Annotated in this window: 55 protein-coding genes (1 of these 55 cut by a window edge); 33 read left to right on the top strand and 22 right to left on the bottom strand. The window is 67.2% G+C overall.

Annotated elements, in window-relative coordinates; all coding sequences use genetic code 11:
* Positions 1-890, bottom strand: the 5' portion of a protein-coding gene (locus NA11_RS34005) for a helix-turn-helix transcriptional regulator (protein ID WP_069166158.1). Its footprint begins 79 nt before the window's first position; only the first 890 of its 969 coding nucleotides appear in the window; its start codon is at positions 888-890; its stop codon lies off the left edge, out of view.
* 62 nt (positions 891-952) lie between these two features.
* Here NA11_RS34005 and NA11_RS34000 point away from each other — a divergent pair, with 62 nt between their 5' ends.
* Positions 953-1441, top strand: coding sequence for a pyridoxamine 5'-phosphate oxidase family protein (locus NA11_RS34000; RefSeq protein WP_069166157.1), 489 nt, complete (start codon positions 953-955; stop codon positions 1439-1441).
* A gap of 66 nt (positions 1442-1507) precedes the next feature.
* On the opposite strand, the gene NA11_RS33995 is transcribed toward NA11_RS34000, so the two are convergent.
* From NA11_RS33995 to NA11_RS33985, 3 genes are all read right to left on the bottom strand, one after another.
* A complete protein-coding gene (locus NA11_RS33995; RefSeq protein ID WP_069166156.1) occupies positions 1508-2191 on the bottom strand; it encodes a Clp protease N-terminal domain-containing protein in 684 nt (227 codons plus the stop codon).
* 118 nt (positions 2192-2309) lie between these two features.
* Entirely contained in the window at positions 2310-3083 is a 774-nt protein-coding gene (locus NA11_RS33990) for an isocitrate lyase/PEP mutase family protein (RefSeq protein WP_069166155.1), read from the bottom strand.
* Positions 3080-3769: a hypothetical protein gene (locus NA11_RS33985; RefSeq protein ID WP_069166154.1), complete on the bottom strand. Its 690-nt coding sequence runs from the start codon at positions 3767-3769 to the stop codon at positions 3080-3082. Before NA11_RS33985 ends, NA11_RS33990 begins: the two co-directional genes overlap by 4 nt.
* Before the next feature lie 65 nt (positions 3770-3834).
* Between NA11_RS33985 and NA11_RS33980 the strand changes: the two genes are divergently transcribed.
* The gene (locus tag NA11_RS33980; protein WP_069166169.1) at positions 3835-4551 is read left to right on the top strand and encodes an ArsR/SmtB family transcription factor; all 717 of its coding nucleotides are present in this window, start codon (positions 3835-3837) and stop codon (positions 4549-4551) included.
* A 6-nt stretch (positions 4552-4557) separates the two neighbouring features.
* Here NA11_RS33980 and NA11_RS33975 read toward each other — a convergent pair whose 3' ends face one another.
* The gene (locus NA11_RS33975; RefSeq protein WP_069166153.1) at positions 4558-4758 is read right to left on the bottom strand and encodes a hypothetical protein; all 201 of its coding nucleotides are present in this window, start codon (positions 4756-4758) and stop codon (positions 4558-4560) included.
* A 146-nt stretch (positions 4759-4904) separates the two neighbouring features.
* On the opposite strand from NA11_RS33975, the gene NA11_RS33970 reads away from it, so the two are divergent.
* Positions 4905-5885 (top strand): redoxin family protein, encoded by a 981-nt coding sequence (locus NA11_RS33970; RefSeq protein ID WP_069166152.1) that lies wholly within the window; start codon positions 4905-4907, stop codon positions 5883-5885.
* Positions 5882-6442: a hypothetical protein gene (locus NA11_RS33965; protein WP_141717998.1), complete on the top strand. Its 561-nt coding sequence runs from the start codon at positions 5882-5884 to the stop codon at positions 6440-6442. The genes NA11_RS33970 and NA11_RS33965 overlap by 4 nt, the downstream gene beginning before the upstream one ends.
* Before the next feature lie 156 nt (positions 6443-6598).
* Here the strand turns inward: NA11_RS33965 and NA11_RS33960 are convergent, their stop codons facing one another.
* On the bottom strand, positions 6599-7831 hold the full coding sequence (locus NA11_RS33960; RefSeq protein WP_069166150.1) for an FAD-dependent monooxygenase: 1233 nt from the start codon (positions 7829-7831) through the stop codon (positions 6599-6601).
* A 112-nt stretch (positions 7832-7943) separates the two neighbouring features.
* Between NA11_RS33960 and NA11_RS33955 the strand changes: the two genes are divergently transcribed.
* The 7 genes from NA11_RS33955 (at position 7944) to NA11_RS33925 (ending at position 14696) form a co-directional block, all read left to right on the top strand.
* The gene (locus tag NA11_RS33955; protein ID WP_141717997.1) at positions 7944-8528 is read left to right on the top strand and encodes a TetR/AcrR family transcriptional regulator; all 585 of its coding nucleotides are present in this window, start codon (positions 7944-7946) and stop codon (positions 8526-8528) included.
* 156 nt (positions 8529-8684) lie between these two features.
* Positions 8685-9758, top strand: a complete 1074-nt coding sequence (gene argC / locus NA11_RS33950; RefSeq protein ID WP_069166148.1) for an N-acetyl-gamma-glutamyl-phosphate reductase — start codon at positions 8685-8687, stop codon at positions 9756-9758.
* A 14-nt stretch (positions 9759-9772) separates the two neighbouring features.
* The gene (gene argJ / locus NA11_RS33945) at positions 9773-10981 is read left to right on the top strand and encodes a bifunctional glutamate N-acetyltransferase/amino-acid acetyltransferase ArgJ (protein ID WP_141718000.1); all 1209 of its coding nucleotides are present in this window, start codon (positions 9773-9775) and stop codon (positions 10979-10981) included.
* Positions 10978-11910 carry an acetylglutamate kinase gene (gene argB, locus NA11_RS33940; protein WP_069166146.1) on the top strand — a complete coding sequence of 311 codons (933 nt, stop codon included), beginning with the start codon at positions 10978-10980 and terminating at the stop codon, positions 11908-11910. Before argJ ends, argB begins: the two co-directional genes overlap by 4 nt.
* Positions 11907-13130, top strand: a complete 1224-nt coding sequence (locus NA11_RS33935) for an acetylornithine transaminase (RefSeq protein WP_069166145.1) — start codon at positions 11907-11909, stop codon at positions 13128-13130. The genes argB and NA11_RS33935 overlap by 4 nt, the downstream gene beginning before the upstream one ends.
* Complete coding sequence (argF, locus tag NA11_RS33930; protein ID WP_069166144.1) at positions 13127-14104, top strand: ornithine carbamoyltransferase; 978 nt, start codon at positions 13127-13129, stop codon at positions 14102-14104. The genes NA11_RS33935 and argF overlap by 4 nt, the downstream gene beginning before the upstream one ends.
* Positions 14105-14180: 76 nt before the next feature.
* The gene (locus NA11_RS33925; protein ID WP_069166168.1) at positions 14181-14696 is read left to right on the top strand and encodes an arginine repressor; all 516 of its coding nucleotides are present in this window, start codon (positions 14181-14183) and stop codon (positions 14694-14696) included.
* Positions 14697-14699: 3 nt separating this feature from the next.
* On the opposite strand, the gene NA11_RS45940 is transcribed toward NA11_RS33925, so the two are convergent.
* The gene (locus NA11_RS45940) at positions 14700-14858 is read right to left on the bottom strand and encodes a hypothetical protein (RefSeq protein WP_167837790.1); all 159 of its coding nucleotides are present in this window, start codon (positions 14856-14858) and stop codon (positions 14700-14702) included.
* A gap of 249 nt (positions 14859-15107) precedes the next feature.
* Here NA11_RS45940 and NA11_RS33920 point away from each other — a divergent pair, with 249 nt between their 5' ends.
* From NA11_RS33920 to argH, 3 genes are all read left to right on the top strand, one after another.
* Positions 15108-16310 carry an argininosuccinate synthase gene (locus NA11_RS33920; protein ID WP_069166143.1) on the top strand — a complete coding sequence of 401 codons (1203 nt, stop codon included), beginning with the start codon at positions 15108-15110 and terminating at the stop codon, positions 16308-16310.
* A 135-nt stretch (positions 16311-16445) separates the two neighbouring features.
* On the top strand, positions 16446-16688 hold the full coding sequence (locus NA11_RS47100) for a class I SAM-dependent methyltransferase (protein WP_069166142.1): 243 nt from the start codon (positions 16446-16448) through the stop codon (positions 16686-16688).
* On the top strand, positions 16685-18106 hold the full coding sequence (gene argH / locus NA11_RS33910) for an argininosuccinate lyase (RefSeq protein WP_069166141.1): 1422 nt from the start codon (positions 16685-16687) through the stop codon (positions 18104-18106). The genes NA11_RS47100 and argH overlap by 4 nt, the downstream gene beginning before the upstream one ends.
* A 140-nt stretch (positions 18107-18246) precedes the next feature.
* On the opposite strand, the gene NA11_RS33905 is transcribed toward argH, so the two are convergent.
* Positions 18247-18927 carry a hypothetical protein gene (locus NA11_RS33905; protein ID WP_141717996.1) on the bottom strand — a complete coding sequence of 227 codons (681 nt, stop codon included), beginning with the start codon at positions 18925-18927 and terminating at the stop codon, positions 18247-18249.
* A 111-nt stretch (positions 18928-19038) separates the two neighbouring features.
* Between NA11_RS33905 and NA11_RS33900 the strand changes: the two genes are divergently transcribed.
* A complete protein-coding gene (locus tag NA11_RS33900; RefSeq protein ID WP_069166139.1) occupies positions 19039-19362 on the top strand; it encodes a DMT family transporter in 324 nt (107 codons plus the stop codon).
* Positions 19363-19421: 59 nt separating this feature from the next.
* Here the strand turns inward: NA11_RS33900 and NA11_RS33895 are convergent, their stop codons facing one another.
* Positions 19422-19979: a Uma2 family endonuclease gene (locus tag NA11_RS33895; RefSeq protein ID WP_069166167.1), complete on the bottom strand. Its 558-nt coding sequence runs from the start codon at positions 19977-19979 to the stop codon at positions 19422-19424.
* A 415-nt stretch (positions 19980-20394) separates the two neighbouring features.
* Here NA11_RS33895 and NA11_RS33890 point away from each other — a divergent pair, with 415 nt between their 5' ends.
* The 3 genes from NA11_RS33890 to NA11_RS33880 are packed head-to-tail and all read left to right on the top strand — an operon-like array spanning position 20395 to position 23286.
* Entirely contained in the window at positions 20395-21201 is an 807-nt protein-coding gene (locus NA11_RS33890; protein ID WP_069166166.1) for an ATP-binding cassette domain-containing protein, read from the top strand.
* Entirely contained in the window at positions 21198-22271 is a 1074-nt protein-coding gene (locus NA11_RS33885; RefSeq protein ID WP_141717995.1) for an ABC transporter permease, read from the top strand. The genes NA11_RS33890 and NA11_RS33885 overlap by 4 nt, the downstream gene beginning before the upstream one ends.
* Positions 22272-22311: 40 nt before the next feature.
* Entirely contained in the window at positions 22312-23286 is a 975-nt protein-coding gene (locus tag NA11_RS33880; RefSeq protein ID WP_069166138.1) for an ABC transporter substrate-binding protein, read from the top strand.
* A gap of 115 nt (positions 23287-23401) precedes the next feature.
* Here NA11_RS33880 and ilvA read toward each other — a convergent pair whose 3' ends face one another.
* Together ilvA and NA11_RS33870 are read right to left on the bottom strand one after the other, a co-directional pair.
* Complete coding sequence (ilvA, locus tag NA11_RS33875) at positions 23402-24631, bottom strand: threonine ammonia-lyase (RefSeq protein ID WP_084655289.1); 1230 nt, start codon at positions 24629-24631, stop codon at positions 23402-23404.
* 97 nt (positions 24632-24728) lie between these two features.
* The gene (locus NA11_RS33870; protein WP_069166136.1) at positions 24729-25898 is read right to left on the bottom strand and encodes a serine hydrolase domain-containing protein; all 1170 of its coding nucleotides are present in this window, start codon (positions 25896-25898) and stop codon (positions 24729-24731) included.
* Between the two features lie 154 nt (positions 25899-26052).
* Here NA11_RS33870 and NA11_RS33865 point away from each other — a divergent pair, with 154 nt between their 5' ends.
* From NA11_RS33865 to NA11_RS33855, 3 genes are all read left to right on the top strand, one after another.
* Positions 26053-26775, top strand: a complete 723-nt coding sequence (locus NA11_RS33865; RefSeq protein WP_069166135.1) for a GntR family transcriptional regulator — start codon at positions 26053-26055, stop codon at positions 26773-26775.
* Positions 26776-26860: 85 nt separating this feature from the next.
* Positions 26861-28360: an NCS1 family nucleobase:cation symporter-1 gene (locus tag NA11_RS33860; protein WP_069166164.1), complete on the top strand. Its 1500-nt coding sequence runs from the start codon at positions 26861-26863 to the stop codon at positions 28358-28360.
* The gene (locus NA11_RS33855) at positions 28360-29088 is read left to right on the top strand and encodes an aspartate/glutamate racemase family protein (protein WP_069166134.1); all 729 of its coding nucleotides are present in this window, start codon (positions 28360-28362) and stop codon (positions 29086-29088) included. Before NA11_RS33860 ends, NA11_RS33855 begins: the two co-directional genes overlap by 1 nt.
* Positions 29089-29158: 70 nt before the next feature.
* On the opposite strand, the gene NA11_RS33850 is transcribed toward NA11_RS33855, so the two are convergent.
* Positions 29159-29509, bottom strand: coding sequence for a hypothetical protein (locus tag NA11_RS33850; protein ID WP_069166133.1), 351 nt, complete (start codon positions 29507-29509; stop codon positions 29159-29161).
* A gap of 291 nt (positions 29510-29800) precedes the next feature.
* Here NA11_RS33850 and NA11_RS33845 point away from each other — a divergent pair, with 291 nt between their 5' ends.
* Positions 29801-30319: a hypothetical protein gene (locus NA11_RS33845; protein ID WP_069166132.1), complete on the top strand. Its 519-nt coding sequence runs from the start codon at positions 29801-29803 to the stop codon at positions 30317-30319.
* A gap of 6 nt (positions 30320-30325) precedes the next feature.
* Here the strand turns inward: NA11_RS33845 and idi are convergent, their stop codons facing one another.
* From idi to NA11_RS33825, 4 genes are read right to left on the bottom strand one after another with little or no spacing between them, the layout of a single operon-like run.
* Positions 30326-30904 carry an isopentenyl-diphosphate Delta-isomerase gene (idi, locus tag NA11_RS33840; RefSeq protein WP_069166131.1) on the bottom strand — a complete coding sequence of 193 codons (579 nt, stop codon included), beginning with the start codon at positions 30902-30904 and terminating at the stop codon, positions 30326-30328.
* Positions 30901-31773, bottom strand: coding sequence for a geranyl diphosphate 2-C-methyltransferase (locus NA11_RS33835; RefSeq protein ID WP_069166130.1), 873 nt, complete (start codon positions 31771-31773; stop codon positions 30901-30903). The genes idi and NA11_RS33835 overlap by 4 nt, the downstream gene beginning before the upstream one ends.
* A 46-nt stretch (positions 31774-31819) precedes the next feature.
* Positions 31820-32365 (bottom strand): hypothetical protein, encoded by a 546-nt coding sequence (locus NA11_RS45155; protein ID WP_141717994.1) that lies wholly within the window; start codon positions 32363-32365, stop codon positions 31820-31822.
* A 14-nt stretch (positions 32366-32379) separates the two neighbouring features.
* Positions 32380-33786, bottom strand: coding sequence for a family 2B encapsulin nanocompartment shell protein (locus tag NA11_RS33825; protein ID WP_069166128.1), 1407 nt, complete (start codon positions 33784-33786; stop codon positions 32380-32382).
* A 506-nt stretch (positions 33787-34292) separates the two neighbouring features.
* Here NA11_RS33825 and NA11_RS33820 point away from each other — a divergent pair.
* Both NA11_RS33820 and NA11_RS33815 read left to right on the top strand, forming a co-directional pair.
* Complete coding sequence (locus tag NA11_RS33820) at positions 34293-37244, top strand: acyl-CoA synthetase (protein ID WP_174567770.1); 2952 nt, start codon at positions 34293-34295, stop codon at positions 37242-37244.
* A gap of 208 nt (positions 37245-37452) precedes the next feature.
* Entirely contained in the window at positions 37453-38052 is a 600-nt protein-coding gene (locus NA11_RS33815; RefSeq protein ID WP_069166127.1) for a class I SAM-dependent methyltransferase, read from the top strand.
* Positions 38053-38162: 110 nt separating this feature from the next.
* On the opposite strand, the gene rffA is transcribed toward NA11_RS33815, so the two are convergent.
* On the bottom strand, positions 38163-39302 hold the full coding sequence (gene rffA / locus NA11_RS33810) for a dTDP-4-amino-4,6-dideoxygalactose transaminase (protein ID WP_069166126.1): 1140 nt from the start codon (positions 39300-39302) through the stop codon (positions 38163-38165).
* Positions 39292-40434: a glycosyltransferase gene (locus NA11_RS33805; protein ID WP_069166125.1), complete on the bottom strand. Its 1143-nt coding sequence runs from the start codon at positions 40432-40434 to the stop codon at positions 39292-39294. Before NA11_RS33805 ends, rffA begins: the two co-directional genes overlap by 11 nt.
* 444 nt (positions 40435-40878) lie before the next feature.
* On the opposite strand from NA11_RS33805, the gene NA11_RS33800 reads away from it, so the two are divergent.
* From NA11_RS33800 to NA11_RS33785, 4 genes are all read left to right on the top strand, one after another.
* A complete protein-coding gene (locus tag NA11_RS33800; protein WP_069166162.1) occupies positions 40879-43038 on the top strand; it encodes a hypothetical protein in 2160 nt (719 codons plus the stop codon).
* 15 nt (positions 43039-43053) lie between these two features.
* Complete coding sequence (locus tag NA11_RS33795) at positions 43054-45294, top strand: hypothetical protein (protein WP_069166161.1); 2241 nt, start codon at positions 43054-43056, stop codon at positions 45292-45294.
* Between the two features lie 141 nt (positions 45295-45435).
* Positions 45436-46080 (top strand): GtrA family protein, encoded by a 645-nt coding sequence (locus NA11_RS33790; protein WP_245746383.1) that lies wholly within the window; start codon positions 45436-45438, stop codon positions 46078-46080.
* A 10-nt stretch (positions 46081-46090) separates the two neighbouring features.
* Entirely contained in the window at positions 46091-46321 is a 231-nt protein-coding gene (locus NA11_RS33785) for a Trm112 family protein (RefSeq protein WP_069166124.1), read from the top strand.
* 45 nt (positions 46322-46366) lie between these two features.
* Here the strand turns inward: NA11_RS33785 and NA11_RS33780 are convergent, their stop codons facing one another.
* From NA11_RS33780 to NA11_RS33765, 4 genes are all read right to left on the bottom strand, one after another.
* Positions 46367-47029 (bottom strand): TetR/AcrR family transcriptional regulator, encoded by a 663-nt coding sequence (locus tag NA11_RS33780; RefSeq protein WP_069166123.1) that lies wholly within the window; start codon positions 47027-47029, stop codon positions 46367-46369.
* A complete protein-coding gene (locus tag NA11_RS33775; protein WP_069166122.1) occupies positions 47026-47820 on the bottom strand; it encodes an ABC transporter permease in 795 nt (264 codons plus the stop codon). The genes NA11_RS33780 and NA11_RS33775 overlap by 4 nt, the downstream gene beginning before the upstream one ends.
* A gap of 52 nt (positions 47821-47872) precedes the next feature.
* Complete coding sequence (locus tag NA11_RS33770) at positions 47873-48604, bottom strand: ABC transporter ATP-binding protein (RefSeq protein WP_069166121.1); 732 nt, start codon at positions 48602-48604, stop codon at positions 47873-47875.
* A 123-nt stretch (positions 48605-48727) separates the two neighbouring features.
* On the bottom strand, positions 48728-50248 hold the full coding sequence (locus tag NA11_RS33765; RefSeq protein WP_069166120.1) for a multicopper oxidase family protein: 1521 nt from the start codon (positions 50246-50248) through the stop codon (positions 48728-48730).
* 233 nt (positions 50249-50481) lie between these two features.
* On the opposite strand from NA11_RS33765, the gene NA11_RS33760 reads away from it, so the two are divergent.
* The 5 genes from NA11_RS33760 to tyrS all read left to right on the top strand — a co-directional run bounded on the left by NA11_RS33760 (position 50482) and on the right by tyrS (position 56088).
* Positions 50482-51651 (top strand): NAD(P)/FAD-dependent oxidoreductase, encoded by a 1170-nt coding sequence (locus NA11_RS33760; protein WP_069166159.1) that lies wholly within the window; start codon positions 50482-50484, stop codon positions 51649-51651.
* Positions 51652-51742: 91 nt separating this feature from the next.
* A complete protein-coding gene (locus NA11_RS33755) occupies positions 51743-52633 on the top strand; it encodes an RNA polymerase sigma-70 factor (protein ID WP_069166119.1) in 891 nt (296 codons plus the stop codon).
* Positions 52634-52668: 35 nt separating this feature from the next.
* On the top strand, positions 52669-53817 hold the full coding sequence (locus NA11_RS33750) for a low temperature requirement protein A (RefSeq protein ID WP_069166118.1): 1149 nt from the start codon (positions 52669-52671) through the stop codon (positions 53815-53817).
* 51 nt (positions 53818-53868) lie between these two features.
* Entirely contained in the window at positions 53869-54495 is a 627-nt protein-coding gene (locus NA11_RS33745; RefSeq protein WP_069166117.1) for a DNA-3-methyladenine glycosylase, read from the top strand.
* A 315-nt stretch (positions 54496-54810) separates the two neighbouring features.
* A complete protein-coding gene (gene tyrS, locus NA11_RS33740; RefSeq protein ID WP_069166116.1) occupies positions 54811-56088 on the top strand; it encodes a tyrosine--tRNA ligase in 1278 nt (425 codons plus the stop codon).
* Positions 56089-56380 lie beyond the last annotated feature (292 nt).

Here is a 56380-nt window from a genome sequence, read left to right as displayed (position 1 = left end):
GCGTATTCGCCGAGCGGCAGTAGCCCGTGCGCGAGTACGTCGTAGGACTCCGAGGAGAGGGTGAGCTCGACCCATCCGTCGGCGTCCGGCTCGCTCGCCGAGGCGAGTGCGGCGGTGACGGCGGCGGGCTCGTTCATCAGCCGGAGCATGCGGAGATGGGTGGCGGCGATGCGGCAGCGGGCGTGTACGCGCAGCATGGATTGCGCGAAGTCGTCGGCAGCCGAGGACCAATGCGTGGCCAGGTCGAAATCTGCTGGGCGGTGGAAGGATTCGCCGGTCGGTTCGGCGGCGAGGATGCGGCTGACCCGGTAGGAGCGGATCGCGTCGCCGCCCATCGCCACCAAATACCAGGTGCCCGCCTTCATGACCAGGCCGAGCGGGTCGAGGTGGCGCTCGACGACCTTGTCCTTGCGGCCGTAGCGCACGGCGAGTCTGCGGTCGTGCCAGAGCGCGTCGGCGACGGTGTTCAGCGTGGGGGTTTCGTCGGGACGGTGGAACCAACCGGGTGCATCGATGTGTACCCGCTCGGCGATTCGGGTTGCGCGGCCACGTAATTCGGGCGGCAGTGCGGCGAGCACCTTGAGCTGCGCCGTCGCCAGCACCGTGCCGAGGCCGAGATCGGCTGCCGCGCCGGGTAATCCGGCCAGCAGCACGGCGTCGGCTTCGTCGGGGTTCAAGCCGGTCAGCCGAGTTCGATACCCGGCGACCAACTGCACGCCGCCTGCTCGGCCCGGCTCGCTGTACACCGGCACCCCCGCCGCGGACAGCGCCTCGATATCGCGGTAGACGGTGCGCACCGACACCTCGAGCTCCTTGGCGAGCTCGCCAGCGGTGGCACGCCCGCGCGTTTGCAGCATCAGGAGCAGCTGCACCAGTCGACTCGCGCGCATACGCCAACATTAGCCAGAAACCTTGACAGAAGGTGTCAGCAATAGACCGTACCGTCGACGACATGACCACTTGGAGCACATTCGCCGACGAGGCGCCGCACATCGCCACCCTGTTCACCAAGCGGCACCAGGCCACCGGAAACCTCTGCATGCTCGGCACGCTTCGCTCGGACGGATTCCCGCGAATCAGTCCGGTGGAACCACGGTTCTTCGAGAAGCATCTGGTGATCTCGGGCATGCCGGGCACCACCAAATTCCGGGATCTGGCCCGCGACCCTCGCTTCTGCCTGCACACCGCGACCGTCGATACGCACGTCAGCGAGGGCGACGCCAAGCTGTTCGGCACCGTCGTCGACCTCCCGGACAAGGACCTGCACGTCCGCTTCGCCCAGGCGCTGTTCGATGACACCGGCTTCGACATCCGCGGCCAGGACTTCGACCATTTCTACGTCGCCGACCTGACCAGTGCCTCCACCGTCGAGCTCATCGACAACAAGCTCGGCATCACCATCTGGAAGCCGGGCGAAGGTGAGCGCGTGGTCTACAAGTGACCACTGCGGGTCGGTCCTGTGGCGTGATCGCTGCGGTGGCAGGCTCGCCTGATCCGGCGGCGCCGATCAGTCCTGGCGCGGCAAGTGGTTGCGTACCTCGATGGCAAGCTGCTCCGGATCGATGCCGAGCGCGTCGAGCGCGGGACGCACCGACGCGTCGTCCATGGCCAGAACTCCGAGCAGGACATGGCCGATATCGACTGTGGCACTGTCGGTTTCGTGCGCCTCACGGTGCGCTTGGGTCAGCGCCCTTCTGGCCTGCTTGGAATAGAACAGTTGCGGCTGGCTGACCCAGGACTCGGCGGCGGAGCGGAATGCCTTGCGCAGGTCCTCGTAGGTGAAGCCGAGCGTCCGGATCGCGGTACCTGCCGCGGTTTCGGGTTCGTCGGTGGCGACCTTCGTCAAGGCGAGGAGCAGGTGACTCGGCTCGATGTGCTCGTGATTGAGCGCCTGCGCCTCCCGCAGGCTGTTCTCGAGCACGGTCTTGGCCTGCTTGGTGAACGGAATATGCGTGGTAGTAACAAGTTCCGCGGTGCCGAGCGCCTCATCGAGCCTGGCCCGCGCCTCGGGCGGATCGATACCGAGATGCGCGAGCGCGCGTGTGGTGGTTGCCGCAGAACCTGTTTCGCACGCGACCAGGATGGCGAGCAGGATGTGTTCCGCGCCAATGTAGTTGTGGCCGTGCAAACGCGCCTCTTCCTGCGTCAGCACGATCACTCGCCGGGCCTGGTCGGAGAACCTCTGGAACATGGCGACCCCCTTTTCGGCCGTCCGCCGCTGTCTTTCGATGGTAGTCGGCCGCCGGGGTGATATGTCGGGGTTGGCCTGCGGCGGGAGAAGACGGGGCATCGTCATCTCCCGCCGCGTACTACTCGGTGAGCGCCTGGATTTGACGGTAGCCGGGGGCGTCGATCGGCTGGGGTGTGTTGTCGCGGACCGCGCGGGCCGTGTCGACCGCCGCCGCGAGTGCCGTGCGGTAGAGGAGCGAACCCATGCTGACCCGGCGGACGCCGAGGTCGGCGAGCGCGGCGACCGACGGACCGGTCGGCGAGTGCAGGATGTTGACGGGCAGCGGTGTCGCCGCGACGAGGCGCGCGATCACGTCGGGGATGGCGAGGCCCGGCACGTAGATGCCGTCGGCTCCGGCGTCGGTGTATCGCGCGGCGCGGTCAACGGTGGCGTCGGTGTCGAGGACGGACCAGAAGGTGTCCACCCGCGCGTTGACGAAGAGCTCGGGTGCGTTGGCCTTGACCGCGGCGATCAGCTCGGCTTGGTGATCCGGTGCGGCCAGCGTCGATTCCGGGCGCCCGTCCTCCAGATTGATTCCCGCGATGCCCAATTCAGCCAACTCGGCCGCGAATTCGCCTACCTCGGTGGGGTTTTCACTGAAGCCGTGCTCGATGTCGACGGTCACCGGGATTGGTAGTCGCGCCAACAGCCTGGCCAGCGCCATCGTCGCGTCGGCGGTAGCGCCTGTGGCATCCGGGAGTCCTGCCGCGACGGCAACGCCGAGGCTGGTGGTGCCGATCGCCGGGAATCCTGCCTCGGCGAGGAGCGCGGCGGAACCGTAATCCCACGCGCACGGCAGCACGAGTGGTTGCGGGCCATCGTGCAGTTCGCGGAAGGTCTTCGTCTTGTTCATGCTGTTCCTTCGATGATTCCGGCGGCGAGGGCAAGGGCGTGTGTGCGTCCGGGGCAAGCGTGTGGTCCTGCGCCGAAACCCAGTCCGGGATGGCGCATGTCGAGTTCGATCACCGCGCCGTCGACGACTCGTCTGGTCGAGCGAAGTGGCGGGTTCTCGTCCATTGTGCGCAGCAGGATCTCGTCGGCGGTGCCGTCCGAGTCCGCCTGTTCGGCGTTGGTCACCAGGGCTCCGGTCGCCGCACATGCCTGTACCAGCACACAGATTCGTGCCGCGGTGCGATCGTCGGCGACGCCGCCGCAGGCCGCGACCAAGTCCGCGACCGCGGCATCGGCTGCCGGATTATCTGGTTCATGCGGTTGATAGTGGGCGGCGACCAGCGCCACGGTCTCGACCGAAACATCCGACAGGCCAAGAACGTCCAGCAGCACCCGGACGTGGGGGAGTGGACCGGTCGTTGTCCGTGCTCGCAGGCGCAACTCATCAGGAGCGAGCTGGTCGAGTTCCGTGACGACCAACGCACGTAGGCGCTGATGCGTTGGCCCGTCACAAAAGCGCGGCACATGCGCACGCAGCCAGTCGATGCCGATCGGCGAATCCACCGACGGCACCGCGGGTACTGGCGCGCTGACCAGCGTGGCACGCACCTGCTCGGGGTCGGTGAGCTCAGGAACTGTCCGATTCATGGGGGTGACCGTATCCCCGTGATATTTCGGTGGCCGCCGAAACGTTGGCGGACCATCATGGGGTTGTGTCATCCCGAGGAGCCGAACTCGCAGGCCTGGCGGCCTTGCTCGCCGACAAGACCCGCGCCGACATGTGTCTGGCGCTGGTCGACGGCCGGGCCTGGACCGCGGGCGAGCTCGCCCGGCACGCCGGCGTCGCCGCCTCCACCGCCACCGAACACCTGAATCGACTCCTCGACGGTGGCCTGCTCGTCGAACGCCGTCAAGGCCGCCATCGCTACGTCCAGCTTGCCGGTCCACACGTCGCCGAACTCCTCGAGTCCATGGCGACCCACCTCGACCCACCGCGCCCAGTCGTCACCAATCTCCGAACCGCCACCGCCGCAGCGGCTTTAGCGCGCGGTCGCACCTGCTATGACCATTTGGCGGGCCGTCTCGGCGTGGCGATCACCGACGCGATGACCACACGCGCGCTGCTCGACCAGGGCACCGGCTTCGCTCTCACCGAGGCAGGCCTCGCCTGGCTCACCGGCCCCCTCGGCGTACCACCCGCAGCTTTGCACGTCACCCGCCGCCCCGTCGTCCGCCCCTGTCTCGACTGGACCGAACGCCGCACTCACCTCGGCGGCACGGCGGGCGCCCAACTCTGCCGCCGCCTCCTCGACCTCGACTGGATCTCCCGCATCGGCACCGGCCGCGCCATCCGCGTCACGCGCACCGGCGAATCCGGCCTGCACGACCTACTCGGCATCGAACCGTCCGCACTCCAACTGGATTCTTGAACCCCGCTACGAGTAGTCCCGCAGCTGACGAATCTGGTGCGCGATACGTGCGATCATCCCCGCGAGCATGCGCGCCGCCGCCTCGAGCCGATCAAGCAGGTCACTGAGGTCGTCCTCGGAGGCCCGCCCGACATCGAGCCCACGCAAGCCAGCGAGCGCTCGCTCCAGCGCTGTGAGCTGGTCTTCGAAAGCTCCGTTCGAACGCATGTTCTAATGATAGCGCATCCAGCCGCCCGCGGTCCCACAGTCCAACTGCGTCATCGAGCGGCGTTCACGCGCTTGCGCTGAATCTGGCTTGACTCGGCCCTTTGGGGACGGCTTTACCGTTGCAGGCGAGGAAGGGAGTTGGGTGGATGCGGGCGAAGCAGGTTGCCGATGCGGCGGGGGTGACGGTGAAAGCGTTGCGGCATTACGAAGCGCTGGGGTTGATCCAACCGGTGCGGCGGCCGAACGGTTATCGGGAGTACAGCGACATCGATGCGCGTTGTGTGGCCGAGATCCGCTTGCTCGCCTCGCTGGGGCTGCACCTCGGCGAGATCGGTCCGTTCCTCGACTGTCTGCGGCAGGGGTACGAACCCGCAGATCACTGTCCAGAGTCGTTGGCGGCCTACCAATCGAAGATCGATCAAATCGACCTGCTGATCACTCGCCTCACGCGCAATCGCCACGAGCTCACCCGGCGTATGCATGTGGCCGCTCGTCGCGGCTTCGGACTCGACCACGACAAGTACGACGAGACAGGAATTTCCTTGCTGCCACAAGCCGATCCACTTCCCGAGAATCTGCCGATCCCCCAGGATGACGGTGCCGCCGATCATCTACCGGGTATGACGATCCCCGCGCTGACCTTCACCACGAGTGACGGCGTCGAGATTCGATTGGACGCAGTCTGCGATGGCCGGTGGGTGCTGTTCATCTACCCGCTGACCGGCGAGCCCGGCACCGATATCCCCAAGGGCTGGAACGAGATTCCAGGTGCTCGCGGCTGTAGTCAGGAAGCATGCGGTTTCCGCGACAACTTCGCGGATCTGCATGCCAACGGAGTGCAGCATGTCGTCGCCTTGTCCAGCGACGACGCCGAATATCAACGGGCGCTGGCCGATCGGCTGCATCTGCCCTATCCGATGGTCTCGGACATCGAATTGGCGCTGGCACAGGCACTGAAGCTGCCGACCTTCGAAGCCGGCAACGCGACGCTGTATAAACGCGTGACAATGGTCCTGCGGGGCAACACAATTGAGCACGTCTTCTATCCGATCTTTCCGCCGGACACCCACGCTGCCGAAGTCGTGCGGTGGCTCACGGCCAACCCTGACAGAGGAACGACATCATGACTCGAACCCTCCGCTCCGCTGCGCTTGTCGCTCTGGCAATGATCGTGACCACAGCTGTCTCGCCCGTCGCCGGGGCAGACCACGACCAGCGGGTCACCTTCAGCGGAAAGACGCTGTGCGATCTGGGCGTCAATCCGAAACAAGAAGTCGAGATGACCGTCGAGGGCGCGGTCAACGATGCGGGACAAACGATTTCGCTCACCGGTGCGGCAGGAACGGTGCGGCTCAACTCGGCCGTCAAGTCCTTGTTCCTGCTGTGGGGAGCCGATTCGGTTGGCGGTGCCGTCGGCAAGCTGCCCGTCGCCGCGTCGAACGCCACGTCGGCGACCATTGATGCGGCCGCAGGCCAGGCGTTGCCGTTCGCGAAGACCAAACTCGATCGCGATACCCCGGAAATCCTGCTGAACTTCCCCGACCAGTCGACCTTCGGTGCCGGGCCGTTTATCCGAAATGGCAGCGGCAGTGTTGATTTCACGCTCGGCGCGGGTTGGGATTTCTCCGTACGGCTGTTCAATTCCGCCGGACAGCCCATCCGCGACGTCCCTTGTCGCAAGTAGGGACGCTGAGCCCGCACCCGGCGCAAGGTCGAATCAAGTGACAGGGTGACTTGTTCGACATGCCCGGTGCGGTCCCGGCATTGGCGGCCGCGAGAGCGTGGTGGGCGGGCAGCTCTCGCGGCTGATCGCGCTGAAAGACGCTGTCCTGCTGTTGGATCACGCAGAGTGCACGCGGCTTGGAGCGTCTGCGGTCTGTGACCCGCGGCCGTGCTCGCTGTTGGCCATCGCCCTGGCGATCAACGGGCGCACCAGCTTCGACTGGACCGCGCGCATCACCCAGGCGTTGATCCGGATGCCAAGGGCCGAGTTGGGGGCCACCATCGCGACCCGACCCGGCGGGAGTTCTTGCGCCGAGGCGACCCGCGGCCGCATCGCCGCCTCGAAGGCCGCCAGCGCGGCGGGCAGCCGGTCCAGATCGTCGAGCACCTCGGCCGACCGGAGCGCCGCCGTCAACTCGGCCGCGCCACGCAGAGCCATTGCGGTGCCGAGGCCGCTGAGCGGGCTTGCGCACCAAGCGCTGTCGCCGACCAGCACCACCCGGCCGTCGCGCCAGCAGGGCATGTCGACCTGGTCGAAGGTGTCCAGCGCGAAGTCCGGTGCCTGCTTTGCCGCGGCAAGGAATTCCTGCGTGCGCCAGCCGACTCCGGCGAAAGTGCGCTCCAGCAGGGCGAATTGGGCCTCGCGGTCGCGCCGCGGCGGCAGGGTGTCGGCGGCGAAGGTGAAGCCGATCTCTTGCTGCCCCGGGTGACCGGGCCTGGCCTCCACGCTCCGGCGGCCTGGCGCGTTGTGCATCAGGAACCAGCCGTCCAACGCCGGTGTGTCCGGCGTTTCGGTGAGGGTGAACCAGGCGTGTGCCAGGCCGAGTGGCTTGCGGTAGTTCTCCTCGGGGCCGAAGCGCAGCGCGCGCACCCGCGAGTGCGCGCCGTCTGCGCCGACCACCAGGTCGAATTCCTCGGCCCCGCCGCTACGGAACCGGGCGAGCACTCGGTTTCCCTTGTCCTCCAGCGCTTCCACGGTTTCGCCGAAACGATGCGTCACGCCAGGCCCTGCGGCCTCGTGGATGATCCGCGCGAGGTCGGTGCGCAGCAGTTCCTCCTTCGACACCAAACCCTGCCCGTCGAACGCCTCCACCGGCATCGCGGCGAGCCGACGTTCGTCGGCGGCGATCCATGCGGCTCCGCTTTGCGGGACCAGACAGCCGAGCGCCTGCTCGAGCAGGCCTGCTTGCTGCAGTACTTCGCGGGAGTCGCCGCGCAGGTCGACGGTCTGACCGCCGGTGCGCAGTGCGGGCGCGATCTCGGCGACGGTCACCTCCCAGTCGTCCCGTTCCAGGAGCAGCGCGAGCGTGTCCCCTGCGATTCCGCCACCGACGATGAGTGCGCGTGCCATGACGTGTTCTCCCTGCGTTGTGCGCCCTTCCGGGCCATTGATGCGAACGATTCGCCTTAACGATAAACATGAGATCCGTGCAAACGCAAGTGCTTCGCGTTAATATGGAGACGTGACTCAAGCGACAGGAGTAACCCGCCCCGGCGGACGTACCGCCCGCACCCGGGAGGCCGTGCACGCGGCCACCCGTGAACTGCTGGCCGAATCCGAGGACGGCACTGTCGAGATCGCCGCGGTGGCCGCTCGTTCCGGCGTGCACATCGCCACGATCTACCGACGGTGGCGCACCGCAGAGGGTCTGGTCATCGACACGGTCGTGCAGGATCTCGGCACTCGCTCACCGCTACCCGCGACTGGCGATCTGCACTCTGACATGCTCACATACGCGACGAATCTGCTCACCGATCTCCGGCAGCCCGACCATCTGACCTTCTTCCGGGCGATGGCACGGGCCGCGGGCGGCGAGACCGGGCTGATTGATGTCGCGCAGTTCGCCGAACCTCGCATGCGGGAGATTCAGGCCACCCTCGACGCCAGCAACACCACCGTGCTGAACAGCAGGGACGTCTTCGAGATCATCTTGTCTCCGGCCTACATTCGCGCATTGCTTTCCAATTCCTTGGACCCGGAATCCGACGCCCCGCGCCTGGTCGACAACCTCATTGCGGTGCGAGACCACCGCCTCGGTCGCACCTAGCCTGGGCCCGGCTAGGTGTGACCCCGCCCTCATGGCCGCCGATCATCGGGTGTTTCTCGCGCGGGAGTGGGTAAGAATGGCCTGACGATCGATGCCATCGGCGACGAGCTAGGGGCAGCGTGTGAATGAGCTTGCATAGTCGTGCATAATCATCACATGGTTGATTCGGTGCACGCGCCGGAGCCGACCGGGCCTGTGTTACGGGTCGCGGTGGCCGGGGCGAGTGGGTACGCGGGTGGGGAAGTGTTGCGTCTGCTGCTCGGTCATCCGGCATACCGCGAGGGGCGCCTGGTGATCGGCGCGCTGACCGCGGGCGCGAATGCCGGGACGGTGCTCGGCGAACTGCAGCCCCACCTGCTGCCGCTGGCGGATCGCGTGCTCGCGCCGACCGATGCCGAGGTGCTGGCCGGCCACGACGTGGTGTTCCTCGGCCTGCCGCACGGGCAGTCCGCCGCGCTCGCCACACAGCTGCCCGCCGACACGGTGATCATCGACTGCGGCGCCGACTTCCGGCTGACCGATGCGCAGGCGTGGGAGAAGTATTACGGCAGCGCGCACGCGGGCAGTTGGCCGTACGGGCTGCCCGAACTGCCCGACGGACGCGAACGCCTGCGTGGCGCACGCCGGATCGCCGTGCCCGGCTGCTATCCGACCGTCGCCAGCCTCGCGCTTGCGCCCGCGATCGCGGCTGGAATCATTGCGCCGCAGGTGAATGTCGTCGCGGTGAGCGGCACCTCCGGCGCGGGCCGCAAGCTCGATGTCGGACTGCTTGCCTCCGAGGTGATGGGTTCGGCACGCGCCTACGGCATCGCGGGCGCACACCGGCACACGCCGGAGATCGCGCAGAACCTGAAGGCGGCGGGCGGGATCGACGTCGCCGTGTCGTTCACGCCGGTGCTCGCGCCGATGCCGCGCGGCATCCTCGCGACCTGCACGGCGCCGACAACGGTCGATGCCGAGCAAGCCCGCGCCGTCTATGAAAAGGCTTACGCCGACGAACCTTTCGTGCACCTGCTGCCGGAAGGTGTCCTGCCGCAGACCGGTGCGGTACTCGGCTCCAACGCCGTCACCCTGCAGGTGGCGGTGGACGCCGACGCAGGCCAGCTGGTGGTGATCGGCGCGATCGACAATTTGACCAAGGGCACCGCGGGCGCCGCGGTGCAATCCATGAACCTGGCCGTCGGATACGACGAGACCGCAGGACTTTCCACCGTAGGAGTGGCACCGTGACAACATCCGCAGCGATTTCGACCGAGGCAGGCAAGCTGGTGCGCAACCAGGGCGTGACCGGACCGCTCGGGTTCCGTGCGGCCGGTATCGCGGCGGGCATCAAGGCCAGCGGAAAGCCGGACCTGGCACTGGTTTTCAACGAGGGCCCCGAGTACGCGGCGGCAGGCGTCTTCACCCGCAACAAGGTGAAAGCCGCACCGGTGCTGTGGTCGCAGCAGGTGCTGTCCGGCGGTCGGCTGCGCGCGGTGATCCTCAATTCCGGTGGCGCCAACGCCTGTACCGGCCCCGGTGGCTTCCAGGACACCCACAAGACCGCCGAAGAACTCGCCGCCGCATTGAGCAACTGGGGTTCCGAGACCGGCGCCGGCGAGATCGCGGTCTGCTCAACGGGTTTGATCGGCGACCGGCTGCCGATGGACAAGGTGGTGCCCGCGATCACCGAGATCGTGCACGAGATGGGCGGCGGCCTCTCCGGCGGCCTCGACGCCGCGCACGCCATCATGACCACCGACACGGTGCCCAAGGAAGCGGCGTTCCACCACCGCGACAAGTGGAACGTCGGCGGCATGGCCAAGGGTGCAGGCATGCTCGCCCCGTCGCTGGCCACGATGCTGGTGGTGCTCACCACCGACGCCGCCGTCACCGCCGACCAACTCGATCAGGCGCTGCGCAACGCGACGGCACGCACCTTCGACCGCCTCGACGTCGACGGTTCCTGCTCGACCAACGACACTGTGCTGCTGCTGGCCAACGGCGCCAGCGAGGTCACCCCGAGCCAGGCCGACCTCGACGCCGCGGTACTCGCGGTCTGCGACGATCTGGCCGCCCAGCTGATGGCCGACGCCGAGGGCGTCACCAAGCGGGTGCTGATCACCGTCACCGGCGCGGTCAGCGAGGACGAGGCGGTCACCGCCGCCCGCACCGTCGCGCGCGACAGCCTGGTCAAGACCGCGCTTTTCGGCTCGGACCCGAACTGGGGCCGGGTGCTCGCCGCGGTCGGCATGGCGCCGGTGACCCTCGACCCGGACCGGATCTCGGTGTCGTTCAACGGAAGTCCGGTCTGCATCGACGGCGTCGGCGCGCCGGGCGCCCGCGACGTCGACCTGTCCGGTGGCGATATCGAGGTGCGGATCGACCTGAACGTCGGTGACGCCGCCGCCACCATCCGCACCACCGACCTCTCGCACGGATATGTCGAGGAGAATTCGGCGTACAGCTCATGACGAGCCAACTCCGTCACGAACTTTCGGCGCTCGACAAGGCACACGTCCTCGCCGACGCGCTGCCGTGGCTGCAGAAGTTCCGCGACAAGATCGTCGTGGTGAAGTTCGGCGGCAACGCCATGGTCGACGGAGAACTCGAGCGCGCGTTCGCCGCCGATATGGCGTTCCTGCGGACCGTCGGCGTGCACCCGGTGGTGGTGCACGGCGGCGGACCGCAGATCAGCGCGATGCTGAAAAAGCTTGGCCTGGAGGGGGAATTCCGCGGCGGCTTCCGGGTGACCACCCCCGAGGTGATGGATGTCGTGCGGATGGTGCTGTTCGGGCAGGTCGGCCGCGAGCTGGTCGGCTTGATCAACGCGCACGGCCCGTACGCCGTCGGCATCTCCGGTGAGGACGCGCGCCTGTTCACCGCGACCCGCCGCACCGTCGAGGTCGACGGCGAGCCGACCGATATCGGACTGGTCGGCGATGTCACCGAGGTGAATCCGGACGCGGTGCTCGACCTGATCGACGCGGGCCGCATCCCGGTGGTGTCCACCATCGCGCCGGACGTCGACGGCGTGGTGCACAACATCAACGCCGACACCGCCGCCGCCGCGCTCGCCGAGGGTATCGGCGCCGAGAAACTGGTGGTGTTGACCGACGTCGAAGGGCTGTACACGGACTGGCCCGACCGGTCCTCGCTGATCAGCCGCATCGACGCGGCGGCGCTCGCCGAGTTGCTGCCTCGACTGGACGCGGGCATGGTGCCGAAGATGGAGGCATGTCTGCGCGCCGTGCTCGGCGGCGTGCCGACCGCGCACGTCATCGATGGCCGCGTCCCGCACGCGGTACTGCTGGAACTGTTCACCGGAGAAGGAATCGGAACGATGGTGACGCCTGCCCTGTCTTCGAACGGGATCGGCTCGCTGGACGGAACGAAACAATGAGTACTGACCAAGATCTGCAGTCGCGGTGGTCCGCCGCCATGATGAACAACTACGGCACGCCGAAGATCGCGCTGGTGCGTGGCGCGGGCGCGGTGGTCTACGACGCCGAGGGCAACCGCTATCTGGATTTCCTCGGCGGCATCGCGGTCAACAGCCTCGGCCATGCGCATCCGGCGATTCTGGAAGCGGTCACCCAGCAGCTCGGCACGCTCGGGCACACCTCGAATCTCTATGCCAACGAACGGGTGATCGAGCTGGCCGAGCGGCTGCTCGCGCATTTCGGCGACGGTTCCTCCGCCGACGGGCACAGCGGAAGGGCGTTCTTCTGCAACTCGGGGACCGAGGCGAACGAGGCCGCGTTCAAGATCGCGCGGCTCACCGGGCGGCGCAAGATTATCGCGTGCGAGGAGGCGTTCCACGGGCGGACCATGGGCGCGCTCGCCCTCACCGGGCAGGCGGCCAAGCGGACGCCGTTCGAGCCGATGCCCGCGGGCGTCGTGCACGTGCCCTACGGTGACGCTGCCGCGCTGGAAGCTGTTGTCGACGAAGACACTGCTGCGGTGTTCCTCGAGCCGATGATGGGCGAGAGCGGCGTCGTCGTGCCGCCGGTCGACTATCTGGTCAAGGCGCGCGAGATCACCGCGCGGCATGGTGCGCTGCTGATCCTCGACGAGGTGCAGACCGGCATCGGCCGGACCGGAAAGTTCTACGCGCACCAGGCCGTTGGCATCGTGCCCGACGTCATCACGCTGGCCAAGGGGCTCGGCGGCGGGCTGCCGATCGGCGCGGTGCTTGCCACCGGCCCGGCCGCCGACCTGCTGACGCCCGGCCTGCACGGCACCACGTTCGGCGGCAATCCGGTCTGCGCGGCGGCCGCGCTCGCCGTGCTGCGGACCATCGACGAACTCGACCTGCTCGCGCACGTCGAGTCGGTCGGCAAGCGGCTCACCGACGGCATCGAACTGCTGGAGCATCCGTTGATCGACCACGTGCGCGGTGCGGGGCTGCTGCTCGGCATCGTGCTCACCGACGACGTGTCGGCGCATGTCGAAGCCCAGGCGCGCGCGGCGGGATATCTGGTGAATCCAGCCAAGCCCAACGTCATTCGGCTCGCGCCGCCGCTGATTCTCACCGAGACCCAGGCCGATAACTTCGTCGCCGATCTGCCAACGATTCTGGATGCGGCGACCCAAGATGCGAAGGAGGCTGCGGCACAATGACTTCGGCACAGCACGCGGTGACCTCAGCACAACCCGGTATTCGGCACTTTCTCCGTGACGACGACGTGAGCCCGGCCGAGCAGGCCGAAATCCTCACGCTCGCCGCCGAGCTCAAGCAGGCGCCGTTCTCGCAGCGGCCGCTGGAGGGGCCGCGCGGCGTCGGGGTGATCTTCGAGAAGAACTCCACCCGCACCCGCTTCTCCTTCGAGCTCGGTATCGCCCAGCTCGGCGGGCACGCGGTGGTGGTGGACGGCCGCGACACCCAGCTCGGCCGTGAGGAGACGCTCGGCGACACCGGCCGGGTGCTCTCCCGGTATGTCGACGCGATCGTGTGGCGGACCTTCGAGCAGTACCGGCTCGACGAAATGGCCGTGACCGCAACGGTTCCGGTGGTCAACGCGCTGTCCAACGAGTTCCATCCGTGCCAGGTGCTCGCCGATCTGCAGACCCTGGTCGAACGCAAGGGCAACTTGACCGGACGCAAGCTCACCTATTTCGGTGACGGCGCCAACAATATGGCGCACTCGCTGCTGCTCGGCGGTGCGACCGCCGGGCTGAACGTCACCATCGCAGCGCCACCCGGTTTCGAGCCGCTGCCGTGGATCCTGGAGGCCGCGCGTAAGCGGGCCGCGGACACCGGCGCCACCATCACGTTGACCGAAGACCCGGTTGCCGCCGCCGACGGCGCGGACGCGCTGGTGACCGATGGCTGGACCTCGATGGGTCAGGAGAACGATGGGCTCGATCGCGTCGGTCCGTTCCGCCCGTTCCAGCTGAACACCGAGCTGCTCGCCTACGCGCAGTCCGATGCCGTTGTGCTGCACTGCCTGCCCGCACATCGCGGCGAGGAGGTCACCGACGAAGTGCTCGACGGACCGCACAGCGTGGTCTGGGACGAGGCGGAGAATCGGCTGCACGCGCAGAAGGCGCTGCTGGTGTGGTTGCTGGCCAAGCGAAACAACGGCTCGGCATGAGCGAGCGTCAGCGAGTGAACCGAGGATGCAGCGCGCGGACGCGCACGACGGAGCCGAGCGTCAGCGAGGCGCAGTCGTGAGCGTCACCCATCCCGAATCAGGCAAAGCAGGCCCCGAAATCGCGCGCACCCGCGCCGGCCGGCAGTCGCGCATCGTCGAACTGCTGACCGCGCATGCGGTGCGCAGCCAGACCGAGTTGGCCGCGCTGCTTTCGGCCGAGGGCATCGAAACCACCCAGGCCACGCTCTCGCGTGATCTCGATGAGCTCGGCGCGGTGAAGTTGCGCGCGGCCGACGGCGGCGCCGGCGTCTATGTCGTCCCAGAGGACGGCAATCCGATCCGCGGCGTCATCGGCGGCACCGATCGTCTGGGTAAGCTGCTCGGCGATCTGCTGGTCTCCACCGATGCCAGCGGCAACATCGCCGTGCTGCGCACTCCGCCCGGCGCCGCGCACTTCCTGGCCAGCGCGTTGGACCGCGCCGCGTTGCCGTACATCGTCGGCACCATCGCAGGCGACGACACCATCGCCGTCATCGCCCGCGAGCCGCTGACCGGGGCCGAACTGGCGGCGAAGATCGAAGAGATCGCCTGACGATCAGGAGAACGGGAACTGTCCGCCGCCACCGCGCGGCGACGTGCCGTTACCTGGGGTGCCGACGTCGATGATGTCCTGGATGAGGTTGACGATGGCGCGACCGACGTCGAGGACGCCGTTGCCGAGGGTGCTGAATTCTCCCGCGATGTAGTGCAGCATTGCGTCCGTCCTTCTGCCTGCCCGAAGGTTGCCGTTTTCAGGGTCGCACATGGGCGTGGCCGCGCCAAGGGGTCTTATTCGCTTGATGGGCACTGACTTTCGCGAACGAGCCGGGCGGCCGGTGCCCTCTTCCCACCCCCGGGGGTGAATGGGCTTGCATCATCGTGCATAATCATTTGTAGGACGGAACGGCGGGAGGCCGGTCCGCGCCGTCGTAACCGAGCATCGAAACCGAGGAGCACACAGACCATGTCGGAACGCGTCGTACTCGCCTACTCAGGTGGGCTGGACACCTCCGTGGCGATCAGCTGGATCGCCAAGGAGACCGGTGCCGAGGTGGTGGCCGTGGCCATCGACCTTGGCCAGGGCGGCGAGGACATGAACGTGGTGCGCCAGCGAGCACTGGACTGCGGCGCCGTCGAGGCGATCGTGGTCGACGCGCGCGACGAGTTCGCCAACGACTACTGCCTGCCGACCATCCAGGCGAACGCGCTCTACATGGGCCGCTACCCGCTGGTGTCGGCGATCAGCCGCCCGCTCATCGTCAAGCACCTCGTCGAGGCCGCCAAGTTCCACGGCGCGACCACCGTCGCGCACGGCTGCACCGGCAAAGGCAACGATCAGGTGCGCTTCGAGGTCGGCATCGGCGCGCTCGCGCCCGACCTGAACGTGATCGCGCCCGTGCGTGATTATGCGTGGACCCGGGAGAAGGCCATCGCCTTCGCCGAGGAGAACGAGCTGCCGATCAACGTCACCAAGAAGTCGCCGTTCTCGATCGACCAGAACGTGTGGGGCCGCGCGGTGGAAACCGGCTTCCTCGAGGACCTCTGGAACGCGCCGACCAAGGACGTCTACGACTACACCGCCGACGCGACCGTCAACTTCGAGGCGCCCGACGAGCTCATCGTCACCTTCGAACGCGGCGTTCCCGTCGCGATCGACGGCCGCCAGGTGAGCGTGCTCGAAGCGATCGTCGAGCTGAACAACCGCGCAGGACGGCAGGGCGTCGGCCGCCTCGACATGGTCGAGGACCGGCTCGTCGGCATCAAGAGCCGCGAGATCTACGAGGCGCCCGGCGCCATCGCGCTCATCACCGCACATCAGGAGCTGGAAGCCGTCACCGTCGAGCGCGAGCTCGGCCGGTACAAGCGGCAGGTCGAGCAGCGCTGGGGCGAGCTGGTGTACGACGGCCTGTGGTTCTCGCCGCTGAAGCGCGCGCTGGACGCGTTCGTCGGGGAAACCCAGGAGCACGTCTCCGGCGAGATCCGAATGGTGCTGCACGGCGGCAGCGCGGTCGTCAACGGACGTCGCTCGGAGCAGTCGCTCTACGACTTCAACCTGGCGACCTACGACGAGGGCGACACCTTCGACCAGTCGCTGGCCAAGGGTTTCGTGCAGATCCACGGGCTGTCGTCGAAGGTCGCGGCCCGTCGGGACTTGAACCAGAAGTAGGACGCCTCGGGCTCTCGCCGAGGCCCGGCTTGGATCGGGCTCGGCGGGAGTGTCGCGTCGACACCGGGCGCAGGGAGCGGTCGTAGTCTCGAAGGCGGCCGGTGAGGGTCGTCGGCGGGAAGGGTGTGCGGTTTTATGCGGACCGAAGACGCCGGCTGGGACATCGTGACGAGCGTCGGCGTCACCGCCATGCGGGCCGCGGAGAACCGGCGGCCGGATGCCCTCTTCCACGACCCGTTCGCCGAGCAGCTGGTGACAGCCGTCGGGCGACCGGAGTGGGTGAAGTTCGGCACCGGCGATGTCGAGGGCCGATCTGCCGCCGAGGAATTGACCAACCACACACTGATGACCGCGATCCGAGGAGACAGCACACCATGACGCACAGCGGCAGCACGAACACCGGTGCGCTCTGGGGCGGACGGTTCGCTTCCGGTCCCGCCGAAGCGATGGCCGCACTGAGCAAGTCGACGCATTTCGATTGGGTCCTTGCGCGCTACGACATTCGCGCATCCAAGGCGCATGCGCGTGTGCTGCACAAGGCGGGCCTGCTCTCGGAGAGCGACCTCGCAGGGATGCTCGCCGGCCTGGATCAGCTTGCCGCGGACGTGGATTCGGGTGCGTTCGGCCCTGCCGACTCCGACGAGGACGTGCACGGCGCGCTGGAACGTGGGCTGATCGACCGGGTCGGCGCCGAGCTCGGCGGGCGGCTGCGCGCGGGGCGTTCGCGAAACGACCAGGTGGCCACCCTGTTCCGGATGTGGTTGCGTGACGGCGTCCGCCGGGTCGCCGTCGGCGTGCTCGACGTCGTCGACGCATTGGTCGCGCAGGCGGCCGCGCATCCCGACGCGGTGATGCCGGGCAAGACGCACCTGCAGGCTGCACAGCCGGTGCTGCTCGCCCACCATCTGCTCGCGCACGCCCACCCGCTGCTGCGTGACATCGATCGGCTGCGTGACTTCGACAAGCGAGCGGCCGTGTCGCCCTACGGTTCCGGCGCGCTGGCCGGTTCCTCACTCGGCCTCGATCCCGAAGCCATCGCCGCCGAACTCGATTTCGACGCCGCGGCCGCCAACTCGATCGACGCCACCTCCTCGCGCGATTTCGCCGCCGAAGCCGCGTTCGTTCTCGCCATGATCGGCGTCGACCTGAGCCGGATGGCCGAAGAGGTGATCCTCTGGAGCACACCGGAATTCGGCTACATCACTCTCGCGGATGCCTGGTCGACCGGCTCGTCGATCATGCCGCAGAAGAAGAACCCCGACGTCTCCGAGCTCACCCGCGGCAAGGCGGGCAGGCTCATCGGTAACCTCACCGGCCTGCTTGCCACGCTGAAAGCGCAGCCGCTGGCCTACAACCGCGACCTCCAAGAAGACAAGGAACCACTGTTCGACTCGGTCGCCCAGCTGGAACTCCTGCTCCCCGCGATCGCGGGCCTCGTCTCCACCCTCACCTTCCACACCGACCGCATGGCCGAACTCGCGCCCGCAGGCTTCACTCTCGCCACCGACATCGCCGAATGGCTGGTTCGCCAAGGCGTTCCGTTCCGTGTCGCCCACGAAGCCGCAGGTGCGTGCGTCCGTGCCGCCGAATCCCGCGGCGTCGGCCTCGCCGACCTCACCGACGAAGAATTCGCCGCCATCGACCCCGCCCTCACCCCCCAAGTCCGCGAAGTCCTCACCGTCGCAGGCTCTATCGCCTCCCGCAACGCCCGAGGCGGCACCGCAGCCACCCAAGTAACCGTCCAACTCACCGAAATCCACACCACCACAACCAACCTCCGCACCTGGCTGACCTAGCCCCGAGCACGACTCGCACAACCCCGATAGGCGGCACAACCCACGCCCACGCCGCCGCTCGGCCCCTCCTGTCCGACGAGTGGCACATGGCTGCGGCAAAGTGCGAGTAGTCCACTCCGTGGTGTGCCACTCGTGCGGATTCAGCGGGGGAGGAGGTTGGCTACCTGGAGGAGTGGGGTGGCCAGGGCGGGGATGGATTTGGGGTCGGGGAGGCGGCCGGTGCGGAAGGTGAGGAGGTCGTGGCCTGCGAGGTTCCAGTGGGGGAGGGCGCAGGCCAGGTGGGCGGCGATCAGCGGGGGGCCGACGAGCCAGCGGGCGTAAGCGGGGTCGGGGCTGGCGATGCGGAAGCGGGAGTCGAAGTCCGGGTTGCCGGTTGCGGTGGGTTTGTCGCCGAAGAGGGAGCGACCGAGCTGCGAGAAGACGCCGCGAGGTACGACCGCGACCGGCGGGTGTGCGCGGTCCAGGTGTACGACGATCGCGATGTAGTAGTGGGTGGTGGTCGACGAGCTGGAGCTGCTGGTCGACATGCGGCTGGTGGACCTTGTCGTGTAGTGGTAGTCCGCCACGGTCACCCGTCGGCCGTCGAGTTGACCGGTCAGGTTCACCGTCAGGCCGCGTTTGTTGCGGCCGGGCATGCGGCCGGTCCAGTCCGCGCGCCCGTTCTTCGTCATGGTCCACCCGTTGGCAGCTGCCCACTGCGCCAGACCGGCCACGCGACGGCGCTCGGCGCGGATCGACAGCGGGATCAGAATCGCCATCAGCACGACGACGAACACCACGAACGCGCCGAAAATCAGCACCGCCGTATCCATGCCGATCACCACGTCCTCATCGGAGATGCCGGACTGGCACTTGGATCACGAGTTCCACCCGGCCGCTGCACATCTGAAGGTGCCGCCCGGTTAGTATCCAGCACTCGCTACGCTGCCGCCATGACCTTGCTGCTGCTGGCCCTGGCCATCGCGTCCGAGGTGACCGCGACCGTTTCGCTGAAGATCTCCGAGGGCTTTTCCAAACTGGTCCCCTCGATCATCGTGGTCATCGGATACATCGCCGCCTTCTACTTCCTCTCCCAAGCCCTCAAGCGCGGCATGCAGATCGGCGTTGCCTACGGCATCTGGTCCGCGGTCGGCGTAGCCGCCATCGCCGTCATCGGCGTTCTCTTCCTGGACGAGAAGCTGACCCTGATCCAGGTCGGCGGCATCGGCCTGGTGATCCTCGGCGTCCTCGCATTGGAACTCGGCGGCGAGCACTGACCGATCGCGCGTGCCGATGGCCTGCGAGACCATCGGCACGCCCGGGACGCCAATGTCGATCAGAGGAACTCGCTGGTATCCAGGTCGAAATCAAGCGGCTTCGGTATCCGAAGCGGGGCACCGAACTTGGCGGTCTCGTGGTGCCGGTATTCGCCGTCGGCAGGTTCCCAGAAGACGGTCGCCTCCGCGCGGTGACGGTCGAGGAGCAGATACACCGGGATCGATCCCTGTGCGTAGGCCTCGCGCTTCTCGGTCCGATCGACATCCGCGTCGCGCTCACGGCCTGAGGTGATCTCCACGAGCATCAGTACTCCGGCGGAGTCGGACCACGGCGGTTGGTTCCGGAAGTAGTCGCGTGGAGCGACTACCCCGTCCGGGCGGGCGCGCCCAGAGCGATACGCCGGGATCGCCAACCCACGTTCCTGGAACAGACGTAGATCGGATCGGTGGTCCCTAATCTGGTCGCCGACGTACACAGCGAACACATCATGGTCACCATCGGGTGCCGGAACCACGTAGATCCTCCCATTGATCAGCTCGACACTGACTTCCTCGGACGATGCGCGCTCCAGCACCTCGAACTCCGCGAGGGTTACATCGGCGTCCATGCTGTTCATATCCCCAGGGTAACGGGGTGGCGCGGGTTCGGTCTGCTGGTCGTCCGCCGGCAGCCGCCGCGCCGCGGCGTGCAGGCTCATCCGGTGCCTCGATCCGGGGTCGGGCAGGTACGGTCCATGCGCGTGCTCCTTCTACTCGGCCGACAGAATGATGTGCATTTGCTTTGACGCGAGATCGGGGCTGATGGTTCCCGTGAAAGTCGACGAGTTTTCGGAGTGTCGGTTTGCGGCAATGGGATCCACTACCCGATGAACCGTCCATGCGGAAGTTGAGTGCATTGTTTTCTGATGTCGAAAACGGGATTCTGTTGCGCTGTCCGCATTTTGCCGAATACGTCCCCTCGGATGTGACCCGAACGTACCATCGGGCGATGGACTGGACGTTTGCTCAGCTGTGCGCGCACGGATGTGGCCGATGACCTCGGACGATGCCGCAAAAGAGGCAGGTGCGACGGGCGACTCGACCGTCGCGTTGGCCGCCGAGGGACTGGTGAAGCGCTACGGCGGCGTCGAGGCGTTACGTGGCGCGAACTTTCAGGTCAGCGCCGGGGAAGTCGTCGCCTTGATCGGCGACAACGGCGCGGGTAAATCGACGCTCGTGAAATGTCTTTCCGGCGCCGAGCAGCCCGATTCCGGACGGATTTTGCTGGACGGCAAGCAGGTGGTGCTGAATAACCCGACGGCCGCGCGGAAACTCGGCGTGGAAACCGTGTATCAGGATCTTGCGGTGGCACCTGACCTCGATCCGGCCGCGAACCTCTTCCTCGGCCGCGAACTGGTGCGCAAGGGTTTGCCCGGCAAACTCGGCATGCTGGATCGGACCGCCATGCGCGCCCAGGCGGTCGAACATTTCCGCCGCCTCGGGGTCACCCTGCAGAGCGCGGATGTGCCGATCGGCTCGCTGTCCGGCGGGCAGCGCCAGAGTGTCGCGGTGGCGCGCGCCGTGATGTGGGCGAGCAAGGTCGTCTTCATGGACGAGCCGACCGCCGCGCTCGGCGTTGTCCAGCGCGAGCGGGTGCTCGACGTGATCCGAAAGGTCCGCGATCAGGGCATCGCGGTGGTGCTGATCAGTCACAACATGCCGGAGGTGTTGGCGGTGGCCGACCGCATCGAGGTGCTTCGGCTCGGCAGGCGGGTCGCGCGTTTCGACGCGGCCGACGCCACGCTCGAGCAATTGGTCGGTGCGATGACCGGCGCACTGTCGCAAGAGGATGTCGCATGAGTGAGCGTAGCGAGCCAACAAAAGGCGCAGCCGGTATCAGTAAGGCGGACAACGGAAACGGTGTCGAGATAGCGGAACGCACTGCACTGCAACGACTCCTCGGCGCGAGCACGGTGTGGATCGGCGTCGTGCTCGTCGCGTTGTGCATCGTGTTCAGCGTGCTGCGACCCGATGCCTTCCCGACCCGCTTCACCTTTCAGACGCTGCTGATCGAAACTTCGGTGCTGCTTGTCCTTTCGGTGGGGATGACGTTCGTGATCATCACCTCGGGCATCGACCTCTCGGTCGGCATGGTGCTGATCTTCTCCGGCGTGATCGGCGCCAAATCCATGGAGGCGCTGAGCCCGGACCAGGACGCCACCGGCGCAGGCTGGGGCATCATCGGCATCGGGTTCCTGCTTTCGGTGGTTGGCGGCGGTCTGTGGGGCCTGCTCAACGGCGTGCTGGTGGCAAAGGCCAAGATCCCGCCGCTGATCGTCACGCTCGGCTCGTTCGGCGCCGCACTCGGCGCGGCCCAGCTGATCACCGGCGGCGTCGACACCAGGACGGTGCCCGAAAAGCTGCGCGACACCCTCGGTTTCGGCACCACGCTTGGCGGCGTGCCGAACCTGGTGCTGGTCGCCACGGTGGTGACCGTGCTCGCCGCGTGGGTGCTGCACACCACTCGGTTCGGCCGCTACACCTACGCCATCGGCTCGAACGAGGAGGCGGCGCGGCGCTCGGGCATCGCGGTCACCAGGCACTTGATCTCGGTGTATCTGCTCACCGGTCTGCTCGCCGGTCTCGCGGGCTTCATGAATCTCGCCTACTTCGGCACCACCACCATCGGCGGGCACACCACCGACAATCTGGACGCCATCGCGGGCGTAGTGATCGGTGGCACCAGTCTTTTCGGCGGTGTCGGAACGATTGTCGGCACCGTGATCGGCGTGTTCATCCCTTCGGTGCTGAAGAAGGGTTTCGTCATCGCACAGGTGCCGGTGTTCTGGCAGCCGATCGCGGTGAGCGTGGTCTTGGTCGCTGCGGTCTGGTTCGACCAGGTGCGCCGCCGGGCCCGCGATCGAAAGTAGGAATTCGGTAGTGACAACACAATTCGGCGGAGGTAGCCAAATGAGGGTGGCGAAGCGGACCGCGGTGGTGATCGGCACGATGGTGGCGGTCGGCGCGATGCTGGCGGGATGTAGTGGGAAGGTGGGTGATTCGGGTGGTACGGACAGCAAGAAGCTGGTGCTGATCCCCGGTGTCGCCGACGAGCCGTTCTACATCTCCATGCAATGTGGCGCGCAGGACGAGGCGGCGAAGCTCGGCTACAAGCTGGACACGCAGGCCCCGACCAAGTTCGACGCGGGATCGCAGACGCCGGTGTTGACCGGTGTGGTGGCGAACAAGCCCGGCGGCATTCTGATCGCGCCGACGCACGCCACCGCGATGGCGAATCCGATCAAGCAGGCCAAGGACGCGGGCATCAAGATCGTCGAGGTCGATACCGCGCTCGACGACACTTCCGTTGCGGCGTCGTCGATTTCGTCGGACAACAAGAAGGGCGGCGAGCTCGCGGCACAGACCCTGGCGAAGCTGGTGGGGGAGAAGGGCCCGGTGCTGGTGATCAACACCAAGGCGGGCACGTCCACCACCGACGCGCGGGCGCAGGGCTTCGAGGACGCGGTGAAGAGCTACCCGGGCATCACCTCGCTCGGCGTGCAGTACAACAACAACGAAGCGGCCCAGGCGGCGTCGATCGTCACCGCCACGCTGGCGGCGCACCCCGATCTCGCAGGCATCTTCGCCACCAACCTGAGTTCGGCCGAGGGCGCGGCCACCGGCCTGCGCAACGCGAACAAGCTCGGCCAGGTCAAACTGGTCGGCTTCGACGCGAGCCCGAAGCAGGTCGAGGATCTGAAAGCCGGTACCGTGCAAGCACTTATCGCCCAGGATCCCGCTGGCATCGGCGCCAAGGGCGTCGACCAAGTGGCCGCGGCGATCGAGGGCAAGCCGGTCACGAGGAAGATCCAGACCGACATGATCGCGATCACCCAGGCCGACATGGACGCCAACTCGAAGTACTTCTACAAGCGCAAGTGCTGACCGGGTGATCTACCTGCCACGCACGCGGATGCCGTGCGCGGCAGGATGATCGCGACAAATGTCAACGCCGCACAGCTGCTCGCAGCTGTGCGGCGTTGTCGTTGTCCGACGGACGTCAGTCCTCTACGCGCACCGCGTATCCCGCGGTGGTGAGGGCGCCGAGGACGTCGTCGCGGTGGTTCGGGCCACGCGTCTCCAGGGTGAGCCACACCTCGACCTCGTCCAGCGCCAGGAAGGTGCCGGTGCGGGCGTGGGCGACGTCGACAACGCTGGCGCCGGTCTTGCCGACCACCGCGAGCAGCGCGCTCAGCCCGCCGGGCCGGTCCGAGATCGTCACGCGCAGTGCGAGATAACGTCCTGCCGCACTCAACCCGTGGCCGATCAACCTGGTCAGCAGCAGCGGGTCGATATTGCCGCCGGACAGCACCGCGCAGACCGGGCCCTTCAAGTCGAGATCCGCTGTGGCACAGCTCATCAACGCCGCGACCGCCGCGGCCCCCGCAGGCTCGACGATCAACTTCGCCCGCTCCAGACACAGCAGCAGCGCCTTGGACAGCGAGTCCTCGTTGACGGTCAACATCGTCGGAACATGCTCGGCGACATAACCGAACGGCACCTTGCCCGGCAGCCCGACGGCGATACCGTCGGCCATGGTGGCCATCCGCTCGACCCGCAACGGCTTGCCCGCCGCCAACGAACCTGGCCAGGCCGCCGCCTCCGCGGCCTGCACGCCGATCACCCGCACCTGCGGCGCCAGCTGGTGCAGCGCCACCGCGATGCCCGCGAGCAGCCCGCCGCCGCCGGTCGGCACGAGCACCGTGCCGACGTCGGGGATCTGTTCGAGGATCTCCAGCGCAACGGTGGCTTGCCCGGCGACGATGTCCGGGTGGTCGAACGGGTGGATCAGCGTCGCGCCGGTGCGCTCGGCGAAGTCCATCGCGGCGTCCAGCGAATCGTCGATCGTCTCCCCGACCTGCCGCACCTCGGCGCCGTACGCCTTGGTCGCCGCCAGCTTCGGCAGCGAGGCGCCCACCGGCATGAACACGGTCGAGGCGATGCCGAGCGAGGTGGCCGCCCAGGCCACCCCCTGGGCGTGGTTGCCTGCGCTCGCCGCAACCACTCCGTTAGCGCGATCGTCCGACGGAAGGTTCGCAATCCGGTTATAGGCACCGCGCGGTTTGAACGACCCGGTTCGCTGTAAGTTCTCGCACTTCAGCCACACCTCGGATCCGGCACGCTCCGACAGGACCCGCGACGCCACGATGGGCGTCTTCCGGATCACCGGCGCGAGCAACTTCGCGGCAGCCTCGATCTGCTCCATACCGACCAACTCCATGGCGCCCATGCTGCCATCCCGTCCCGGAAACGTCCCACCATTGCCGCGCACCTTGTCTGGTCCACGGGACATCCGGCTGCTCGGTGTGTCTCCCGGTGCTGCTCGGTCAGGCGGTTTTGGCGAGGTGGTGGGCGAGGGCGCCGAGCCGGGCCAGCCTGGCGTCGCCGAGCGGGGTGAGTCGACCGCCGAGGCGGTTGGTGACGAAGCCGAGGGACATGCCGGTCGCGGGGTCGGCGAAGGCGCCGGAACCGCCGAGACCGAAGTGACCGAAGGCGGACACCGGATCGGCCTTGGAGGGCTTCATGGGGACCCCGTGGAAGCCGAGCGCCCACGGGATACGCAGGGCCAGAACGTAATCGGGGGTGAACACCTGCCTGCGGGTCAGCTGCTCGATGGTTTCGGGACGAAGCAGCTGATATCCGTCGAGTGATCCGCCGTTGGCGAGCGCGCCGTACATCCGCGCGATGGCCCGCGCCGAGAAGACGCCATTGAGGCCCGGCATCACCGAATCGTGCAGGCGCGGATCGGAAACCAGATCGGCGAAGCCTTTCGGTGTGGTGTCCATGGCGGCCGCGAACCTGGTGCGCCCGAGCAGACGTGAGCTGTTCTCCCAGCTCATCCCGGCGACCGTGAGCCGGGGAAAGTTGGTGGCGATGCGACCGCGGTGCTCCTGCGGCACCCGGAACCAGAGTTCTTCGGCGGCAAGCGGTTCCGCGATCTCGGTGCGCAATACCTCGCTGAACGCAGTGCCGGTGACCCGGCGCACCAGCTCGGCGGCCAAGTGCCCGTAGGTGATTCCGTGGTAGCCGCTGGTGACCAGCCGCCGTGGATCCGGCTCGGCCGCGGCAAGCGCCGCCGTCACCGCCGCATCGTCGAAGAACCGATCGAACGAGCCGGGCAGCAGCCCGCGCAGCCGATGCAATCCCGCACGGTGGGTGAGCAATTCGCGGACGGTGATGCGCTCCTTGCCCGCGGCGCCGAACTCGGGCCAGTAGGTGGCGATCGGCTCGTCGCACTCGAGCTTGCCGCGCTCGGCGAGCCGGTGCAGCAGCGTGCTCGCCACCCCTTTGCTTGTCGAATACGCCATCGCCACGGTGTCGTGCGCCCACGGCACCTCGGGCCGGGCGAACCCGGCCCAGACGTCCACCACCGGCGTGCCGTGCAGGTAGACCGCGAGCGCCCCGCCGCCGTCGGTCGGACGCCGGAACAACCGGTCGAACTCGGCGACCAGGGCGGCGAACCGGCGATCGACGAACTGTGTTGCCGAAGCCGTCATCGAAATCTCTCTGTAGTACGTGTCGGATCCAGGATTACATGTCCATGCAGGGCCGAATCCGCGTGCACCCACGCGACCGGTCGGTTCGGTGAGACGTTTCCTGAGCGTCACACAGCGGACGGAGATCGCAACACGCCGCGCATAGCGTGTTCGCATGCCCTCGAGACGACGTTCGGCGCTGCTCGCGAGGTTGGTTGTCGACACACCCGGCCGCCCGCAAATCATCCTCGGCGAACTGCGCCGGGTGATCCTCGACGGCGCGGTGCCGCCGTGCACCCGCATCCCACTGCGCGAGGTGGCCGAGCTGTTCGGCGTCAGCCACATCCCGGTGCGTGAGGCGCTCAAGACACTGATCGGTGAGGGCTTGGTCACCCACGAACCGCACGGTGGCTACGCGGTGGCTCAGCTGACCGTCGCGGAACTGCGCGAGATGTACATCGTGCGGGAGACCCTGGAGAACGCCTCGCTGGCCGCCGCCGCGTTGCGCGCGACCGAGGCGGACCGCGCGGAGTTGCTTGCGATCAACGCGCTGCTCGAGCAGGCGATCCGCGACGACGATCCGGTTGCCTATCAGCGCCAGTCCCGCAATTTCCACATCGCGCTCACCAAGCCGTCGCGGATGTTCCGGCTGCTGCACATGCTGGAATCGGCGTGGAACATCACCGAGCCGGTGCAGTCCATGGTGCATATCGGCCGCGCCGACCGGGTCCGCCTGCACACCGACCACGCGCTGCTGCTCGATGCCTTCCTCGCCCGCGACGTCGACCGCTTGCTGATGCTCGCCGGACGCCATCACCGCAGGTTGGCGGGCGTTATCGCGACCCTGCCCACCGATACCGGCTTGCTCGCGCCGGAAGATATATCTGCCGCGCAATAGCCGGGCAATACTCGCGCAACGGGCGGGCAATAGCGGATACCTACCGTCGGTTCGATCACAGTTTCACCCTCGGATGGGAAACACCATGACCGATACCATCGCCCGGCCTGCCGCCGGCTCCGCGCCGCAGGCCGGCACCGCAGCGGCCGCATACGACCCTCGGCTCACCAACGCGGACCTGGCGCCGTTACGCGACCAGACCTGGGGCTCGTACAACATCTTCGCGTTCTGGATGTCGGACGTGCACAGCGTCGGCGGCTACGTCACCGCGGGCAGTCTGTTCGCGCTCGGCCTGGCCAGCTGGCAGGTGTTGGCCGCGCTGCTGATCGGCATCGGCATCGTCTACCTCTTCTGCAATCTGGTCGCGAAGCCGAGTCAGGTGACCGGCGTGCCCTATCCGGTGATGTGCCGCAGCGCGTTCGGCGTACTCGGCGCGAACATCCCGGCCATCATCCGCGGCCTGATCGCGGTGGCCTGGTACGGCATTCAGACCTTCCTCGCGTCGGCGGCGCTGGATGTGGTGCTGGTGAAGCTGTTTCCTGGCCTGGCGCCGTATGCGGTGGTCGATGACTATGGCTTCCTGGGTCTTTCGCTGCTCGGCTGGGGCAGCTATCTGGCGTTGTGGGTCGTGCAGGCCTGCGTGTTCTGGCGTGGCATGGAGTCGATCCGGAAGTTCATCGATTTCTGCGGGCCCGCCGTGTACGTGGTGATGTTCCTGCTCTGCGGCTACCTGATCGCGAAAGCCGGTTGGGGCGCCATCGATCTGAACCTCGGCGCGGTGCAGTACACCGGCTGGGATTCGCTGCCCGTGATGCTCGGCGCCATCGCCCTGGTGGTGTCGTACTTCTCCGGCCCGATGCTCAACTTCGGTGACTTCTCCCGGTACGGAAAGACTTTCGCCGCCGTCCGGCGCGGCAACCTGCTCGGGCTTCCGGTCAACTTCCTGGTGTTCTCGCTGTTGGTGGTCGTCACCGCGTCGCTGACGGTCCCGGTGTACGGCGAGTTGATCACCGACCCGGTGGCGACGGTCGCCCGCATCGACAGCACCTTCGCGATCGTGTTGGGCGCGTTGACGTTCACGGTCGCCACGGTCGGCATCAATATCGTCGCGAACTTCATCTCGCCCGCCTTCGACTTCTCGAACGTGAGCCCGCAACGGATCAGCTGGCGGGCGGGCGGCATGATCGCCGCGGTCGGTTCGGTGTTGATCACGCCGTGGAATCTGTACAACAACCCCGAGGTCATCCACTACACCCTCGAGGTGCTCGGCGCCTTCATCGGCCCGCTGTTCGGCGTGCTCATCGCCGACTACTACCTGGTGCGCAAGCAGCGGGTCGTCGTTGCCGACTTGTTCACCATGTCGAAATCCGGAAGTTATTGGTACCGCAAGGGATACAACCCGGCCGCCGTCGTCGCGACCGTGCTCGGCGCGGTGGTCGCGGTGCTCCCGGTGCTGGCCAAGGACGTCACCGGCATGTACACGATGGCGCAGTACAGCTGGTTCGTCGGCTGCGGTGTCGGCTTCGTGTCCTATTACCTGCTTGCCACCCGAACGACATTGATGGCGCGGGAGGTGCCTGCCTGATGCGTATCCGGGTGGTCAACCCGAACACGACGCGGGCGATGACCGACACGATCGAGCAGTGTGCCAGGGCCGTCGCAGGCCCCGGCACCCTGCTCGACGCGGTGACCGCCGAGATGGGACCCGCGTCGATCGAGAGTCACTACGACGAAGCACTCAGCGTCCCAGGGATTCTCGCCGCGATTCAGCGCGGCGAACAGGACGGTGTCGACGGCTATGTGATCGCCTGCTTCGGTGATCCTGGCCTGGATGCGGCGCGGGAGGTGGCGGCGGGGCCGGTGCTCGGCATCGCCGAGGCGGCAATGGCAACGGCGTGCCATCTCGGTCGGGGGTTCAGTGTCGTCACCACGTTGAGCCGAACCATCGGGCGCGCCCATGATCTGGTGGAACGCTATGGGCGGCAACGATTCTGCCGCGGTATTCACGCGTGTGAGCTGCCGGTGCTCGCGGTGGACGCCGACCCGGACGCCCGCAAGATCATCACTGAGGCCTGTCGAGACGCGGTGGAAGCCGACGGTTCCGACGCGATCGTGCTCGGCTGCGCGGGCATGGCGGATCTGTGCACGCATATCCGCGACGAGGTCGGGGTGCCCGTGATCGACGGAGTGGCGGCCGCGACGGTGACCGTGCAGTCCCTGATCACGCTCGGGCTGCGCAAGTCCGGTAGGGGCGAGTTCGCCGCGCCGCCACCGAAACCGTACTCCGGCCTGCTTCGCGACTACGGTAGGTAGCTCGGCGAAAGATCGAAAGCGCCGTTGCTCGTGGACATCCCACGAGCAACGGCGCAAGCCGGGGGAGGGATCAGGCCGCGACGGCGGTCCGCAACAGGTGCAGCGCGGTGTCCGGATCATCGACATCGACGACGATCCTGGTGAAATCGGCGCCCGCCAGCTCGATCCGGATGGCGCGGCCGTCGAAGCGGGTGTCCCAGAACTCTTTTCGGCCCTTGCCGCGGAACGTGCCCGCCGCGATGACGCCGGGGAAGAAGGTGCCCGGCGTCCGCAGCCACGGTGGCCTGCGGTCGACCTCGGCCCGCGCGACCGCGGTGATATCGGCCAGATCGAAGGTGATGTGCTCACGTAAAGCCAGCACCTGGTGCCCACCGAGCACCTGGATAGTCACGGTTGTCCCGGTGACCTCGACTTCGACCATCGCGCACCTCGCTTCGTAGAGAATTTGTCTCTTTCACAATGCCGGGCGGACCTGGTCATTTCCTGTGGCGTTGCTATGAGTTCTCTCAGGCTTCACCCATGCCCCTACGTAGATATGCGCATCTATGGAGGTAGTCGCTTCTTGATCAAGGCTCGGCCTCCGCGTGTGTCGATCCAAAAAACCGCATGGACGGTATGGGATTCTCGCGGTACTCGTGCACCACCCGTTCCTGCAGGTCCACCGCGTGCAGTCGCTCGTAAGAACCAGCCAGCGAGAAGAGGTGCCGGAGTCGTGAAGCTCGGGAAGGCCGCCACGGCGGCGGCCGTCACTGCCGCAGTCCTCGTCCCTTTCGATATCGGTGCGGCGAGTGCGCTGCCGCCCTCGGGTAGCTGCGCACACGGTGAGTTCCGGTGGACCGCGGCGGACGGCGCGATCGGCATGACGCCGAACACGCTCACCTTCACGTCCGTCGGTGTGCTGCGCGACTGCACCGGCGGACCCGAAAGCATCACCGGCGGCACGTTCACCGGCACCCACATCGCGACCTCGGACTGCATGCATCCGGCCGACGGCCCGATCACCGTCGACGTGCTCTGGTCGAACGGCGAGACGAGCAGGCTGTGGGGTCCATGGCCGGTCACCATGCAACAGCCGACGGTCGGGCCGCTGGAGGTGGTGGCCGGCCTCGGCGAGGGGAGGCGAGTCCGGATCACCGCCGACTACGAGATGACGCCGGACATGGTCGGCGGCTGCCTCGGCTCGGGAGTGCGCACCGGCACCGGCCGCCTGAGCGCGACCTCCTTCCCGTGACGCGCGTTACCGCTGTGCGTCTGCGGTGAACTGCCCTGCGCGCTCAGCGAGGTCGAGCACGCCTGCCAGCCACGGTGTGTAGACGTCTGGGTCACTGGCCAACGCGGCCCGGAGTTCGTCCGGCTGGATCCACACGTAGTCGGCGACCTCGGCCGGATCCGGCCGAGGCGAACCCGTGGTGAGCAGGCCGACCAGCACGTGGTCCCATTCGAATTCGACGCGGCCGGTGGACGAATCCTCGGCGTGATAGCGATAGACCCCGACCTCGGTGAGCTCGGTGGCCAAGCCCATCTCCTCGGCGAGGCGGACCGCAGCGGCGGCCGCGACCGGTTCGCCGGGCGCGGGATGGCCGCAGCAGGTGTTGGCCCACTGCGACGGGAACCGGGTCTTGACCGCGGCCCGCTGCTGCAGCAGCACCCGCCCCTCGCCGTCGAACAGCAGCACCGAGAACGCACGGTGCAGCTGTCCGGGCGCTTGATGCGCCTGCGACACCGGGCACGTGCCGATCGCGCGCCCTGCGTCGTCCACGAGCTCGACGGGCAGGGCCTCGCGGTCGGTGCCCGGCTGGGCGATGGTCTCGGTCACCTGCCCACCTTATCGGCGGCGATCAGGAGGTATTGGAAGCTCCCCTCCTTGTATGCGGTCAGGAACGGCTGCTCGACACCGGTCGCGAGCTCGGACTTCGTGCGCAGCTCCCAGTACGGGATGGTGGCTGCGGTGAGATCGACCACGTTGATCGGCACCAGGTTGTTCTCGGCCAGCGCACGGAAGTACTCGCTGCGCGGATGGATCATGCAGCCGTAGTGCGCGTCGATCCAGCTGACCGACGAGGAGCGGCCGCCGGTGACATCGTTGGAGCAGCCGGTGATGCACACGTAGCGTCCGCCAGGCTCGAGCAGCCGGGAGAACTCGTGGAACAGGTCGAAAAGGTCGACGTACATGGTGGTTTCGTTGGTCCAGATGCCGCGCATGGACCACGGCTCGAAGCCGGTCTCCAGCATGTTGCGGAAATGGAACTGCACCTTGTCGGTCACGCCGCGCTGTTCGGCCTGTTCGTTGGCGAACCGAACCTGGTACTCGGAGATGGTGACGCCGTCGACTCGGCAGCCGAACCGCTGGTTGGCCATGAAACTCGTACCGCCACGGCCGGATCCGCCGTCCATCAGCCCGCGGTCCGGCCTGACGTCGCCGAGGTGATCCAGCAGCAGCTGGGCCTGCGCGGTCTCCAGACGGTGCAGTTCTTTGACGATGCGCTCCTGTCTGGTCTCCTCCGGCCCGCCGAGCACCGAGAGGTCGGGGGCGCCGATGCCGTAGTGATGGTGGTAAAGCCCGTCCACCTCACCGAGTTTCGTGTTCACCCGGTCGTCGTTGGGGTTGTTGTTCCAGTACGCGGCGACGGACTCCTGGTAACTGGTTTGCAGTACGGCCCCGGTATCGGGATTGAGAATGGTCATGCCGGTTCACCCTCTCTCGTTGCAACACTCGTCAATTCGCGTCGGATTAACGTTCGGTTCCCGATTCGGTTGTGCCCGTGGGAGGTTGCGCCTCGGTACCGGCGAACGACGCGCGGAGCCATGGCGGCGCGGAAAGCCCGGATGCCACGGAATCCAGCAGGGCCGACAATGCTGCCCTGGTATCGGGATGGATCGGCTGGAACGGCACGCCGACGAGGTTCGGCACGCTGGTGATGCCCGGTGGTTCCGATCCGGTGGACGAGACGATCGTGCTCGGCGCGGGCACCTGCGGCGGCTCCGTCACGCCCGGCGGTTGGAGTAGCGCACCGGTACCGAGCCCTACGGGCCCGAAGGCCCGTGCGACGGTCTGTGGATCCGGCAGTGCCGGGGTCGGTGAATTCGCTTGTGGCTGTGTTGATTCTGCGTTGAGAGGTGAGGGGGACATGACGTTCGGCGCCGGTACCGGTGCGGTGTTGCGCGGAGTACGCGACGGACCACGCCGCAACGCGGTGGTACCGAGTCCGGTGGCGCCGGAGAGCGCGGCTATTTCATGCGTGGCCGGACGCGCGGAGGCACGGGAGAGCGCTGACATTGCTCATCCTCCGGTCAGACCGCTTGCCGAGCGACCAGGACGTTGTCGAGCACGCCGAGTGCGTCCGGCACGAGCACTGCGGCCGAGTAGTAGCAACTCACGAGGTAGGAGATGATCGATTGGTCGTCGATGCCTTTGAATCGGACGTTGAGGCTGGGTTCGTATTCGTCGGGGAGCCCGACTTGATGCAATCCGATGACGCCCTGGTCCTTTTCGCCGGTGCGCATCGCGAGAATCGAGGTGGTCTGGGTGTCGCTGACGGGGATCTTGCCGCAGGGGAAGATCGGTACGCCGCGCCATGCGGGTACGCGGTGGCCGTCGACGTCGACCGGGTCGGGGTAGAGGCCGCGTTTGCTGCACTCGCGTCCGAATGCGGCAATTGCCTTCGGGTGTGCGAGAAAGAGTTTCGTGCTGCGCCGCATGCTGAGCAGCTCGTCCATATCGTCCGGGGTCGGCGGACCGGTTTCGGTCGAAATGCGTTGTTTCAGGTCGCAGTTGTGCAGCAGGCCGAAGTCGGTGTTGTTGACGAGGTCGTGTTCGCGGCGTTCGTAGAGTGCTTCGATGGTGAGTCGCAACTGCTGTTCGGTCTGATTCATCGGGTCGTTGAAGAGATCAGCGACGCGGGTGTGCACTCGAAGCACGCTCTGCGCGAGGCTGAGTTCGTATTCCCGCGGTGATGCGTCGTAGTCGACGAACGTGCCGATGAGTTCCGGCTCGCCGGCATGGCCGGAGGCGATCTCGATATTCGCCTCGCCCTTGGTGTTCTGTGGTTTGTCCGGTGCAGCGGCCACGCGCGAGAGTTGCTCACGCAGCGCGGGCGTGTATTCGAGCATTTCGTCCAGCGCCTGCCGTGGCAGCACCAGCAGTGTGGTTCTGGTGACGGTCTTGACGGTGACCGGCCAGATCGCCGCACCGTCGGTGAGCGCTTCTTCGCCGAAGTAGTCGCCGCCCATGAGGATCCCGAGCATGGTCTGTTCGCCGTATTCGCCGGTGCCGATTTTGCTCAGCTTTCCGTGCACGACCAAAAGCACCTGATTCAGCGGGTTGCCGAATTCGGCGACCACGGTGCCGGGGTCGAGGTCGCGCTGTTCGAAGCGCTGCGCGAGGGCGCGCAGTATTTCCTCGTCGTCGAAGTCGCGTAAAGGCGGAAGTTCCTGCAATTCCAGGGGAATGACGCGGGCCTGCGCGCCGTCGACGACGAACTCGACCTCGCCGTTGCCGACGGTATGGGTGAGTCGGCGGTTGACGCGGTAGACGCCGCCGCTGACCTGTGTCCATGGCAGCATGCGGGTGAGCCAGCGCGAGCTGATGCCCTGCATCTGCGGTTCGGATTTGGTGGTGTGCGTCAGCTGATGGGCGGCCGACGTGCTCAGACTTTTACGACCGTTGGTTTCCGTGTGGACCGGCATATCGATGGTCATGCGTTGTCCTCACCTCGAGGAAGAGTTTCCGGCACAGCTATTTCATGCACAACAAATAAACGGGCGGTTGTGACCCGTGAAACCAGTCATTCGAGCGAATTGGCTTACGCGACAGTGCGTTCCAGACGGCTTCGATAGTAGGCCCGGCGTCGGCTCGCACGCAGCGAAATGGCCGATGCCGACGCGGATGGTTACGACACGCTGCCGATCGAATAGCGCCTGCGTAACAGCTTTGCGACGGGAGGTGGCCGGGCTGTGACGGTCCGGCGGCGCGTCGGCGTTATACCGCCGAGAGGGTGAGAGACAATGGGTTTCCGCGTATGTAATAGGCCACTGACCGGCCGCTGAGTGGCATGGAACTGCTCACAGCAGACACATAATGGATACGCGGTGTGGGAAGCTCGTCTGAGCACATCGCGGCACGGTTGTCGGGGCCTGCGGCGAGTGGCCTCCGACAACGGCGCGGAGGATGCGAGTCACGTTCTAGGGTAGGGCCAGGAGCGATCTTGAAGTTCAGCACGAAGGAATTGGTCGGGTCGGTGCAGCGGTTGGTGGCAACCGCGCAGAACGGCCTGGAGGTCATCCGCTTCGGCGGGTTGACCCATGACGTGGAGTCGTCGCCGTTCGAGGTCGTCGAGAGGAGGCGGATGTACCGCTTGCGGCACTACTTCCCCGACGACACGACCAAGGACCGTCCCGTCGTGCTGCTCGTGCCGCCGCTGATGGTGAACGCCGACATCTGGGACGTGAACGCCGACGACGGCGCCGTCGGCATCCTGCATCAGGGCGGAATCGATTGCTGGGTAGTCGATTTCGGCTCACCCGCCAGCGAGGAGGGCGGCTGGGAACGCGACCTCGCCGACCACGTGCTCGCGGTCAGCAGCGCGATCGACGCGGTGACCGAGGCGACCGGAAGCAGCGTGCACCTGATGGGGTACTCCCAGGGCGGCATGTTCGCCTACCAGGTCGCGGCGTACCGGTACGGCAAGGGTGTGCAGAGCATCGTGACCTTCGGCAGCCCGGTCGACGTCGTCGCTGGCATGCCGTTCGGCCTGCCCTACGGCATGGTCTCCGATGTCGCCGATTTCCTGGCCGATCACGTCGTGACCCGGCTGCCGATCACCGATTCGATGGTGCGCATCGGCTTCCAGATGCTCGATCCGATGAAGACCGCCAAGGCACGGATCGACTTCCTGCGTCAGCTGCACGACCGCGAGGCCTTGCTGCCGAAGGAACGGCAGCGCCGATTCCTCAACAGTGACGGCTGGGTCGGCTACGCCGGTCCCGCCGCCGCGGATCTGCTCAAGCAGTTCGTCGCGCACAACCGGTTGATGTTGGGCGGCTTCGTGATTCGCGACCATCCGGTGTCGCTGGCCGAGCTGAAGTGCCCCATCCTCGCGTTCGTCGGCGAGGTCGACGACATCGGCCAGCCCGCCGCGGTGCGCGGCATCGTGCGGGCCGCGCCGAACGCGGAGGTGTACGAGGCCAGCCTGATCGCCGGGCATTTCGGACTGGTGGCAGGCAGCATGGCGACCAACCACACCTGGCCGCTGGTGCGGCAGTGGGTCGATTGGCTGGAGCGCGACAAGCCGCTGCCCGAGGAAATCGTCCCGATGGCCGAGCATGTCGAGTCCAACCGGCCGCGTTCGGCGGCCACGCGGGTGGTGCACACCGCCGCGACCCTGGCCGAGGCGGGCGTCGGCGTCAGCAAGGCGCTGGAAGGCATCGCGAACAACACCGTGCGCGGCTCGGTCGAGCTGGCGGGCGAGGCCGCGCGGGCGCTGCCCCGGCTGACCAGGCTCGGCATGATTCAGCCGCACACCCGCATCTCGCTCGGCAGGCTGATCGCCGAGCAGGGCAGGCGCGCGCCGCTGAAGGATCTGTTCCTGTTCGACGATCGGGTGCACACCAACGCCGCGGTCAACGTGCGCATCGACAATGTGGTGCGCGGGCTCGTCTCGGTCGGTATTCGTCCGGCGATGCGGGTCGGCGTGATCATGGAGACCAGGCCGAGCGCGCTCGCGACGGTGGCCGCGCTGTCCAGGCTCGGCGCCGTTGCCGTGCTGCTCGCGCCGGGCAGCGAACTGTCGCGCGCGCTCGAATTGACCGGCGTCGACACGGTTGTCGCGGATCCGGAGAACCTGCGCCACGCCGCAGGCACCGGCGCGCGGGTGCTCGTGCTCGGTGGCGGCGATGCCCGTCAGCTCGATATTCCGTTGAGCGACAAGGTGATCGATCTCGAGCAGGTCGATCCGGCGCACGTGAAGTTGCCCGCGTGGTACCGCCCGGATCCCGGGCTGGCGCGCGAGCTGGCGTTCGTGCTCGTCACCGGCACGGGTGATCGGCTGGAGACCAAGTACATCACCAACCACCGCTGGGCGCTTTCGGCGTTCGGCACCGCGACCTCCGCCGATCTGAACCGCAGGGATACGGTGTATTGCCTTGCCCCGCTGCACCATTCGTCCGGGCTGTTGGTGAGCCTCGGTGGTGCGATCGCGGGCGGCAGCCGGATCGCGCTGACCCGCTCGCTGGACCCGGCGCAGTTCGCCGAGGAAGTGCACCGCTACGGCGTCACCGTGGTCACCTACACCTGGACCATGCTGCGCGACATCCTCGACGCCGATGTGTTCCCGGCCGGGCATCGTCATCCGATTCGGCTGTTCATCGGTTCCGGCATGCCAGCGGGCCTGTGGCGGCGCACCACCGAGCAATTCGAGCCTGCCAGGGTGCTGGAGTTCTACGCGTCCATCGAGGGCGACGTGGTGCTGGCCAACGTGAAGGGCGTCAAGCGCGGCTGCAAGGGCAGGCCGGTGCCGGGCACCGCCAAGGTGGAGCTGGTCGCCTACGACCCGATCACCGAGGAAATCCAGCTCGACAGCGCGGGTTTCGCCCGGCGTTGCGCGGACAACGAGGTCGGCCTGCTGATCGGGAAAGCCTCCGAGGGCGTTGATATCTCGGCAGGCGGGCTGCGCGGTGTCTTCGCACCCGGCGATTCGTGGATGCCGACGGAGAACCTCTTCCGCCGCGACAGCGACGGCGACTACTGGTTGGTCGACCGCAAGGACACCGTGATCCACACTCCGCGCGGTCCGGTGTACGGGCAGCCGATCGTCGACGTGCTCAACGACATCACCGCGGTCGACATGGAGGTCGCGTACGGGCTCGAAGTCGGTGATCACTGCATCGCCGTTGCGGCGGTCAGCGTGCGCAAGAACTTGCGGCTCGAGCCCAAGGACGTCACCGAGGCGTTGCGCGCCCTCGATCCCGACAAGCGGCCCGACCTGGTGTACGTGGTGGACGATATCCCACGCAGCTCCTCCTACCGGCCGTCCACCCGCGCGGTGCAGGCGGCAGGACGACCCGAGCCCGACCCCGACACCTGGTGGTACAACCGGGTTTCGGACGCCTACGAAATCCTCACCGAAGACGACGCCCCCAAGGTGCTCGGCGACCGCTGAATTCACCCGACTTCGTCGGTCTACCGCCCCGCTGATCCGCATTCGGCCCGTACGCGCCCGCGCACGGGCCGAATCATGTTCCGGTGCGGCGCGATTGGCCCGGCTCGCGGCGGCGTTCGAGGTCACCGACCCGCCCGCGCGCGCGAGCGGCCAGCGCCGTACCATCCGGGGCTGACGTTGCTGTCCGATTTCCGTTCAGGGGTACTTGGTGCGAACAAGCCTTATCTACCGCAACGCCACCGTGTATGAGCTGCTGATGCGTGCGCTGTACGGCCGGTACTACTCGGCTCGGTACCGCGCCGTCGAGGAGCTCGTGCCGGAGGGCGCCAGTGTGGTCGATCTGTGCTGCGGTCCTGCGACGTTGTACACCCGCTACCTGCGGCACAAGTCGGTCGACTACACGGGTCTCGATCGCAACGACGGCTTCGTCGCCAAGATCGGCAAGGCAGGCGGGCGTGGTGAGGTGTGGAACCTGCACGCCGACATCCCGCTGCCCGAGGCCGACTACCTGGTGATGCAGGCCAGCCTCTACCACTTCTTGCCCGAGCCGGGACCGGTCATCGATCGGATGCTCGCCGCCGCGCGCAAGCAGGTGATCATCGCCGAACCGGTGCGCAACGTGGCGAGCAGCCAGAACCGCGTGCTCGCCGCCCTCGGCCAGCGCTTCACCGCGGCGGGCGACGGTGTCCAAGCCCACCGGTTCACCGAGGAGACGCTCGACGAGTTCTTCCGCGCCTACGCGCCCCGCGTGGTCCGGCAGTCGTTGATCGCCGGTGGCCGCGAGAAGCTCTACGTCCTCAGCGCCTGAGGACACGCCGAGCAGAGGTGGTGCGCACAGAGTTTCGGCGCGTTCCACAACAGTTGTAGTCGTTGTGAGGGGTCTGGATCCTCTGTGGCCCCGGCGGGTGGGGCCGACAATTACACCGTGAAGTCGGTGATCGCCTCGACGACTCGGCCGACCTGGTCGTCGGTGAGGTCCGGCCACAGCGGCAGGCGCACCACCGTCGCGGAGAACTCCGCACTGCGCACGCAGGGCATCGGGGTGCGGCCCAGCTTGAGCCCTGCCGGGCTGGAGTCCAACGGGATGTAGTGGAACGGTGCGGAGATGCCGAGCGCGCGCAGGTGCGCGATCAGGTCGTCGCGGCGCTCTTCGGTGGGGGTGCGCAGGTAGTACAGGTGCGCGGTGTGCTCGCGGTCGTCGGGCACGGTCATCAGCCGAACGTCGTTGCGGGCGGCCCACTCCGGCAGTGCGGCGGCGTAGGCGTCCCACACCCGGTGCCGTGCGGCCTGGATCGTGTCGAATTCGTCGAGCTGCGCGTCGAGCACCGCCGCGTTCAACTCGCTCGGCAGATAGCTGGAGCCGATGTCCTGCCAGGAGTACTTGTCCACCGCGCCGCGCAGGAATCGGGCGCGGTCGGTGCCCTTCTCCCGGATGATCTCGGCGCGCGCCATCAGGATCTCGTCGGTGAGCAGCAGTGCGCCGCCCTCGCCGCAGTGCACGTTCTTGGTGTCGTGGAAGCTGAGCGTGCCGAGCGAACCGAGGGTGCCGAGCGCGCGCCCGCGGTAGCGGCCACCGAGACCGTGCGCGTTGTCCTCGACGATCGCGAAGCCGTGCGTGCCCGCCAGTTCCAGCAGCCGGTCCATGTCGGCGCCGACGCCGCCGTAGTGGATGACCACGACGGCTTTGGTGCGTTCGGTGACGACGGCCGCCACCGACTCGGGGTCGAGATTGCCGGTGGCCGGGTCGATATCGGCGAAGACGCAGGTGGCGCCACGCAGTGCCATCGCGGTCGCGGTCGAGGTGAACGCGAAGCTCGGCACGATCACTTCGTCGTCGGGCCCCAATTCCAGCAGCAGCCCGGCCATTTCGAGCGCGGAGGTGCACGAGGTGGTCAGCAATGCGTGCGGTGCGTCGGTGATCGCCTTCAGCTTCTCGGTGGCGGACGCGGTGAACTGTCCGTCGCCGTGGCTGTGGTCGGAACGGAGGACGGCCTCGAGGTTGGGCAGTTCGCGGCGGGCCCGGTAGGGGCGGCTGAAAATGACGCGGTCAGTGCTCAACCCGGTCGTTTCCTCTGTTCGATGTGGTCGTTGCTAAATGGCGCGTGTCCGCGGTGCCGTTGGCGGCGTGGTCCGCCGTGCCGTTCGCGAGCGGCACCGCTTGTCGGTCGGCCGGGCGCGGCGTCGGTGAATCGACGGTGAGGTACAGCGGCTTGCCGACGAGGATATGCAAAGCCACCCCGAGGTATTCGGCGATGAGGCCGAGCGAGAACAGGATCGCGCCGGAGACGAGCAGCAGCACGACGATCATCGAGGCCCAGCCCTCTGGCGCCCAATTATCGGTGGTGAGCGCCTCGTACACGATGACGGCGGCCATCACGCCGCCACCGAGCCCGAGCGTGACACCGAGCATGCTCACCAACCGCAGGCCGCGAGTTCCGCTGCACAGCACCATCTTCCAGAACAGCGAGAAGAGGCGACGGTAGTTGTAGCCGGATTCCTCACGGCCCTCGGCGCGCAACACCACCGGCACCTGCGCGACATTGCCGACCACCCAGGTGAGCGCGACATCGAGGTAGACGCCGTTGGACGCGACCTCGGCCAGCTGACGACCGATGGCGCCGCGGATCAGCCGGAAGCTTTCGAAGCGGGTGGAGTCGGGGAACGCGAACAGCGTCGCGAGCACCAGCTTCGCACCGCGCGAGGTGAGGTTGCGCAGGAAGCCGTGCGGCCTGGTGTTGGTCGGCTTCGAATAGACCAGTTCGGCGCGCTCGGCCAGCGCCGCGTCCAGGAAGTCGGCGATGAAGCGGGGATCGTGCTGGCCGTCCTCGTCCATCGTGACGATCCAGTCGCCGCCCGCCGCCGACATGCCCGCGATGGTCGCCGCGTCCTGCCCGAAGTTGCGGCTCAGCCAGATGGTGCGCACCTCGGGGTAGGCCTGCTCCAGCTCCTGCATGACCACGTCGGACTGGTCCGGTCCGCGGTCGTGCACGAGGATGATCTCGTTGATCTGGAAGGTGGCGCCGCCCGGCGTCGTGGTGGGGCTGGTGAGCTGATGCAGCTCGGCGACCAGTCCGCCGATGGTGTCCTCGCCCCGATAGATGGGGACGACCACGGATATGCCCTGTGGCCGGGGCGAGTGGCCGAGCGGCGCGGCGTCCGTGCTCGGCGTACGGGTGGTGGGAATCGGCATCAGCTGGATCGACTTTCGATGACGGTGCGTGCCGGTATGCCCCGCGGAACAGCAGAGCCCGAGCCGTGCAGAACTCTAGCATGGTGCGGGTTTCGGAATTCGGGGCAGGAACCCACACCGAGTCCGCAGGTCCCCCTATGGTTACGCGAGCTACCGCCGCCGCCGTACATCCCCCCATCATGATCGCGGCGGCGGCCGGATGCCAAGCAGCACACCGCTGTGTAGGGTTCTGAACTCGTGACGGAAAGTGCAGTGTCGAGGGTGACGCACCCGGGGTCCGCCGAGGTCACGACCACCGCAGGGGAGGTCGCCACCGGGGCGGCCGTGACCGCTGGTGCGAACGGAACCACTGCCGAGTCGGCCGCTCACGCTGCTACCGATCCGAGTGCCGTCGCCGCGGCCGAGACCACCACCGGATCGGACGACGGCACCTCCCGCCGCGAGATCTACCGCTGGGGCGCGATCACCGCGCTCGGCGTGCTCGTCGGCTACCTTGCGGTCCTGCTCGCCAACGCCAGGCACTTCTACACCGACGACACCGAATCCCAGTACACCGGACTGTGGATCGGCCTCGGCCGCGCCCTGCGCGACGGCACCTTCCCGGTGCTCGTCCCCGAACGGTGGATGTCGGGCAACAACACGATGGACGACGCGGGCCTGTTCAACCCGCCGCAGCTGCTGATCGATCTGATCGCGCCGTCCGTCGACAACATGGCGCTGTACGCCACCGTGGTCAAGCTGGTCTTCGCGATCATCGCCGCGCTCGGCGTCTACCGCATCTGCCTCGCCTACGGCGGGCGGCCCGCCTGGTCGGCGGTGGCGGGTGTCGCGTTCCCGCTGTCGGGTTTCTTCCTGTTCTTCGACGAAGCCAGCTGGTTTACGGCGCTCACCGGCACCGCCTGGATGGTGCACGCGTGGGCGTCGTCGGTGCGGTACACGCGTGGGCAGGGCGGGCCGATCCCGGTCTTCGTCTATCTGTATCTGACCATCTCGACGCAGTACATCTTCCCTGCGGTCGAGGCTGCGCTGATGCTGCTCGCGGTGGCGGTGAGTGAGCTTGTCCGGCAACGCAAATGGCTGCCGGTGCTGCGGCTGGCCATCGTCGGCGGGTGTGCCGGACTCGCGGGTCTGCTGACCTTCCTGCCGAGCATGCTCTCGGCCAAGGTGACCTGGCGCGGCACCATGGAGATCATCAACGACCAGTTCCTCACGGTGCCGTGGTCGGAATCGCTGAATGCCAGCCTGCCGAGCTCGATGCCTGCGTTCACCTCCTGGTGGGGGTACGTGCAGCCGATGCCGGTCACGTATATCGCGTGGTTCCTCGTTCCCGCGCTGGCGTTCATCGACTGGGGCCGTGCCAAGGAGTTCTGGCGCGAGCTTTCCGGGGTGGTGATCTTCGGGGTCATCATGCTGATGTGGTCGGCCGGGCCCGGCACCATCGGACCGCTGCGTTGGCCGGTCCGGGTGCTGCCGATGCTGGCGATCGCGCTGCTCGTCCTGGTGTGCGTGCTGCTCGGGCGGTACGCGACGACGAAGGATCTGAAGACTCGAAGCATCGCCGCGGGCGTGCTGCTCCTGCTGCTGCTGGTGCGGACGTTCTCCGCCGATCCGCATCAGGTGGTCTGGCATCTGCTCGCGGTTGCCGTGGTTGCCGCGCTCGGGGCCGCGGTGGTGTGGCTGGATCGCACCAAGGGTGTCGCGCTGGCGTGTGTGCTCGTCATCGTCGCGATGTTCCCGATCGCGTTCTTCCAGGTGCGGGCCGCACAGCCGACGCCGATGACCTGGAACCTGCCGACCAACCGCTCCGACGCACAAGCCGCGTTCCCCGACTTCCCCGGCACCACATTGCAACTCGCCGAGCGCGGCCTGCTGCAGCCGGGGGACAAGAGCCTCGACGGCGCCTACGGCTCCCTGGTTTTCGGCAACTACGCCAAGTCGCTGGAGTTGAGCTACGTCAACGGCTACACGCCGACCGGCCACTTCTACTTCGGTGAGCTGCTGTGCATGCGCTGGGACAGCAGCGTCTGCCCCGATGCGCTCCGGCGGATGTTCGCACCGGAGCAGACCACCAAGCGCACGCTGGTCGATCTGATGAAGCTGGATCGGGTTGTGCTGCAACGCGCCCTGTTCCCGGACGCGCGGCAGCAGCCTGCGCCGGAGGGCTGGAAGTGGGTGGACTACCCGGGCCACGAGCGCTACATCTCGGTGCTCGAACGAATCGACGGCCCGATCTCTACGGTCAACGGCCGGGTCGCGGACGCCAAGAACGTGACGGCGGAGTCGATTTCGGAGACCGACACCACCAGTCGGGTGCGGGTCAGCTCGCAGGCAGGCGGCAAGGTGGTGTTCGCCCGCCTCGGCTGGCCCGGCTATCGGGTGACCTTGGACGGCAAGCAGATTCCGATCACCACGGTGGCGAAATCGTTTGTCGCGGTGGATGTTCCGGCCGGAACCCAGAATGCCGAGCTGGTGCTCACCTGGCGTCCGCCCGGTTGGAAGATCGGTATCGGCGCGCTGGCGCTCGGTGTGCTCGGCGTCGGTGTGCTGCAGTGGCTGTACGTGCGGTCGCGGCGGCATACCCAAGCGCAGGCGTCGGCACTGTAGGGTCTGGAACTCGTGGTGGAAAGCAACGCCCTCGCCCGGCGGGATGTGTACACGTGGGGCCTCGTCACCGCGCTCGGCGTGATCGCCGGGTACGGTGCCGTCCTGCTGGCCAACGTGCGGCATTTCTACACCGACGACACCGAATCGCAGTACGCGCCGTTGTGGGTGATGCTCGGAAATCGACTGCGCAACGGGCAATTCCCGTCGATGGTCCCCGAGCACTGGATGGCGGGCAACTACACCATCGAGGAAGCGGGCCTGCTGAACCCGCCGCAGCTGCTGATCGATCTGATCGCGCCCTCGGTGGACAACGTCGCGCTCTACGCCACCGTGGTGAAGCTGATCTTCGCGGTCGTCCTCGGGCTCGGCGTGTACCGGATCTGCTTGGAATACGGGTCCAAGGCGCCGTGGGCCGCGGTCGCGGGCATCTCGATTCCGTTCACCGGCTGGCTGCTGTTCTTCGACGAGGCCAGTTGGTACACCGCGTTCGTCGGCACCGCGTGGCTGGCGCACGCGTGGGCCTCCGGAGTGCGGTATGCGCGGGGACGCAGTGGACCGATTCCGACGGTCGTGTTCCTGTACCTGGCCATCTCCGTGCAATACATCTTTCCCGCGGTCGAAGCCGGGTTGATGATCGGCGCGGTGGCGGTCGGTGAGGTTGTCTACCAACGCAAATGGGCGCCGTCGCTGCGGCTGCTCGCCGCGGCCGCGTGCGCTGCGGCCGCCGGGCTGGCCACCTATCTGCCGAGCATGCTGTCGGCGAAGGTGACCTGGCGCGGCACCGCGCAGATCAACAACGATCAGTTCCTGACCGTGCCGTGGTCGGAGTCGCTCAACGCCAGCCTGCCGAGCACGTTGCCCGCGTACAACTCGTGGTGGGGGTACGTGCAGCCGATGCCGGTGGTGTACATCGCCTGGTTCCTGATCCCGGCGCTGGCGTTCATCGACTGGCGCAAGGCGCGGGAAAGCTGGCGGGAATTCACTGCGATCGCGTTGTTCGCGATCATGGCGTTGATGTGGACCGCGGGGCCCGGCGCGATCGGGCCGCTGCGCTGGCCTGCCCGCGTGCTGCCGATGGTGGCGCTCGGGCTGCTGGTGTTGGTGTGTGTGCTGCTCGGCCGGTTCGCCACCTTCGACGGATGGCGGCGGCGCGGCATCGCGGCGGGCGTGCTGATCGGGCTGCTGTTCGTGCGGTCGTTCTCTGCGGCTCCGCGCGAGCTGGGCTGGCATGTGGTCGCGGCGCTCGCGGTGGCCGCGCTCGGGGCCGCGGTGGTGTGGCTCGGGCGGACCAGGGGGACGGTCGCGGCCTGCGTGCTCACGCTCGTCGCTGTTTTCCCGATCGCCTACGTCCAGGTGCATGCCGCGCAGCCGACCCCGATGGGCTGGAACCTGCCGACCAACCGCTCCGAGATGAAGGCGGCCTTCCCCGACTTCCCAGGCACCACACTGCAACTCGCTGATCGAGGACGGATTCCGCACGACGAGAGGAACTTGCGCGGCGCGTACGGCTCGCTCGTTTTCGGCAACTACGCCAAGGACCTCGAGCTGACCTACGTCAGCGGTTACACGCCAAACGGTCACTTCTGGTTCGGCGAGACGCTGTGCATGCTGTGGGACACCAGCGTGTGCCCGGACGCGTACCGCAGGGCGTTCGCGGTCGAACCGTCCACCGGCCGGACCATCGTCGACCTGATGAAGGTCGACCGGGTCGTGCTGCACCGCGCGCTGTACCCCGATGCACGCGAGCAGCCCGCACCCGACGGCTGGAAGTGGGTCGACTACCCGGGACACGAGCAGTACATCTCGGTGCTCGAACGCGTCGACGGACTCGCCTCGACCCGCAACGGGCGGGTCGCCGACGTGGCGGGCGGCACCGCGACCTCGGTCAGCGAATCCGACCTGACCAGCCGGGTGCGCGTCACCTCGGAAACCGGCGGACCCGTCGTCTTCGCCCGCCTCGGCTGGCCCGGCTACCACGCGACCCTCGACGGCCGCGAAATCCCCACCCGCCTGATCGCGAAAACCTTCCTCGCAGTAGACATCCCGGCAGGCACAAAGGACGGCGACCTGCAAGTGAGCTGGCGCCCACCCGGCTGGCAACTCGGCGTCGCCGCCGCCCTCCTCGGCCTCCTCGGCGCCGGCGTCCTCCAGTGGGCCTACATCCGAAGTCGCCGCCGCGATGCCGAAAACCCCAACCCCACCGAAACAACCGAACCCCCAACCCCCCAACCCGACCTGGTGGACTCGACCCGCTGACGTGGGATGTGTTGCGCGGGGTCGGGTGCTCGATCGGCGGCCTCGCGCGAGGGCGTCGAGTGTGGGCTTATCGGTGCGCCCGGCGTTGCGCTGGACGGTGAGGGCGATAGAGTGCCTGGCGCGACTGGAGGTGGGCGCCTAGTGGATTACGACGATGACCGCGGCAAGGTGTCCGCGGGTGGCGATGAGGCGGTAGTGGTGCGTGCCATGCGGGCGTCGGGTGACTCGAACGGGTCGAGTCCGAGCGCGGAGGGCGCAGCCCGGCAGACGCCGGACGGCCCAGGTCGGCTCGCCGTGACCGGCGATGCGATGAGCGGCGGAGTCGGTGCGCTCGGCGCGGTCGAGCCCGCCAAAGCCGGACCGCTGTTGCGTCTCGTGCGTCGGCAGGAGGTCGCGTTCGCGGGGGTCGGCGCCTTCAACACCGCGATGGGCATCGGCATGACCGTGGTCTGGTTGGCGGTGCTCGGCGACAACGTGCCGCCGTCGGTCGCGGTGGCCGCCGCCTACGCGGTCAGCATCGTTGTCGCGTTCGTGCTGCACCGGACCCTGGTGTTCCGGGTGCGCGGCCATCTGATCCGGGACTTCCTGCGGTTCGTCGCCGTCAATTCCGGTGGGCTGCTGCTGAATATGCTGCTGCTCGAGCTGGCCGTCTCGGTCTGGCACTTCCCCGACAAGCCCGCGGCGGTCGTGGTGATGGGCCTGGTCGCCGTCGCCAGCTACTTCGGCCACCGCCACATCTCGTTCCGGCGGCGACCGGCGGTCGAAGCGGACGACGCCGTCGGGTAGGTTTTCGGTCATGCCGGAGCACACCACCTTGGACGCCACGCTGTTGAGCCTGCTGGCCTGCCCCCAGGACAAGGGCCCGCTGCTGCTGGTCCGCGCCACCGAGGGCACCGTCCTCTACAACCCGCGCCTGCGCCGCGCATACCCCATCGACAACGGCATCCCCGTCCTGCTCATCGATGAGGCCCGCGACGTCACCGACGCCGAACACGCCGACTTCATCGAGCAGCCCGTCGAAAACTGAGCGCCTCCGCCGTTGATCCAGCGTCGAACGGGCGGCGGGTGGTGGTCAGGTCCGCCGGGACTTGCGAGCCGGGGCGGGTTTGGTTGGGGGAGGACCTATTTCGCCGGTCAGGTAGCGCTGAATGGTGGGGGCTACGGCGGTGACGATGTCATCGATGGGTGTCGAGGCGATCGGTTCCAATTCGATGAGCTTCCTGCTCATCAGGACGCCCATCATTTGAGTGGCGACGAGCGAGACCCGGAAACGGCCGTCGTCCTCGGGGGTGGCGATGCGCAGGCGAACCCGTTCGAGGACGACCTCGAGAATGAAGGTGCGCGCCAAGGCGACATCCGCGCCCGAAATGATGCTGCGGACCATCGCGACGATGCCGGGGCCCGCGGGGGAGTCCCACACGGTGAGGACGGTCCGGAGGATGTGCTCACCGAGCTGATCCAACGGCGCCTCGTTGACAGGGACCAGCGCGACCTCCGGATCCACCGGCAGCTGGACCACCGCGCCGAACAATTTCTGTTTGTTCCCGAAGTAGTGATGGACCAGCGCCGGGTCCACGCCCGCGTCGCCGGCGATCGCGCGGATGGACGTTTTGTCGAATCCGCCCTCCGAGAACCGAATCCGCGCCGCCTGCAGAATCGCCTCGCGCGCACCGGACTGCCCCGGCCTGCGTCCGGTGCGTCCGGTGCGGTCCTCGGCGCCATTGGCTTCCGTCACTGAGTGCGCCGCCGTAGTGTCGCGGCGCCGAGGCACAAGGCAACGACAGTGAATCCGGCGACCACCGCCAAGTCGAGCCACATCCTGCCGGTCGCATGCGGATGCACCGAAACTTCTTGCAGCGCATCGACCGCATAGCTCAGCGGCATCACGTTGCTGATCCCTTCCAGCCAGCCGGGTAGTTGCCCACGCGGAACGAGCAAGCCGCACAGGAAGATCTGCGGCGCCACCACCACCGGCATGAACTGAACCGCCTGAAATTCGGTGCGCGCGAACGCGCTCGCCAGCAGACCCAAAGCCACACCACACACGGCATCGACCATAGCGATCAACACCACCCATCCGGGACTCCCCGCCGCATCGAGACCGAGCAGGCCGAACGATACGAGGAACGCTACCGCCGCCTGCGCGGCCGCGGCCACCGAGAACGCGGTTCCATAGCCGCCCAGCAGATCGAGCTTTGCCAGCGGCGTGGTGAGCAGCCGCTCCAAGGTGCCCGAGGTGCGTTCGCGCTGCATCGCGATCGCGGTGATCAGGAACATCACGATGAACGGCAGGATGCCGAGCATGGTGATGCCGACCCGATCGAACAGCGAGACCGGGTTGAGCGGGTTCGTCGGCGTGTCCTGATAGATGAAGTACAGCAACGTCATCAGCAGCGCGGGCACCACAACGATCATCGCGACGGTGCGACGGTCGTTGCGGAGCTGGCGCAGAATGCGCGAGGTCGTGGCGAGGTACGGGCGCAGCGTCGGAGTCCGGCGGGGCGCGAGCTCGAGAGTGGTGGTCATGTTTCCTGCCTGGTGTTCGATGATGTCGCTACGTGTGCTGGTCGGCGGGCAATCATGCCGCCTGCCCCTTGGTGATCAGCGCGAGGAAGGCATGCTCGAGGTTCTGTTCGCCTGTCTCGGTGCGCAATTCGTCCGGACTCAACTGGGCGAGCAGACGGCCGTCGCGCATCAGCAGCAGCCGGTCGCAGTGCTCGGCCTCGTCCATCACGTGACTGGACACCACCAAAGTGGTTCCCGCTGCCGCCAACTCACGGAACTTCTGCCAGAGGTCGACGCGCAGCACCGGATCCAGCCCCACGGTCGGTTCGTCGAGTATCAGCAACTCGGGTTGAGCAACCAGCGCACACGCCAACGAGGCCCGTGTCTTCTGCCCACCCGAGAGCTCGTCTCCGCGCTGAGTCGCGTACTCCATCAAGCCGACCGCGTTGATCGCCTCTTCGGTGGCCGCCCGGTCGCGCCCATAGAGCGCCGCGTAGTACGCCACGTTCTCGTACACGCTGATGTCGTTGTAAATGCTCGGTGCCTGCGTTACGTACCCGATCCGGTGCCGCAACTCCGCCGACCCCGCGGGCCGCCCCAGCGCCGAGACCTCCCCGCCCGCAACAATCTGGGTCCCCACGATGCTGCGCATCAACGTCGTCTTCCCGCACCCCGACGGGCCGAGTAGTCCGGTGATCGATCCCTGCGGAATCGTCAACGACACATCGTGCAGGACCTCGCGGCCGCCACGCCGCACCGTGAGGTGCGCAACCTCCACAGCGTTCCCTGACCTGGCTTGCGACATAGTCGCCTCAATTCATCGAGTGTTGAATTCACTGTGTGATGAATTTAGCTCCAACGGCCTGACTAGGCAAGAGTCGATTGACCGACATCGCGTGTCCGGGTGCGTTGTGGGGCGCGTCGGGGATCAGTGACCGTGGCTGGGCGGGACCCCTGGTGCACCGCCGGGCTCGACGACGACGAATTGGCCCATCATGCCGAGGTCTTCGTGCCAGAGCAGGTGGCAGTGGTACATGTACGGGATATTCGGGTCGGCGGGTCCGTCGAAGCGCATCGCCAATTCGACGGTGGCGTTGGGTGGGAGAAAGACCGTGTCCTTGGGACCGGTGAGTTCGGCGGGCGGGCGGCCGCCGTTCCTGGTCAGGACGCGGAACTGGACGTCATGGATGTGGAAGTTGTGCGGCATGCCGTCGGCGTTGCGCACGATCCAGGTCTCGGCGGTGCCGCGGGTGACCGCGAGGTCGATGCGGTCCATGGACATCGGCTTTCCGTTGATGCCTGCGAGGTTGATGTCGAAGCGGCGTTGCTGCACCGAATCGGAGCCGTCCGGTGTCGACGGAACCGCCAGCGTCGCAGGGAGTTCGGGTGCGGGGCGCAGTGCGGTGGCGGCGCGAAGCTCGAGCACGTCGAAGGTGTCGTCGCCGCCGGCGAAGCGTTGGGTCCAGAAGTCGAGTCCGGCGTCGAGTTTGTTGCTGCGCAGCACTGTTCGCTCACCGGGACGGACGCGCACAACGATCTCGGCGCGCTCGCCAGGCGACAGTGCCAGCCGGTCGAGGGTAAGAGGGCGCTCGATCAGGCCACCGTCGGTGGCGATGAGGGCGAAGCTGCGTTCGTCGGCGAAGCCGAAGTTGTAGCTGCGGGCCGTCGAGGCGTTGAGCAATCGCAGCCGGACCAGCTCGTCGCCGACGGTGCGGTATGGCGTCAGCGTCCCGTTGACCATGGTCTGATCGCCGAGGAAGCCGACGTCGCGGAACATCGCGTGCGCCGAATCCAGTTCGGCGCCACGGAACTTCACGTCCTGGACGATCACTGGGAGGTCATCGACGCCGTAATTGCTGGGTAGCGGCAGTGATTCGGACACCTCGTCGTCGAGCACGAACATCCCGGCGAGGCCGCGCCGCACATGCCGCTCGGTCACGCCGTGCGGATGCGGGTGGTACCAGAGCGTGGCGGCGGGCTGATCCACCGTCCATTGCGGGGTCCAGGTGGCACCGGCCTGCACCATTTGGTGCGGCCCACCATCCATCGCGGCGGGCACATGCATGCCGTGCCAGTGCACCGTCGATGCCTCCGGCAGCTGATTGCGCACCGTGACCGCCACCCGCTCGCCGCGGCGAGCTCGCAGCGTCGGCCCGAGGTAGTCGCCGTTGAATCCCCACGTCTCGGTGAGCTGTCCGGCTCGGAATTCCTTTCTCCCCGAACGCATGTCGAGCTCGAACTCCCTGGTCCCGTCCGGCCGCAGTCGCGATGGCGCCAGCGGCGGAATGGCGAGTTCGTTGCTGAATTCCGCACTGCCGACCGTGGATACGGCCGCATTCACGTACACCAAGGTGACGCCACCACCGATTGCCAGCGCGAGCACCGCCACCGCAGCCATGAGGATCAAGAGAAACCGCCACAACCTACGCGGCCGGGAAACCGAGTTCATCGCCCGACGGTAGAAACCAGGCCCACCTCGACACATCAGGGAGCGTCCGTATTTCGCCCCTGGTCCGACCCTTGGATTTCCGGCCGCCGCGCCAGGGTCCATCGAGCCCAATACGACCGCAGTTCCGGAAAGCGGTGGTCAGCGCACGTGACTCAGCTCACATCGACCAAGTGTCACGTCGGAGGCGGGTTGTTTGTCCCATGGTCGTCCCCACCACCGAACAGGAGCACCCGATGAACACCGAACAGCGGATCGTCGTCCTCGGCGCCGGCTACACCGGCATGCTTGCCGCCCTTCGCCTGGCCAGGCGGACCCGCAACCGGAATGTCCGCATCACCCTCGTCAATCCGTCGCCGCGATTCACCGAGCGCCTGCGCATGCATCAGATCGCCGCGGGCCAGGAGCTGGCCGACTACCGCATCCCCGACATTCTGACCGGTACCGGCATCGAATTCGTCCAAGGCTCAGCCACTTCCATCGATCCGGCGGCCAAGCACGTTGTCGTCGACAACACGACGACCCTGCCGTACGACAAGCTGGTGTATGCCCTCGGCAGCAGCACCGACACGAGCATCGTCGCAGGCGCCGCGGACCACGCGTGGACACTGAACGACCCTCGCCTCGCGCACCAGTTCGCCGAGCGACTGAATGTCGTTGCGGCGCAAGGTGGCACCGTGGTGGTCTGCGGCGGCGGCCTGACCGGCATCGAGGCGGCGACCGAAATCGCCGACAGCCACCCGGAATTGCACGTCACCCTGATCAGCGCCGGTGCGCCAGGCGCGATGATGGGGGACAAGGCCCGCGCCTACCTGAACCGCGCGCTGGACCGCCTCGGCATCACCCGTCAGCTCGGCCGGATCAGCAAAGTGCTGCCGGACGCCGTCGAATTGTCCACCGGCGAACTGATTCCCGCAGACCTGACGTTGTGGACCGCAGGCGTCCGCGTCGCACCACTCGCCGCGCAGGCAGGCATCGAGACCGACGCCAACGGACTGATCGTCGTCGACGCGACCCTGCGTTCGGTCTCGCACCCGGACATCCACGCGATCGGCGACGCCGCCGCGGTCCGCTTCGCCTGGGGCCGGCTCCACGGCACCTGCCAGAGCGGCATGCCCACCGCCGCCTACACCGCCGACACCATCGCCAGGCAGCTGCGCGGCAAGCAGTCGAAACCGTTCCGCTTCGGCTACTTCCACCAGCCGGTCAGCCTCGGCCGCGGCGACGCCGTCATCCAATTCACCAAGTCCGACGACACTCCGGGACGCTGGTACCTGACCGGACGTCTCGCGACGTTCTACAAGGAATCGGTGAGCTCGAGCCCGGTCCCGACGTTCCGGATGAGCAGGCGGATCAACGTCCCGGTCAAACTCAGGGCAGGCACTCCTGCCACCGCACGCAGCTAGGCGAGCGTGGCGCCGCGACACCGGGGCCGGCACCTGATCGGCCCTGGCACCCGCCCGCACCCCCGCAACGCCCATTCAGGAGCATGAACGAATGGCCGACCCAACACCTGAGCCCGATCCGTTCCTCGAACACCGTCGGCTGCTTTTCGCCACCGCCTACCGGATGCTCGGCACCGTCACCGACGCCGAGGACATCCTCCAAGACACCTGGTTGAAGTGGAACGACACCGATCAGTCGACGGTGCAGCACCCCAAGTCCTACCTGGTGCGTACCGTCACCAACCTGTCGCTGAATCGACTGACCTCGGCCAGGGCCACCCGCGAGAACTACGTCGGGCCATGGCTGCCCGAACCCCTGCTCACCAGCCCGAACATCGCCGAGGAGACCGAATTGGCCGACACCGTCTCCACCGCGATGCTGGTCGTGCTGGAAACCCTCAGCCCGATCGAGCGCGCAATCTTCCTGCTGCGTGAGGTGTTCGGCTATTCGCATGCCGAGATCGCCGACACCCTGGACCGTCCCGAACCGACCGTCCGCCAGATCGCGCACCGCGCCCGCGCCCACGTGCAATCGCGGCGACCGCGTTTCGACACCGACAAAGCCCACCGCGACCACATCACCGCGCAGTTCATGGCCGCCTGCTCCGGCGGCGACCTCAACGCGCTGATGGACCTGCTCGCCCCCGACGTGACCTCGTGGTCCGACGGCGGCGGCGTGGTCACCGCGGCATTGCGCCCGCTGTACGGCCCCGATCACGTGGCCCGCTGGATCCTCGGTGTCCTCGCCAAACCGAGCGTCGCAGGCGTCGTGCTCGAATCCGCCCACATCAACGGCGAACTCGGCGCGCTGGCGACGATCGACGGAAACCCGATCGCCGCCTTCACCTACGACCTCGTCGACGGCCAGATCCAGAACCTGCGCTTCCAGGTGAACCCGTACAAGCTGAAGGGCCTCTCGCTGGACCCCGACATCCTGGGATGAATCGGATCCGGCCGCGGACGTTCTAGGCTCCTGCCGTGACCAACCAGAACGCAGAACTGTCCGCGGACGGGGGACAGGTGCGGGCTTCGACCCTGGAGCTGTTCTTCGATCTCGTCTTCGTCTTCACCATCACCCAGCTGACCCACGTCTTCACCCATCACCCGAGCTGGCAGGCCTTCGGGCAGGTGGCTCTGCTGTTCGGCGTCATCTGGTGGATGTACAGCGGATACGTGTGGCTCACCAACGAGGTGGCCCCGAACAGTTCGGCGCGGCGCACCTGGCTGCTGATCGGTATGTTCTCGTTCTTCGTGCTCGCGCTGGCCATTCCGGACGCCTTCCACGGCACCGGGATCGCCTTCGGCGTCGGCTATGTCCTGGTGACCGCGGTGCATGCCGCGCTTTTCGTCTCCGGTGGCGGTGAGTCCGCGCGGCGCGCCATAAAACACATCGGGCCGTACAACGCACTCGCCGCCGCGCTGGTGCTCGGCGGCGGATTCGCGCACGGCTGGCTGCAATACGCCTGCTGGGGGCTGGGTTTCGCGGTCCAGGTGATCAGCCCATATCTGGCCGATACCGGCGATTTCGTGGTGCGGGCCAGCCACTTCTGCGAGCGGCACGGCCTGGTCGTGATCGTGGCGATCGGCGAGTCCATCGTCGCGATCGGGGTCGGACTGGCCGGGGTGAAGATCACCCCGCAACTGATCGTCACGGTGTCGCTGGCACTGTGCCTCGCCTACGTGCTGTGGTGGGCGTACTTCGGCTTCGACGACGAGCGCGGCGAGCATGCGCTGGCCGCAACGCCCGCCCGTGAGCGTTCTCGGCCCGCCGTGTTCGCCTACGGTTATGCGTTGTATCCGCTGCTCATCGGCATCATCATGACCTCGGCAGGCATTCAGATGAGCATCGCGCACGGCAACGAATCCATCAGCCTGGCCGCCGCGACCGCGTTGTCCGGCGGTGTTTCGCTGTACTTCGTTGCGCAGTTCTTCTTCCGGGCTGCCCTGAAACTTCCCCGGCCGTGGATGCGGCTGCTCGCCGCGGTGGCCGTCGCCGCGACCATCCCGATCGGCGTGGTGTGGGTGGCCTGGGCGCAATTGGCCGCACTCGTCGCCGTCGGCTACCTCGCGGTCATCGTCGACGATGTGACAACGCTGCGCACGGGACAGCACAGCTCGTACGTGTAGCCCGCGCGACCACAGCGGCTGGTTGATTCGCTGCGTCTGCTGTCTTGGACAATGGCGGCTGTGTGTGCCGATGAGCTAGCCGTCGAACCGCCCGCCGCCGCCCGCCGCGTACTCGGGGCGACGCTGTGGTCAGGAACGGTCGGCGTGCGGATCGTGGAAGTCGAGGCCTACGGTGGCGATCCGGCCGGGCCGTGGCCGGACCCGGCGTCGCACTCCGGGCGCGGCCGGACCAAACGCAACGCGGTGATGTTCGGCCCGGCCGGGGTGCTGTACGTGTACCTCAGCTACGGCATGCACATGTGCATCAACGTGACCAGCGGACCGGACGGGATCGCCAGCGCCGCGCTGATCCGATCCGGTGAGGTGGTCGCCGGATCCGCCGAGGCACGGGCCAGGCGACCGGCCGCGCGCTCGGCCGCCGACTTGGCAAAGGGCCCTGGCAATCTCGGCAGCACGCTGGGAATCACGTTGAGCGACTACGGAACTCCGCTGTTCGACCCGTCAGCGCCGATCCGGCTCGAACTCGGCGACCCCGTTCCGGCGTCCGAGATCGCGAGTGGTCCCCGGGTCGGTGTCAGTCTCGCCGCCGACCTGCCATGGCGATTCTGGCTGCCGTCCTCGCCCGCGGTCTCGACCTACCGGCGCAGTCCACGCGCCCCGCGCGTCGAGGCCTCCTGAAGTTTCTTGGCGATGGCCCGCAGATCGGCGCCCGTTGCGCGGTGTGATGTGCGTGCGATCGTCGCGGTTGTGCGGGCGATGCGCAGGAGATGGTCGTGGTTGTGCGGGCGATGCGCAGGAGATGGTCGTGGTTGTGCGGGCGATGCGCAGGAGATGGTCGCGGTTGTCCGGGCGAGGCACCGGAGATCATCGCCGATGTGTGGACGAGGGCGCAGGGTAGGAACGCCGCCCAAATTCGCTCGACTTGCCTGACATCGGGCGAAGACACTGAGGTGCACTCGAGGCACGACCAACCGTGCGGAAAGATGGGACACCGTGAGCGGCGACATCATCGATGAACTGACCTGGCGCGGACTGATTGCACAGTCCACCGACCTGGATGCCCTGCGCGCGGCGCTGGCCGCCGACCGGTTGACCCTCTATGCGGGATTCGATCCGACCGGACCGAGCCTGCACGCCGGACACCTGGTCCCGCTGTTGGCGCTGAAGCGGTTCCAACGTGCCGGTCATCGGCCGATCGTGCTGGCAGGCGGTGCGACCGGACTCATCGGCGACCCGCGTGACGTCGGCGAGCGGACGATGAACTCGTCCGACACCGTCGCCGATTGGGCGCAGCGGATCCGGTCGCAGCTGGAGCGGTTCGTCGACCTGGACGCATCGCCGACCGGTGCGGTGCTGGTCAACAACATGGACTGGACCGAGCAGCTGTCCGCCGTCGACTTCCTGCGCGATGTCGGCAAGCACTTCTCGGTGAACGTCATGCTGGCCCGCGACACCATCAAGCGCCGCCTCGACGGCGAAGGCATCTCCTACACCGAATTCAGCTACATGCTGCTCCAGGCCAACGACTACCTGCAGTTGCGCCGCAACCACGGCTGCACGCTGCAGGTCGGTGGCTCCGATCAGTGGGGCAACATCATCGCCGGCGTCGAACTGAACCGGCGCGTCGACGGTGCCGCGGTGCACGCGCTCACCGTTCCACTGGTGACCTCCGCCGACGGCAAGAAGTTCGGCAAGTCGACCGGCGGCGGCAGCCTGTGGCTCGATCCGGAGATGACCAGCCCCTACGCCTGGTACCAGTACTTCGTGAATACCGCCGATGCCGATGTGGTGCGGTACCTGCGCTGGTTCACCTTCCTGTCGCGCGAGGAACTGGCCGAGCTCGAATCGGCAACGGCCGAGCGGCCGCACGCGCGGGAGGCGCAGCGTCGTCTCGCGGCGGAGATGACGACGCTGGTGCACGGCGAGGCCAACACCCACGCGGTGCAGCTGGCCAGCCAGGCGCTGTTCGGTCGCGGCGAGCTCGGTGAATTGGATGAGCCGACGCTCGGTGCCGCATTGCGGGAAGCCGCCGTCGCGGAGCTGAAGGCAGGGGAGCCGGACACGATCGTCGACCTGCTCGTCGCGACCGGACTCTGCGAAAGCCGCGGTGCGGCCCGGCGTGCGGTGAACGAAGGGGGTGCTTCGGTGAACAACGAGCGGATCTCGGATGCCGAATGGACCCCCGCCGAGAGCGACTACCTGCACGGACGCTGGCTGGTCCTGCGGCGCGGGAAGAAGAACCTCGCCGGTGTTCTGCGGGCGGGTGCATGAAGATCGCGGTGGCTTGAGTCACATCCATGTGATTCGAGCCGGGTTCCGGAGTTTCCGCGGGTCTCTGACCTGCGGAAACACCGGCGCGGACAGCCGATTTGACGTAGCGTTATCCGCCGCGTAACTTTATCCAAGTCAGAGCGACACGGACACCGACCCGGAGCCGAGAAGCCCAGCGGAAGCGCTGAGTGAGAGGCCAGGGAAACGAGGTAGTACGAGGAGCGCCTGGCGCCAGCATGAACATGGAACGACTGAGCGAGCTTGACTCTGCTTAGGGGTTCGGTTAGGCTGG

Origin of the sequence: Nocardia altamirensis NBRC 108246, from assembly GCF_001612685.1 — a bacterium.
Taxonomy (GTDB): domain Bacteria; phylum Actinomycetota; class Actinomycetes; order Mycobacteriales; family Mycobacteriaceae; genus Nocardia; species Nocardia altamirensis.
Note: the sequence above shows the minus strand (reverse complement) of the source record. Positions and strands in the feature narration are given on the sequence as shown.

What these genes read in the sequence shown, in the direction of transcription:
- argF (WP_069166144.1), top strand. Translation starts at nt 13,127, where the DNA reads ATGACTTCGGCACAGCACGCGGTGACCTCAGCACAACCCGGTATTCGG.
- NA11_RS33990 (WP_069166155.1), bottom strand. Translation starts at nt 3,083, where the DNA reads ATGAACAAGACGAAGACCTTCCGCGAACTGCACGATGGCCCGCAACCA.
- NA11_RS34000 (WP_069166157.1), top strand. Translation starts at nt 953, where the DNA reads ATGACCACTTGGAGCACATTCGCCGACGAGGCGCCGCACATCGCCACC.
- argC (WP_069166148.1), top strand. Translation starts at nt 8,685, where the DNA reads ATGGTTGATTCGGTGCACGCGCCGGAGCCGACCGGGCCTGTGTTACGG.
- NA11_RS33935 (WP_069166145.1), top strand. Translation starts at nt 11,907, where the DNA reads ATGAGTACTGACCAAGATCTGCAGTCGCGGTGGTCCGCCGCCATGATG.
- NA11_RS33985 (WP_069166154.1), bottom strand. Translation starts at nt 3,769, where the DNA reads ATGAATCGGACAGTTCCTGAGCTCACCGACCCCGAGCAGGTGCGTGCC.
- NA11_RS33760 (WP_069166159.1), top strand. Translation starts at nt 50,482, where the DNA reads ATGAACACCGAACAGCGGATCGTCGTCCTCGGCGCCGGCTACACCGGC.
- NA11_RS33890 (WP_069166166.1), top strand. Translation starts at nt 20,395, where the DNA reads ATGACCTCGGACGATGCCGCAAAAGAGGCAGGTGCGACGGGCGACTCG.
- NA11_RS33970 (WP_069166152.1), top strand. Translation starts at nt 4,905, where the DNA reads ATGCGGGCGAAGCAGGTTGCCGATGCGGCGGGGGTGACGGTGAAAGCG.
- NA11_RS33855 (WP_069166134.1), top strand. Translation starts at nt 28,360, where the DNA reads ATGCGTATCCGGGTGGTCAACCCGAACACGACGCGGGCGATGACCGAC.
- NA11_RS33900 (WP_069166139.1), top strand. Translation starts at nt 19,039, where the DNA reads ATGACCTTGCTGCTGCTGGCCCTGGCCATCGCGTCCGAGGTGACCGCG.
- NA11_RS33960 (WP_069166150.1), bottom strand. Translation starts at nt 7,831, where the DNA reads ATGGCACGCGCACTCATCGTCGGTGGCGGAATCGCAGGGGACACGCTC.
- NA11_RS33765 (WP_069166120.1), bottom strand. Translation starts at nt 50,248, where the DNA reads ATGAACTCGGTTTCCCGGCCGCGTAGGTTGTGGCGGTTTCTCTTGATC.
- NA11_RS33895 (WP_069166167.1), bottom strand. Translation starts at nt 19,979, where the DNA reads ATGAACAGCATGGACGCCGATGTAACCCTCGCGGAGTTCGAGGTGCTG.
- NA11_RS33880 (WP_069166138.1), top strand. Translation starts at nt 22,312, where the DNA reads ATGAGGGTGGCGAAGCGGACCGCGGTGGTGATCGGCACGATGGTGGCG.
- NA11_RS33805 (WP_069166125.1), bottom strand. Translation starts at nt 40,434, where the DNA reads ATGCCGATTCCCACCACCCGTACGCCGAGCACGGACGCCGCGCCGCTC.
- NA11_RS33785 (WP_069166124.1), top strand. Translation starts at nt 46,091, where the DNA reads ATGCCGGAGCACACCACCTTGGACGCCACGCTGTTGAGCCTGCTGGCC.
- NA11_RS33920 (WP_069166143.1), top strand. Translation starts at nt 15,108, where the DNA reads ATGTCGGAACGCGTCGTACTCGCCTACTCAGGTGGGCTGGACACCTCC.
- NA11_RS33745 (WP_069166117.1), top strand. Translation starts at nt 53,869, where the DNA reads ATGGCGGCTGTGTGTGCCGATGAGCTAGCCGTCGAACCGCCCGCCGCC.
- NA11_RS33770 (WP_069166121.1), bottom strand. Translation starts at nt 48,604, where the DNA reads ATGTCGCAAGCCAGGTCAGGGAACGCTGTGGAGGTTGCGCACCTCACG.
- argB (WP_069166146.1), top strand. Translation starts at nt 10,978, where the DNA reads ATGACGAGCCAACTCCGTCACGAACTTTCGGCGCTCGACAAGGCACAC.
- NA11_RS33755 (WP_069166119.1), top strand. Translation starts at nt 51,743, where the DNA reads ATGGCCGACCCAACACCTGAGCCCGATCCGTTCCTCGAACACCGTCGG.
- NA11_RS33965 (WP_141717998.1), top strand. Translation starts at nt 5,882, where the DNA reads ATGACTCGAACCCTCCGCTCCGCTGCGCTTGTCGCTCTGGCAATGATC.
- NA11_RS33775 (WP_069166122.1), bottom strand. Translation starts at nt 47,820, where the DNA reads ATGACCACCACTCTCGAGCTCGCGCCCCGCCGGACTCCGACGCTGCGC.
- NA11_RS33860 (WP_069166164.1), top strand. Translation starts at nt 26,861, where the DNA reads ATGACCGATACCATCGCCCGGCCTGCCGCCGGCTCCGCGCCGCAGGCC.
- NA11_RS33850 (WP_069166133.1), bottom strand. Translation starts at nt 29,509, where the DNA reads ATGGTCGAAGTCGAGGTCACCGGGACAACCGTGACTATCCAGGTGCTC.
- NA11_RS33865 (WP_069166135.1), top strand. Translation starts at nt 26,053, where the DNA reads ATGCCCTCGAGACGACGTTCGGCGCTGCTCGCGAGGTTGGTTGTCGAC.
- argH (WP_069166141.1), top strand. Translation starts at nt 16,685, where the DNA reads ATGACGCACAGCGGCAGCACGAACACCGGTGCGCTCTGGGGCGGACGG.
- NA11_RS45155 (WP_141717994.1), bottom strand. Translation starts at nt 32,365, where the DNA reads ATGTCAGCGCTCTCCCGTGCCTCCGCGCGTCCGGCCACGCATGAAATA.
- NA11_RS47100 (WP_069166142.1), top strand. Translation starts at nt 16,446, where the DNA reads ATGCGGACCGAAGACGCCGGCTGGGACATCGTGACGAGCGTCGGCGTC.
- ilvA (WP_084655289.1), bottom strand. Translation starts at nt 24,631, where the DNA reads ATGGGCGCCATGGAGTTGGTCGGTATGGAGCAGATCGAGGCTGCCGCG.
- NA11_RS33825 (WP_069166128.1), bottom strand. Translation starts at nt 33,786, where the DNA reads ATGACCATCGATATGCCGGTCCACACGGAAACCAACGGTCGTAAAAGT.
- NA11_RS33885 (WP_141717995.1), top strand. Translation starts at nt 21,198, where the DNA reads ATGAGTGAGCGTAGCGAGCCAACAAAAGGCGCAGCCGGTATCAGTAAG.
- NA11_RS33975 (WP_069166153.1), bottom strand. Translation starts at nt 4,758, where the DNA reads ATGCGTTCGAACGGAGCTTTCGAAGACCAGCTCACAGCGCTGGAGCGA.
- NA11_RS33995 (WP_069166156.1), bottom strand. Translation starts at nt 2,191, where the DNA reads ATGTTCCAGAGGTTCTCCGACCAGGCCCGGCGAGTGATCGTGCTGACG.
- NA11_RS45940 (WP_167837790.1), bottom strand. Translation starts at nt 14,858, where the DNA reads ATGCTGCACTACATCGCGGGAGAATTCAGCACCCTCGGCAACGGCGTC.
- NA11_RS33835 (WP_069166130.1), bottom strand. Translation starts at nt 31,773, where the DNA reads ATGACCATTCTCAATCCCGATACCGGGGCCGTACTGCAAACCAGTTAC.
- NA11_RS33870 (WP_069166136.1), bottom strand. Translation starts at nt 25,898, where the DNA reads ATGACGGCTTCGGCAACACAGTTCGTCGATCGCCGGTTCGCCGCCCTG.